This window comes from Collinsella sp. AM17-1 (assembly GCF_003470665.1).
GTDB lineage: Bacteria > Actinomycetota > Coriobacteriia > Coriobacteriales > Coriobacteriaceae > Collinsella.
In genome coordinates, this window is the sequence record NZ_QRJZ01000004.1 from 57672 (window position 1) to 115342 (window position 57671).

At 61.6% G+C, this 57671-nt stretch carries 47 protein-coding genes and 1 tRNA gene (2 of these 48 cut by a window edge); 24 read left to right on the forward strand and 24 right to left on the reverse strand.

Features of this window, described 5'->3' with window-relative positions; translation table 11 throughout:
- From DW195_RS03335 to trxA, 8 genes are all read right to left on the reverse strand, one after another.
- Nucleotides 1-397, reverse strand: partial view of an HAD family hydrolase gene (locus tag DW195_RS03335; protein ID WP_233540801.1) — the 5' portion only. 272 nt of this gene lie to the left of the window's left edge; only the first 397 of its 669 coding nucleotides appear in the window; it begins with the start codon at nucleotides 395-397; its stop codon lies beyond the left edge, outside the window.
- Nucleotides 398-501: 104 nt separating this feature from the next.
- On the reverse strand, nucleotides 502-1536 hold the full coding sequence (hypE, locus tag DW195_RS03340; protein WP_118205860.1) for a hydrogenase expression/formation protein HypE: 1035 nt from the start codon (nucleotides 1534-1536) through the stop codon (nucleotides 502-504).
- 48 nt (nucleotides 1537-1584) lie between these two features.
- Nucleotides 1585-2697 carry a hydrogenase formation protein HypD gene (gene hypD, locus DW195_RS03345; RefSeq protein ID WP_233540802.1) on the reverse strand — a complete coding sequence of 371 codons (1113 nt, stop codon included), beginning with the start codon at nucleotides 2695-2697 and terminating at the stop codon, nucleotides 1585-1587.
- On the reverse strand, nucleotides 2697-2957 hold the full coding sequence (locus DW195_RS03350; protein WP_118205861.1) for a HypC/HybG/HupF family hydrogenase formation chaperone: 261 nt from the start codon (nucleotides 2955-2957) through the stop codon (nucleotides 2697-2699). The genes hypD and DW195_RS03350 overlap by 1 nt, the downstream gene beginning before the upstream one ends.
- A gap of 130 nt (nucleotides 2958-3087) precedes the next feature.
- Nucleotides 3088-5559: a carbamoyltransferase HypF gene (gene hypF, locus DW195_RS03355; protein WP_118205862.1), complete on the reverse strand. Its 2472-nt coding sequence runs from the start codon at nucleotides 5557-5559 to the stop codon at nucleotides 3088-3090.
- A 42-nt stretch (nucleotides 5560-5601) separates the two neighbouring features.
- Nucleotides 5602-6114, reverse strand: coding sequence for a nickel-responsive transcriptional regulator NikR (gene nikR / locus DW195_RS03360; protein ID WP_118205863.1), 513 nt, complete (start codon nucleotides 6112-6114; stop codon nucleotides 5602-5604).
- Between the two features lies 1 nt (nucleotide 6115).
- The gene (locus DW195_RS03365; RefSeq protein WP_006235225.1) at nucleotides 6116-6364 is read right to left on the reverse strand and encodes a hypothetical protein; all 249 of its coding nucleotides are present in this window, start codon (nucleotides 6362-6364) and stop codon (nucleotides 6116-6118) included.
- Between the two features lie 221 nt (nucleotides 6365-6585).
- The gene (gene trxA, locus DW195_RS03370; RefSeq protein WP_055250861.1) at nucleotides 6586-6906 is read right to left on the reverse strand and encodes a thioredoxin; all 321 of its coding nucleotides are present in this window, start codon (nucleotides 6904-6906) and stop codon (nucleotides 6586-6588) included.
- A 136-nt stretch (nucleotides 6907-7042) separates the two neighbouring features.
- On the opposite strand from trxA, the gene DW195_RS03375 reads away from it, so the two are divergent.
- Nucleotides 7043-7618, forward strand: coding sequence for a hypothetical protein (locus DW195_RS03375; RefSeq protein WP_055250826.1), 576 nt, complete (start codon nucleotides 7043-7045; stop codon nucleotides 7616-7618).
- Between the two features lie 64 nt (nucleotides 7619-7682).
- Here the strand turns inward: DW195_RS03375 and DW195_RS03380 are convergent, their stop codons facing one another.
- Nucleotides 7683-8960, reverse strand: a complete 1278-nt coding sequence (locus DW195_RS03380) for a sensor histidine kinase (protein WP_118205864.1) — start codon at nucleotides 8958-8960, stop codon at nucleotides 7683-7685.
- Complete coding sequence (locus tag DW195_RS03385; RefSeq protein ID WP_118205865.1) at nucleotides 8960-9682, reverse strand: LytTR family DNA-binding domain-containing protein; 723 nt, start codon at nucleotides 9680-9682, stop codon at nucleotides 8960-8962. Before DW195_RS03385 ends, DW195_RS03380 begins: the two co-directional genes overlap by 1 nt.
- 292 nt (nucleotides 9683-9974) lie before the next feature.
- Between DW195_RS03385 and nadA the strand changes: the two genes are divergently transcribed.
- Genes nadA through DW195_RS03405 form a run of 4 tightly spaced genes read left to right on the forward strand, consistent with a single transcriptional unit; the run spans nucleotide 9975 to nucleotide 13841 of the window.
- Nucleotides 9975-11000 carry a quinolinate synthase NadA gene (gene nadA, locus DW195_RS03390; protein ID WP_117839954.1) on the forward strand — a complete coding sequence of 342 codons (1026 nt, stop codon included), beginning with the start codon at nucleotides 9975-9977 and terminating at the stop codon, nucleotides 10998-11000.
- Nucleotides 11001-11028: 28 nt separating this feature from the next.
- Nucleotides 11029-12432 carry an FAD-binding protein gene (locus DW195_RS03395; protein WP_199576300.1) on the forward strand — a complete coding sequence of 468 codons (1404 nt, stop codon included), beginning with the start codon at nucleotides 11029-11031 and terminating at the stop codon, nucleotides 12430-12432.
- A 3-nt stretch (nucleotides 12433-12435) separates the two neighbouring features.
- Nucleotides 12436-13296, forward strand: coding sequence for a carboxylating nicotinate-nucleotide diphosphorylase (gene nadC / locus DW195_RS03400; RefSeq protein WP_118205867.1), 861 nt, complete (start codon nucleotides 12436-12438; stop codon nucleotides 13294-13296).
- Entirely contained in the window at nucleotides 13296-13841 is a 546-nt protein-coding gene (locus tag DW195_RS03405; protein ID WP_117776390.1) for a transcription repressor NadR, read from the forward strand. The genes nadC and DW195_RS03405 overlap by 1 nt, the downstream gene beginning before the upstream one ends.
- 237 nt (nucleotides 13842-14078) lie before the next feature.
- Here the strand turns inward: DW195_RS03405 and DW195_RS03410 are convergent, their stop codons facing one another.
- Entirely contained in the window at nucleotides 14079-14264 is a 186-nt protein-coding gene (locus tag DW195_RS03410; protein WP_006235216.1) for a DUF362 domain-containing protein, read from the reverse strand.
- Nucleotides 14265-14859: 595 nt separating this feature from the next.
- On the opposite strand from DW195_RS03410, the gene dnaK reads away from it, so the two are divergent.
- From dnaK to DW195_RS03435, 5 genes are all read left to right on the forward strand, one after another.
- A complete protein-coding gene (dnaK, locus tag DW195_RS03415; RefSeq protein WP_118205868.1) occupies nucleotides 14860-16752 on the forward strand; it encodes a molecular chaperone DnaK in 1893 nt (630 codons plus the stop codon).
- Between the two features lie 2 nt (nucleotides 16753-16754).
- Nucleotides 16755-17597: a nucleotide exchange factor GrpE gene (locus DW195_RS03420; protein ID WP_118205869.1), complete on the forward strand. Its 843-nt coding sequence runs from the start codon at nucleotides 16755-16757 to the stop codon at nucleotides 17595-17597.
- A 108-nt stretch (nucleotides 17598-17705) separates the two neighbouring features.
- Nucleotides 17706-18671 carry a DnaJ C-terminal domain-containing protein gene (locus tag DW195_RS03425; protein ID WP_055285310.1) on the forward strand — a complete coding sequence of 322 codons (966 nt, stop codon included), beginning with the start codon at nucleotides 17706-17708 and terminating at the stop codon, nucleotides 18669-18671.
- 72 nt (nucleotides 18672-18743) lie between these two features.
- A complete protein-coding gene (locus DW195_RS03430) occupies nucleotides 18744-19160 on the forward strand; it encodes a heat shock protein transcriptional repressor HspR (RefSeq protein ID WP_117634482.1) in 417 nt (138 codons plus the stop codon).
- Nucleotides 19161-19535: 375 nt separating this feature from the next.
- Nucleotides 19536-21836, forward strand: a complete 2301-nt coding sequence (locus DW195_RS03435) for a hydratase (RefSeq protein ID WP_118205870.1) — start codon at nucleotides 19536-19538, stop codon at nucleotides 21834-21836.
- A gap of 206 nt (nucleotides 21837-22042) precedes the next feature.
- Here the strand turns inward: DW195_RS03435 and DW195_RS03440 are convergent, their stop codons facing one another.
- Complete coding sequence (locus DW195_RS03440) at nucleotides 22043-22690, reverse strand: hypothetical protein (RefSeq protein WP_117767172.1); 648 nt, start codon at nucleotides 22688-22690, stop codon at nucleotides 22043-22045.
- A 662-nt stretch (nucleotides 22691-23352) separates the two neighbouring features.
- On the opposite strand from DW195_RS03440, the gene DW195_RS03445 reads away from it, so the two are divergent.
- Complete coding sequence (locus DW195_RS03445) at nucleotides 23353-24477, forward strand: ATP-binding protein (RefSeq protein ID WP_089573292.1); 1125 nt, start codon at nucleotides 23353-23355, stop codon at nucleotides 24475-24477.
- A 245-nt stretch (nucleotides 24478-24722) separates the two neighbouring features.
- On the opposite strand, the gene DW195_RS03450 is transcribed toward DW195_RS03445, so the two are convergent.
- Entirely contained in the window at nucleotides 24723-25391 is a 669-nt protein-coding gene (locus DW195_RS03450; protein ID WP_089573291.1) for a hypothetical protein, read from the reverse strand.
- Between the two features lie 481 nt (nucleotides 25392-25872).
- Here DW195_RS03450 and clpB point away from each other — a divergent pair, with 481 nt between their 5' ends.
- The 3 genes from clpB to DW195_RS03465 all read left to right on the forward strand — a co-directional run bounded on the left by clpB (nucleotide 25873) and on the right by DW195_RS03465 (nucleotide 30381).
- Nucleotides 25873-28500: an ATP-dependent chaperone ClpB gene (gene clpB / locus DW195_RS03455; protein ID WP_118205871.1), complete on the forward strand. Its 2628-nt coding sequence runs from the start codon at nucleotides 25873-25875 to the stop codon at nucleotides 28498-28500.
- 134 nt (nucleotides 28501-28634) lie between these two features.
- Nucleotides 28635-28820 (forward strand): hypothetical protein, encoded by a 186-nt coding sequence (locus DW195_RS03460; protein WP_229057829.1) that lies wholly within the window; start codon nucleotides 28635-28637, stop codon nucleotides 28818-28820.
- A 208-nt stretch (nucleotides 28821-29028) separates the two neighbouring features.
- Complete coding sequence (locus DW195_RS03465) at nucleotides 29029-30381, forward strand: ATP-binding protein (protein WP_118205872.1); 1353 nt, start codon at nucleotides 29029-29031, stop codon at nucleotides 30379-30381.
- A 44-nt stretch (nucleotides 30382-30425) separates the two neighbouring features.
- Here DW195_RS03465 and DW195_RS03470 read toward each other — a convergent pair whose 3' ends face one another.
- The 3 genes from DW195_RS03470 to DW195_RS03480 form a co-directional block, all read right to left on the reverse strand.
- The gene (locus tag DW195_RS03470) at nucleotides 30426-31907 is read right to left on the reverse strand and encodes a hypothetical protein (protein ID WP_118205873.1); all 1482 of its coding nucleotides are present in this window, start codon (nucleotides 31905-31907) and stop codon (nucleotides 30426-30428) included.
- 233 nt (nucleotides 31908-32140) lie between these two features.
- Entirely contained in the window at nucleotides 32141-33148 is a 1008-nt protein-coding gene (locus tag DW195_RS03475) for a DUF5692 family protein (RefSeq protein ID WP_118205874.1), read from the reverse strand.
- A gap of 63 nt (nucleotides 33149-33211) precedes the next feature.
- On the reverse strand, nucleotides 33212-33874 hold the full coding sequence (locus DW195_RS03480; RefSeq protein WP_117800597.1) for a TetR/AcrR family transcriptional regulator: 663 nt from the start codon (nucleotides 33872-33874) through the stop codon (nucleotides 33212-33214).
- Nucleotides 33875-34063: 189 nt separating this feature from the next.
- Between DW195_RS03480 and DW195_RS03485 the strand changes: the two genes are divergently transcribed.
- The 7 genes from DW195_RS03485 to DW195_RS03515 all read left to right on the forward strand — a co-directional run bounded on the left by DW195_RS03485 (nucleotide 34064) and on the right by DW195_RS03515 (nucleotide 41351).
- On the forward strand, nucleotides 34064-36841 hold the full coding sequence (locus tag DW195_RS03485) for an FAD-dependent oxidoreductase (protein WP_199576301.1): 2778 nt from the start codon (nucleotides 34064-34066) through the stop codon (nucleotides 36839-36841).
- A 194-nt stretch (nucleotides 36842-37035) separates the two neighbouring features.
- On the forward strand, nucleotides 37036-37464 hold the full coding sequence (locus DW195_RS03490) for a hydrogenase maturation nickel metallochaperone HypA (RefSeq protein ID WP_118205875.1): 429 nt from the start codon (nucleotides 37036-37038) through the stop codon (nucleotides 37462-37464).
- 403 nt (nucleotides 37465-37867) lie between these two features.
- Nucleotides 37868-38857, forward strand: coding sequence for a PTS sugar transporter subunit IIB (locus tag DW195_RS03495; protein WP_117637934.1), 990 nt, complete (start codon nucleotides 37868-37870; stop codon nucleotides 38855-38857).
- Nucleotides 38858-38875: 18 nt separating this feature from the next.
- On the forward strand, nucleotides 38876-39694 hold the full coding sequence (locus tag DW195_RS03500) for a PTS mannose/fructose/sorbose transporter subunit IIC (protein ID WP_089573274.1): 819 nt from the start codon (nucleotides 38876-38878) through the stop codon (nucleotides 39692-39694).
- A gap of 16 nt (nucleotides 39695-39710) precedes the next feature.
- A complete protein-coding gene (locus DW195_RS03505; protein ID WP_117564942.1) occupies nucleotides 39711-40631 on the forward strand; it encodes a PTS system mannose/fructose/sorbose family transporter subunit IID in 921 nt (306 codons plus the stop codon).
- Nucleotides 40632-40751: 120 nt separating this feature from the next.
- Entirely contained in the window at nucleotides 40752-41150 is a 399-nt protein-coding gene (locus tag DW195_RS03510; RefSeq protein ID WP_117716162.1) for a DUF956 family protein, read from the forward strand.
- 125 nt (nucleotides 41151-41275) lie between these two features.
- Nucleotides 41276-41351: transfer RNA gene (locus DW195_RS03515), tRNA-Arg, on the forward strand.
- A gap of 282 nt (nucleotides 41352-41633) precedes the next feature.
- Here DW195_RS03515 and pknB read toward each other — a convergent pair.
- The 7 genes from pknB to DW195_RS03550 form a co-directional block, all read right to left on the reverse strand.
- Nucleotides 41634-43595, reverse strand: coding sequence for a Stk1 family PASTA domain-containing Ser/Thr kinase (pknB, locus tag DW195_RS03520; protein ID WP_118205876.1), 1962 nt, complete (start codon nucleotides 43593-43595; stop codon nucleotides 41634-41636).
- A gap of 132 nt (nucleotides 43596-43727) precedes the next feature.
- The gene (locus DW195_RS03525) at nucleotides 43728-46598 is read right to left on the reverse strand and encodes an FtsW/RodA/SpoVE family cell cycle protein (protein WP_118205877.1); all 2871 of its coding nucleotides are present in this window, start codon (nucleotides 46596-46598) and stop codon (nucleotides 43728-43730) included.
- 16 nt (nucleotides 46599-46614) lie between these two features.
- Complete coding sequence (locus DW195_RS03530; protein WP_118205878.1) at nucleotides 46615-48549, reverse strand: Stp1/IreP family PP2C-type Ser/Thr phosphatase; 1935 nt, start codon at nucleotides 48547-48549, stop codon at nucleotides 46615-46617.
- Nucleotides 48546-48962, reverse strand: coding sequence for an FHA domain-containing protein (locus tag DW195_RS03535; RefSeq protein ID WP_006235180.1), 417 nt, complete (start codon nucleotides 48960-48962; stop codon nucleotides 48546-48548). The genes DW195_RS03530 and DW195_RS03535 overlap by 4 nt, the downstream gene beginning before the upstream one ends.
- Before the next feature lie 6 nt (nucleotides 48963-48968).
- On the reverse strand, nucleotides 48969-49982 hold the full coding sequence (locus tag DW195_RS03540; protein WP_118205879.1) for an FhaA domain-containing protein: 1014 nt from the start codon (nucleotides 49980-49982) through the stop codon (nucleotides 48969-48971).
- On the reverse strand, nucleotides 49979-51832 hold the full coding sequence (locus DW195_RS03545; RefSeq protein WP_118205880.1) for a serine/threonine-protein kinase: 1854 nt from the start codon (nucleotides 51830-51832) through the stop codon (nucleotides 49979-49981). The genes DW195_RS03540 and DW195_RS03545 overlap by 4 nt, the downstream gene beginning before the upstream one ends.
- 144 nt (nucleotides 51833-51976) lie before the next feature.
- On the reverse strand, nucleotides 51977-52693 hold the full coding sequence (locus DW195_RS03550; protein WP_118205881.1) for a hypothetical protein: 717 nt from the start codon (nucleotides 52691-52693) through the stop codon (nucleotides 51977-51979).
- A 116-nt stretch (nucleotides 52694-52809) separates the two neighbouring features.
- Between DW195_RS03550 and dnaX the strand changes: the two genes are divergently transcribed.
- Both dnaX and DW195_RS03560 read left to right on the forward strand, forming a co-directional pair.
- Nucleotides 52810-55293 carry a DNA polymerase III subunit gamma/tau gene (dnaX, locus tag DW195_RS03555; protein WP_158567891.1) on the forward strand — a complete coding sequence of 828 codons (2484 nt, stop codon included), beginning with the start codon at nucleotides 52810-52812 and terminating at the stop codon, nucleotides 55291-55293.
- A gap of 54 nt (nucleotides 55294-55347) precedes the next feature.
- A complete protein-coding gene (locus tag DW195_RS03560; protein ID WP_099432547.1) occupies nucleotides 55348-55608 on the forward strand; it encodes a hypothetical protein in 261 nt (86 codons plus the stop codon).
- Nucleotides 55609-55630: 22 nt separating this feature from the next.
- Here DW195_RS03560 and DW195_RS03565 read toward each other — a convergent pair whose 3' ends face one another.
- Nucleotides 55631-56098, reverse strand: a complete 468-nt coding sequence (locus DW195_RS03565) for a hypothetical protein (RefSeq protein ID WP_117584189.1) — start codon at nucleotides 56096-56098, stop codon at nucleotides 55631-55633.
- A 184-nt stretch (nucleotides 56099-56282) separates the two neighbouring features.
- Between DW195_RS03565 and DW195_RS03570 the strand changes: the two genes are divergently transcribed.
- Nucleotides 56283-57671, forward strand: the 5' portion of a protein-coding gene (locus DW195_RS03570) for an ATP-binding protein (RefSeq protein WP_118205883.1). Its footprint extends 18 nt past the window's final position; 1389 of the gene's 1407 nt are visible here — the first part of the coding sequence; its start codon is at nucleotides 56283-56285; its stop codon lies off the right edge, out of view.

Genomic DNA, 57671 nt, shown 5'->3' on the forward strand with positions numbered 1-57671 from the left:
GCTCGGAACCAAAATACTTCTCGATAAGCGGAGCCGCCGAGATGTGGTCCTTGTTGGTGAGCACGGCAAGCTGCACGCCCGCGGCACGCAGGCGGTCGAGCATCTCGATTGTGCCGGCATAGGGGGCGGTGTGGTCCTCCTTGTGCTCGCCGTAGTAAGCCCTAAACTCGGCAAGCGTCTGCTCAAACATACGGCCGTCGCCCGCATACTCGGCAGGCATAAAGCGCTCAACCAGCTTGAGCATGCCGTTTCCCACCTTGTAGCGGTACTCGTCGACGGCAAACGTAGGCCAGCCGTGCGTCTCGCAGGTATGGTTGCCGGCGGCCGCCAGGTCTTCGAGCGTGTTGAGGATGGTGCCGTCCAGATCAAAAATCACATGGGAAAAAGCTGCTGCCATGAAAGCTCCCGTCATTGGGTTCCAAAACGCACCCCATGATACTGGGCATGCGTGCCGGGCATGTTTGGAATCTGAATATCTTTAATAGCCCTGAGCCTTTGTCGTTAGCAAATCCTCGGCAGCTGTTCTCCTACGAGCATGTCGAGGATGCGAGTCGATCCCCAGCCGGTGCGTACGCGCACGGCGGGTCGAGCGTCCGATCCAAGCGGCAGCACGCGGCCGATAATCGCGGCGTTCTCGCCGTAGCGGGCGGCACGCATGGCGGCTAGAGCCGCATCGGCCTGCTCGGCCGGCACGACGGCAACCATCTTGCCCTCGTTTGCTACCTGCAGCACATCGTAGCCGAGCATTTCGCAGGCGGCCTGCACGTCGGGACGCACGGGCACGGCATCTTCGTCGACCTCCATGGCAACGCCGCTGGCCTGGGCAAACTCGTTGAGTGTGGACGCCAGGCCACCGCGCGTGGGGTCGCGAAAGCAGCGCGTGTCGGGTGCTGCGGCAAGCACATCGGCAATCAAGTGGTTGAGCGGTGCGGCATCGCTTTCGATGGTGCTCGAAAACGCCAGGCCCTCGCGCTGGCTCATGATGGCGATGCCATGGTCTCCGAGCGTGCCCGATACTAGGATAACGTCGCCGGGTTGGCAGTTGGCACCGCTGAGCGCCACGCCCGTGGGAACCTCGCCCACGCCGGCGGTATTGATATAGACGCCGTCGGCCCCGCCGCGCTCGACCACCTTGGTGTCGCCCGTGATTATGGACACGCCCGCCTCATGCGCCGTTTCGGCCATCGTCTGCACAATCTGGCGGAGCTTATCCATGGGATAGCCCTCTTCGAGGATAAAGCCGCACGACAGGTAGCGCACGTTGGCGCCCGAGGTCGCGACGTCGTTAACGGTTCCGCACACGGCGAGGCGGCCGATGTTGCCACCGGGGAAGAACTGCGGCGAGACCACAAAGCTGTCGGTCGACATGGCTATGCGCCCGCTCGCGGGCAGCGCGGCGACGCCGGCATCGTTGCCTTCGAGCAGCTCGGGCGACCCAAACGCATCCAGAAAGACCTCATCGATGATGCGTTTCATCATCTGACCGCCAGAGCCGTGGCCCAACAGGACGGTGCTATCGGTGGCAGTACGGGACATATCGAAAACTCCAATCGTGGGTGGTGCCGGTGTGCGGGTGCGTCCGGACTAGTCGCGGTAGCGGTAGTACGCCGCGCAGCTGCCCTCGGAGCTCACCATGCACGGGCCGACGGGGTGCTCGGGCGTGCAGGTGCGGCCAAAGAGCGGGCAGCTGCTCGGCGCAATGGCCCCGCGCAGCACGTCGCCGCAGCGGCACCCGCGCGGCTCGACCGTCGCCTCAACGGGCACGTCAAAGCGAGCACGGGCATCAAAGCGCGAGAACTCGGGGCGGATGGAAAGGCCCGAGTTGGCAATCAGCCCCAGCCCGCGCCATGTGGTATCGCACGGCTCAAATACCTGCTCGACCAGCTGGCGCGCCACGGGATTGCCGTCGGCATTGACGCCGCGACGGTAGGCGTTGTCGATCGCGAGCCTGTCCTCGACAACCATCTGGACCAGCATGCAGATGCCCTGCAGGATATCGACCGGCTCAAATCCCGTTACCACGCCCGGGGTCTTAAACTCGTCGACCAAAAAGCCAAAGGGGGCTAAGCCCGTGATGGTGGCGACGTGTCCCGGCAGGATAAAGCCGTCGATAGCGGTCTCGGGATCGTTGGCGATGGCGCGCAACGCCGGCGGCGTGGTCTTGTGGGCGCAATAGACCGAGAAGTTCTGCAGCCTGCGTGCGTCTGCCTCCAAGATGGCGGCGGCGATGGTGGGCGTTGTGGTCTCGAAGCCCACGCCCATAAAAATGACCGGGCGATCGGGGTTTTGCTCGGCAATGTCGAGCGCGTCGAGCGGGGAATAGACGATGCGGATGTCGCGCCCCGCCGCCTTTTGCGCAGCGAGCGAGGTGGATGATCCGGGTACACGCATCATGTCGCCAAAGGTGGTGATGATGGCGCCGTCTATGTTGGCGAGCGCGATCGCGTGGTCGATGTCGCGGTTGGCGGTAACGCAGACGGGGCAGCCCGGGCCGCTCAGCAGCTTGAGCCCGGCCGGCATAATGGAGCGAAAGCCATAGCGCCCGATGCTCACGGTATGCGTGCCGCAGACTTCCATAAGGTTGATGCTGCGGTTGCCGACAAACTCATGAATACGATCGATGAGCTCGCGAGCCAGCTTGGGGTCGCGAAATGCCGAGAAGTCGATACCGGAGCGAGCCGGCTGCTCGGCCGCCACTAGTATGCCTCGGCCGGGTTGGTGGCAAGCTGGTTTTCTTCGACCAGTTCGGTCATGGTGTTGACCAGGTCGAGCGTCTCCTGCGCCTCCTGCTCGTCGACGATCTGGATGCCAAATCCAGCGTGCACCAGAATATAATCGCCTACCTGCGCCGTCGGCACGAGTCTCAGTGAAACAGGGCGCTCGATGCCCATCATGTCGACGGTGGCCTTGAGGTCGTCGTCGCGTTTGACTACTTTACCGGGAACGGCAAGGCACATAATGTTCCCCTTTTATACGTTTTGCGCTGGATAGGCGCCTAATTACCCATCAGTTGATGGTAGCGCTCGCGGGAGTCACGAGCAAACGCGTTACACCTGTGAGACGGCGGCGCGCAGGCTGGCAAAACGCCTATCGCGATGCTGTCTGCGCGAGACGAGCGCGAGCGATGGCGGCCTGACCGTAGGCGATACAGCCGTCGTTGACGGGCACGGCGTGGGGGACCAAGACGGCAAGACCGGCGTCTTTAAGTTCGTGGGTAAAGAGCTGAAGCAAAAGCTGGTTCATGAACACACCGCCCGAGAGCGCGACGGTATCGATGCCCTCGCGCGCGCAGATTTCGCGTGCGATTCGTGCCGAAGAGCGCGCGATGGCGATATGGAAGTCGAGTGCGAGCTTGCCGGCGGGCACGCCGGTCCTGATTCCCTCCAAAAGCGCCTCAAAAAGCGGTCTGGAGTTCAGAACATGGCAATCGTCCGGACGGGATGATTCGGTTACGGAAAAGCTGACCATATTGCCGGTGGGGCAGGCACTTTCACTGCTGAACGCGCGCCAGGCGGCGGCTTCGAGTTCTATGGCGGGTTCGCCCTCGTAGGTTGCCTTGTCGCAGATGCCCAGAATTGCTGCCGCGGCATCAAAGAGACGTCCCATGCTGCTGGTACGCGGGCTGTTGATGCCGCGCTCGATCATGGTGGCTGTCACGCTACGCGTTTGCTCGTCGAGGCTGTCCAAAAGCTGAGCGGCGCCTGGGTGCTCGAGTAGGCCGAGTTCGCTGAGCAGGGCAAAGGCGTTGCGTCGAGCGTCGCGTACGGAGGCCGCCCCGCCGGGGAGCGCCCAGGTGAGCAAATGCGCGGTGCGCTCAAAGCCGTCAAGGCTGGCAACAAGAAACTCGCCGCCCCAAATGGTCCCATCGGTGCCGGCGCCGGTGCCGTCGAAGGCGATGCCAAGGACACGCGTGTCGGTTGTAAGCTGGCCCGCGGCGATGGCCTCGGCCATTACGCTCGCGATATGCGCATGATGGTGCTGCACTTCGACGAGCGGCAGATTGCATTTTCGCGCCTGCTCGCGCGCCCACTGGTCCGATAGATAGCTGGGGTGTAAATCGCAGGCCAAGGCGGCGGGCGCCAAGTCAAAGAGATCTTCCAAGCGCGTGCGCGCGGCGTTCCAGGCATCGAAGGTCCCGCCGTTTTCAACATCGCCGATATGCTGCGACACAAAACAGGTTGCCTCGCCGTTCGTCCCTTCGCGCGTGAGCGCAATCGTGGCCTTTTGTTGTGGCCCGCAGGCGAGCACGCAGGACGGAGCGCCGTCGAGCGCCGGCAACGGCAGCGGCTGGGGTGCATATCCGCGGGCACGGCGCACGGGCATAATGGCGCCGTCGACCACGCGCACTACAGAGTCGTCGTAGCGCGAGAGGATCGCGCGGTCGTTGCCGAGTAGCGCATCAGCAATGCCGGCGGCAACGAGGCGCTCCCAGGCAAGATCGTCATCGGTCTCGATGGGCTCTTCGCTCAGGTTTCCGCTGGTCATGACGAGCGCGTGCATACCGCGGGCTTCTGCCACGGCAAGCAGCAGATGCTGAAGCGGGGTGTAGGGGAGCATAACGCCAAGCTCGGGCAGGTCGTGCGCGACGGACGGTGCGAGTACGAGGGCGTCGGGAGAATCGCCGTCGCTCCCGCAAACAGCACGCCGGCGCAGCAGCACAATGGGGCGAATGCTGCCGGCCAGCAAGCCGCGCTCAACGTCGTTGACATGGCACAGGCGTTCAACGTCGGCAAGGTCGCGTACCATAACGGCAAGCGGCTTGTTGCTGCGGCGTTTGCGACGGCGCAGCTCGGCTACCGCCTGCTCGTTGGAGGCGTCGCATGCCAAGTGAAATCCGCCCAGACCCTTGATGGCGACGATGCCGCCGCTGGCCAGCAGCTCGACGCAGCGCTCGATGATAGCGTCGCTGGCCTCGCGTGTGGTGCCGACGGCCGGTGTCGCGGACGAATTCCCGCACGCATCGCCGTTCACAGCCTCGCGCCAAGTAATATGCGGCCCGCAATCAAAGCAGGCATCGGGCTGCGCGTGAAAACGCCGGTCGAGTGGGTCGGCATACTCCGCGGCACACTCAGGACACATGGGAAAACAATTCATCGACGTGGCCGCTCGGTCATAAGGCAGCGACCGGATGATGGTAAAGCGCGGTCCGCAGTTAGTGCAGTTGATAAAGGGGTAGTGATAGCGTCGGTCGGCGGGATCGAACAACTCGCGCAGGCAATCGTCGCAGGTGGCGATATCGGGCGAGACGAGCGTCGTGTGCGCGGTCTGGTCCTGCGATGCCACAATGCGAAAGCCCTGCTCATCGGCAGCGCTCCAGCCGCCAGGCTCCAAATCCGCAATATCGACTCGCTCAACGCGGGCTGCCGCAGGCGCATGCGCAGAAAGCGCGGCAACAAAAGCATCGAGCGCATCGGCCGGAGCGTGCGCCTCGATATGCACGCCGTCGCCCGCGTTGAGCACCCATCCGCAAATGCCGTGCGCCATGGCCTCGCGATACACAAACGGCCGCATGCCAACGCCCTGCACAATGCCCGTCACATGAATATGCACATGTCGCATGCGACACCCCTCATCAAAACCGACCAAATAGGGACAGGTGCGCTACAGCCCCAGGCTCTGCTTGGTGGCGGCGCACGTGAGCTCGCCGTGCTTAACGCCGCGCAGGCCCAGCAGGCGGTCGGCTAGTTCGTAGACGCGCTCGCCGCGACCCTTGAGCGCCAGAATCTCCAAGCAGTTGTGGTGATCCAGATGCACGTGCATGGTCGATACGATCTCGTCGGTGTAGTCGTGCTGCACTTCGTCCAGACGGCGCGTCAGGTCACCGGTATGGTGGTCGTAGATCATGGTGAGCGACCCGATAACATGCTCATCGGGCGTGCGCATCTGCTCCTTGGCGATCGAGGCGCGAATCAGGTCGCGCACGGCCTCGGAGCGGTTGGCCACGTCGCCGCGGCGCGCGATCTGTTCGTCAAAACGGCGCAGCAGGTCGTCCGGTGCGGTAACCGAAAAGCGGACTAGCTCGGAGCCGGAGCCACTACAGTGGCAGCCTGCGTCACCGTCCGCCCCGTGCGGATGCTCGTGCTCGTACCCGCAGCCGTGCTCGTGTTCGGCCACGTTACACCAGCTTCACGGAGCCGACGGAGTTGTGGTCGGCCTCGATGGCCTCTTCGTAGCCCTCGAGTGCGTCGTGGGCCTCGTGCAGCGCGGCCATGGCTGCCTCGAGCTTGGCGCCGATGCGCTCCATGTCAAAATTCTCGGTCGCATGCAGCAGCTGATGGCTCCACTCGTGAGCGAGCTCGATGGTGTCGTCGACCTGCTTGACGCTCATGGCAAGCTGGCTCATGTTCATTCCAACGTCATGCATGGGAAATCTCCTTTTGTATGGGGCAGTTCAGTGGTTCAGATTTTACTACGCCCACTCTGTGCGCAGCTGCATAAGAAAACGGGTGCGAGTCTGTGCGACTCGCACCCGTTCACTGGGGGCTGTTTGTAGCTACCATACTATCCGTGGTCGCACGCGCCGCACCCGGCAGTCCGGCAAGCGGTGCAAAACCGCTCATGGACGGCGGGCAAGTAACAAGCGTATTACAGATGCTTCTCCAGCAGCGCCTGCAGCCTCGCCTTGGGCAGAGCGCCAACCGAGCGGTCAATCTCCTCGCCGTTCTTAAACACAATCAGCGTGGGGATGCTCATGACGCCATACTTCATGGCCAGGTCCTGGTTGTCGTCGACGTTGCATTTGGCAACGGCAAGCTTGCCCGCCAGCTCATCGGCTACCTCGTCCACGATGGGCGAGAGCGATCGGCAGGGCCCGCACCAGGGTGCCCAAAAATCGACCAGCACGGGCAGGCTGTCGTTAACGATGGAATCGAAGTTCTCGGGGGTAATCTGCTTAATGTCAGCCATGGTGACCTCCATAATACGACGCGGCTCGGCCGCGTAAAACTCAGTACGACCGTGCTTATACCCAGCCGCCCGCAAAGCAACCACTCGCGGGCAGCTCTTTTATATAATGGTGGGCACGCAAACGATTGGAGAGCGCATGTCCACGTCACAAAGCCAGAAAAAAGAAGCCATCGCCCAGGCGGCCGAGCAGGAGCTCACATCGCTTGCGGTCCGTGGCGTGCGCATCGTGGGCAACGCGTGCTCGCCGATCGTGCTGGTCAAAGGCGATTTGGACGAGGCCGAGCGTTCGGGCGGCGAGCTGGCTGCCGGTCCGGACGGTGCTGCGCTGCGCAAGGCGCTTGGGGCCATCGGCTACGCGCCCGAGGATTTTTGCGTGCTGGCAAGCGTCGCCGGCACAGGTGACGGAGCGGTCGCGGTGGGCGAGACTCTGCCGTGCGAGCTGTTCCGCGAGGCGCTTGAGGCTCTGGATCCCGAGGCGGTGCTGCTGCTCGATAACAGCGCGGCCGATGTCATGCGCGAAACCTACGCCGATATGCTCGTGGCGATTGATGACTTCGACACCGCCATGCTCAAGCCCGGCCTGGTCGCCCATGTGCAGGGCCGCCGCGTGCTCGCGCTCGATGGCTTTGAGGCGGCGCTGACCGACAAGGCGGCCAAGCAGCGCATGTGGGCCTACATCAAGCAGCTGACCCCGGCGGTCGCTCCACTGTAGCGGATCGGCACCGGCGAGCGATTGCCTGGCGGGCGAGGCGCGCCGCGAGATCGGCGCCGTACTTCTACATCACAGCGCGCAGCTCAAACCGATCGCCGTTAATGCGGAACTGGCAGTTGCCGTTCATGCGCTCCACGGCAAGTTTGATGCTCTTGGTTCCAAAGCCGTGGCCCGCATGCCGGGTCACGGGCATGCCGTCGACCATGCGCGGCGCGCGGTCAAACGTGTTGGAAACTAACAGCAGCAGCTGGCCGTCCTCCAATCGCAGGTCAAAGTCGACGAATCGCTTTCCTTGGGGTGCGGCGCTTGCGGCGGTGATAGCGTTTTCCAAGGCATTTGAGAGCACGCTAAACAGATCGGCGTCACCTACGTGGACGGTTTCGGGTACGGCGGCGCGCAGGTTGGCGGTAATGCCGTTTCTATTGATATCTGAGTTGAATGACGAAAGCGCGATGTTTACGGTCTCGTTGGCGCAGAAGCGGCGTACGGCGGTGCGGTCGCCGGCTTCGCAGAGCTCATCGATGCGTTTGAGCGCCTCGTCGGTGTGGCCCTCCTCAATTAAAGTGGCCAGGCCGCGTAGGAAGTGGCGCATATCGTGGCGAAGAATCGACAGCTCGCGCCCAGATTGACGCCAAGCCTCGAGCTCTTTGATGGCGGCGCTGTCGCGGGTTTCGAGCATCCAACGCTCTCGCTCGGCGGTTTCCTTTTCTTCGTATTCGCGCAGGTAAACGGCAAGAAACATAAGATAGAAGGCACAGAGCGCAAATGCCAAAAACTCAACTGTCACCACCGAGCCCGAGTGGAACAGCGTGGTGTAGACGTTGGTGGCGTAGTCAAAGATGTAATAGACGAGCGGCAGGATTAAAAGGATGCCCAGCTCGGTGGGGCTTTTAATCGCCAGGCGGGGTCCAATGTCGCCGGCCCAATGCAGCAGGACGGCAAAGACGCCGAGCGTGGTAGCGATGCGTGCCAGATAGTACGCGATCTGCGAATCGGTTGCGGCAAATGCGGCGATGCCCATCCAATTGCTGAACTGGCAGCTCAGATAGGCGCTGGTGACGCCCAACGTCGCGAGTAGCGGACTCAAGTGGTAGCGCGCGCATAGGTAGACGGTAAGCGGCAAGTGCACGACGAGCGGATAGACCTGACGGGCAAAAAGCTCTCCGCCAACGACATTGGCGATCGAAAAGGCAGCGCCGGTTGCGGCTCCGACCCCCACCAACTCGAGTGCATGGCGTCGATTGATTTCGATACCGCACAGCGCCGCCGAGGCAAAGACGCCAAAGAGCAGCGTCGTGGCGTGGTGGATTGCCCAAAGGACCATTTCGACCGAGGAGATCATCAGCGCCTCCTGCCCTCAAAGCGCACCGCAAAGTAGGCGTCTTGGAACCCCTGCTTGCTGCTGCGCGACAGCGGAATGCACGCGCCCGAGCGCATGACGATGTCTGTGCGATCGAAGTGGTCGATGTTGCGCAAGTTGACCTGGTAGCTACGGTGGCATTTAAAGAAGGTGGCATTTTGCGCCAAACGGTCCTCGACGCTGCGGAACGACTCGAGTGCCTCGATATCGCGTCCGTCGCGCAGGTGGAAGACCACGTGCTTGTTGCGCGCCTCGGCATATTCGATGTCGGACAGGCGCAGGGCGTGGTAGCCAAAGGACGTTTTGATCACGAGCTCGTCGGTTGCCGCCGGGCGCATGCTCGAAAGTTCGTCGAGTAACTGCGCCAGGCGTTCGTAAGTCACGGGCTTGAGCAGATAGTCGAAGGCGCGGACCTCGTAGGACTCCAGTGCAAACTCGGGCGATGAGGTGAGAAACACCAGGCGCACGGCGGTATCGGCCTGGCGCAATTCGCGTGCGGTGTCCATGCCGTTGACGAGCGGCATGATCATGTCGAGCAGGATGATGTCGGCGCGCGACGCGGCATGGCGCGCCAGCAGGTCCTCGCCGCGCGTAACGAGCGCAACATCGACCGCCGTGCCCGTCTCGATCGACCAACGGTCGATCATCCGGTGCAGTCTATCTAGAAAAGCGACGTCATCGTCGCAGGCAATAATCTTGAGCATTCTGAGCCCCCTTAGTAGTTCGATTTTGCCACATTGGGCGCGGACCACTCGCGGGGGAGCGCCCGTTCGTGCCTCACGGTGCGCAACTCGCGCCGAGCGGTATTGCGGTGGCGAAAGATGCCTCCTGCGCTATCGAGAGCTCGGCTATCCTCAGCTTGCCAGTTCGAATATGGACTTGCCGCATGGTCGAATCTTTATTTCAACTTTACACCTAGGTTTACAGCTGTCTTGTCAGCTGTAAACCTAGGTGTCATACTAAAGCCCCAAGATTCGCCAAAAGAGAGGGGCCTTGATGGCACAGAGCGCGAACATGGATGCGTCGGAGCTTGCACGCGATATCGCGGCCGGCCTAGCATCGGCAACGACGGCAACGGAGCGCGCGGCACTGGTGCCCGCAGAGCTCGTCGAGGCCATTCAGCAACTTAAAACCCAACGCGACGCGGTGATCCTGGCGCACTATTACGTGGCGCCCGAGGTTCAGGCTGTGGCCGATTACGTCGGCGACAGCTTCTACCTGGCAAAGCTTGCCAAGAGCCTGCCGCAGCAGACCATCGTGCTGTGCGGCGTGGAGTTTATGGGCGAGAGCGCCAAGCTGCTCAATCCCACCAAGACCGTGCTGCTGCCCGAGCCGGGCGCGGACTGTCCCATGGCGCACATGGTCAAGCGCGAGACGGTCGATGCGGCGCGCGCCGAGTACGGCGACGACCTGGCCGTGGTCTGCTACGTCAACTCCACGGTCGAGATCAAGAGCTGGAGTGACGTGTGCGTTACCAGCTCAAACGCCGTCAAGATCGTCTCCGAGCTGCCGCAGCAGCACATCTTGTTCATTCCCGACCAGAACCTGGGCCGCTTCGTAGCCGAGCAGGTGCCCCAAAAGCACGTCATCCCCAACAACGGCTACTGCCCGCGCCATCACATCATCACCGTCGAGCAGATCGTCGACGCGACGGAGGCCCACCCCGACGCGCTCGTGCTGGCGCATCCTGAGTGCAAGGCTGACGTCCTGGCTGAGGCCGACTACATCGGCTCCACCGCCGGCATCATCAAGTATGCCGAGGAGTCCGACGCGAGCGAGTTCATTATCGTGACGGTCCGCGGCGTACTCTACGAGCTCGAGCGCCGCTGCCAGGGCACCGGCAAGAAGTTCTACTTCCCCGCGGTGCAGCCCACCTGCGTCAACATGGATCTCATCACGCTCGAAAAGCTCGTGCGCTGCCTGGAGACGGGCGAGGGCGAGGTGCAGATTGGCGTGTCGGACAAGGCCGCCGATCAGGCCAAGCTCACGCTCGACCGCATGCTCGAGTACGCAGCGCGCTAGAACAATGCGGCATGAGGGACGGTCCCTTATGTCACATTCAAGGGAGAGGATTCCTGTGGAAACCAAGCAATACCCCGATATGGAGTGCGACGTCGTTATTGCCGGCTGCGGTGTAGCGGGCCTGTACGCGGCTCTCAACCTGCCGACGAGCATGCGCGTGATCATGCTCTCCAAGGGCGCTGTCGACGAGTGCGATTCGATGCTCGCGCAGGGCGGCATTTGCGTGCTGCCCGAGGGCTCGGACTACGATGCCTTCTTTGAGGACACCATGCACGCCGGCCACTACGAGAACCGCCGCGAGAGCGTCGACATCATGATTCGCTCGAGCCGTTCGGTCATCAACGACCTGCTGGCCATGGGCGTGGACTTTGAGCGCAAAGCCGACGGCAGCCTCGACTTTACCCGCGAGGGCGCGCACAGCCGCCCCCGCATTGCCTTCCATGCCGACATTACGGGCAAGGAGATCACGACCAAGCTGCTTCAGGCCGTTCGCAAACTGGATAACGTGCAGATTTTGGAGCACGTGGCCATGACCGACATCCTGACGGGCGAGCGTGACGGCGCCACGGTGTGTGCCGGTGTCGTTGCCGTTCCCGTGGACGAGGACAACTCGGTTCGTCCCGCCGACGAGCTGGTAAATGCCGCCGAGGGCGCGCATGCCGGCGAGCCGTTTAAGATCCATGCCCGTCACACGCTGTGGGCAACGGGCGGCATCGGCGGCGTGTACGACCATTCGACCAACTACCCGCAGCTCACCGGTGACGCCTGCTACATCGCTCAGGAGCATGGCATTAAGATGGAGCACCTGGACTACGTGCAGATTCACCCCACGGGCCTGTTCTCGCCGCAGCCAGGCCGCACGTTCCTGATCAGCGAGAGCTGCCGCGGCGAGGGCGCGATTCTGCTCAATGCCGCCGGTGAGCGCTTTACCGACGAGCTTCAGCCGCGCGATGTGGTCGCCGCCGCTATTCGCGAGCAGATGAAGCAGGACGGTACCGAGCACGAGTGGCTGAGCTTTGCCCCCGTCGAGCGCGATGTAGTGACCGGGCACTTTGCCAACATTCGCGCACGCTGCCTGGAGGACGGTCGCGACATCCTGGATGAGCCCATTCCCGTTACGCCTACGCAGCACTACTTTATGGGCGGCGTGTGGGTCGACAAGGACGGCCGCACCTCGATGCCCGAGCTCTACGCAGCCGGTGAGACAGCCTGCAACGGCGTGCACGGCAAGAATCGCCTGGCTTCCAACAGCCTGCTCGAGTCCCTGGTTTGGGGCCGCCGTGCCGCCTGGTGCATGTGCACCGGCGAGTCGCTCGCCGTGGAGCAGGCGGGCGAGCCCGCGCTCGACGGGCGTCATCGCGCCCTGAGCGCCGACTCCCTGGCAATCGATGATTTGGCCCGTGCCGCCGGCACGCAGACCGTGGAGGAGTAGACCATGAATCCCATTACCATGAAGCTCGTCGTCGATGATCTGATTCTGCAGGCTCTGCGCGAGGACATCACGTTTGAGGATGTGAGCACGGCGAGTGTGTGCCCCACGGCGCGCCCCGCCACGGTGGAGCTCATCGCCAAGGCCGATGGCATCATCGCGGGCTTGGATGTGTTCGCCCGCACCTTTGAGCTGCTGGATTCGCAGAGCTCGGTGCTGTTTGATGTTGCCGACGGTGACGAGGTGCACGCCGGCGACCACGTGGGCCAGGTGCGCGGCGATGCGCGCGTGCTGCTTTCGGGCGAGCGCGTGGCGCTCAACTACCTGCAGCGCATGAGCGGTATCGCTACCTATACGCACAGAATGGCAGCGGCGCTCGAGGGTACCAAGACCGTGCTTGTCGACACACGCAAGACCACGCCGGGCATGCGCGTTTTCGAGAAGGCCGCGGTCGAGATCGGCGGCGGCAGCAACCATCGCTACAACCTGTCGACAGCCGTCATGCTCAAGGACAACCACATCGATGCTGCCGGTGGCGTGACGCGCGCGATCGAGATGGCGCGCGCCCACGCGTCGTTTACCACGACGGTCGAGATCGAGTGCGAGAACCTGGACATGGTGCGCGAGGCCGTGGAAGCCGGCGCCGACATCATCATGTTCGACAACATGACCCACGACGACATGGCCGCCGCTATCGAGCTTATCGCCGGTCGCGCCAAGACTGAGTGTTCGGGCAATGTGGACGTCAGCAATATTCGCGCCCTGGCCGATCTGGGCGTCGACTTTATTAGCTCGGGCGCGCTGACACACTCCGCCCCGATCCTCGACCTCTCGCTTAAGCACCTGCGTCTGCTGGACGGTAAATAATGAACGCCCGCGAGCGCCGTCGTGCCATCATGGGCGTTCTCGAGGGAGCCAGGGAGCCCGTTTCGGGCAGCGCACTTGCCCGCGAGGTTGGCGTGAGCCGCCAGGTCGTGGTTCAGGATATTGCCCTGTTGCGCGCCGATGGGCACGATGTCGTGGCAACCAACCGCGGCTACGTGCTGCAGGAGGCACCCAGCAGCCCCGCCGTGCCCACGCGCTTGGTCAAGGTTCGCCACAGCGTGGAGCAGGCAGGCGATGAGCTCACGAGTATCGTCGACGCCGGCGGCGCCGTGCTCAACGTGATCGTCAATCACCGCGTGTACGGTAAGATCACGGCCGACCTGGACATTCGCAATCGTCGCGATGTTGAGCGCTACCTGCACGATATCGAGAGCGGCAAGAGCTTTCCACTACTAACGGTGACGAGCGGCTACCACTTCCATCGCATCGCCGCGGAAGACGAGCAGACCCTCGACGAGATCGAGGCCATACTCAAGGAGAAGGGCTACCTTGCCGATTTAATGCCCTACGAGGACGATCTATCGTAGCCGATGCTGCAAACGTCCCTAAGCGGCAATCTGACGTTCAATTGTCGGTCGCGTACAAAAGTACGCTTCCCTCCTCTTTCACGTCACCTTGCTCGCCTAGGGACGTTTTCGCTGACGTGAGCTCAACCTGCGATGGTGCCTAATTGGTTATCCGCACAAAAAAGGAGGCCTCCGCGGCGATGCGGAGGCCTCCTTTTTGTGCACGGTGTACTTTTGAGTGTGCAAGTGGGGGAGTTGTTACTCCTCGACGATCTCGGTGATCGCGCCAGCGGGGCAAGCGTCCTGGCAAGCGCCACAGGCGACGCAGGAGTCCTCGTCAGCGACGGTAGCGACGTCCTGGAGCTCCAGAACGCCAGCGGGGCAGGAGTCGACGCAAACGCCACAAGCGATGCACTCGTCGGCATCAATTACGGGATGAGCCATGGTAGTTTCCTCTCTGTTGACCGACGCTACAGGCGATGTGCGTCGGTTTGATTCGGGCAAAAACATACCACGGGAGCGACCGTTTGCAATACCCTCTGACCGGCATCTTCATACCGTTCGCCGAGTATGCCACGGCTTACTAAAAAACATGCAGGTGAGGCCGCTGAGCTGCGCAAATGTTAGCTAAAGGTGACTCGAAATATTGAGCTATTGAGCGCGCCTGCGGAAAGGGCATCCCGTTATTTTGCCGAAAACAGGGTCGCTGTTTCCGGTTGGGCCCGCTAGCGGAAACTGCGACCCGGTATCAGCTCTCAAAACGGGACGAGCTTTCCGCAAGGCGGCCCCAGACACCTTCGGACCCAAACCTCAGCCATCTCTACATAGATCTCAATAGATCTGCCGAGAACTCAAACAGCGCATCTACCTGCGAATTTAAGAACCTAAACTCTCGGCAATAAGAAATCTTATATGAATTGACTTAGATTTTGTATATTCCGGCCCATAAGGGGATACACTACATCCTGAAAGACAAGCCGAAGCACCGCGCGACAGACCGCCGAGTTGGTGCAAACGCACAAGAGAGAGGGAATTTCTAATGGGCAAGATTCTTGGTATCGACCTTGGTACTACTAACTCCGCAATGGCCGTTCTCGAGGGCGGTTCTCCGACCATTATCGTGAACGCCGAGGGCGACCGTACCACCCCGTCCGTCGTGGGCTTCCGTGCCGACGGCGACCGCGTCGTGGGTAAGGCCGCTAAGAACCAGGCTGTCACCAACCCCAAGAACACCGTGTTCTCCATCAAGCGCTTCATGGGCCGCAAGTACTCCGAGTGCACCTCCGAGATCAAGACCGTGCCGTATGAGGTCAAGGAGGGCCAGGGTGGCCGTGCCGTCGTCGACATCGAGGGCAAGGACTACACCGCCGAGCAGGTGAGCGCCATGACGCTCGCAAAGATGAAGGCCGACGCCGAGAAGTATCTGGGCGAGACCGTCACCGACGCCGTCATCACCGTCCCGGCCTACTTCAACGACGCCCAGCGTCAGGCCACCAAGGACGCCGGTAAGATCGCCGGCCTTAACGTCAAGCGTATCGTCAACGAGCCGACCGCTGCCGCTCTTGCCTATGGCCTGGACAAGCAGGGCACCGACCAGCGCATCCTGGTCTTCGACCTGGGCGGCGGCACCTTCGACGTTTCCATCCTCGATCTCGCCGACGGCGTGTTTGAGGTTCTGTCCACCTCGGGCGACAACCACCTGGGCGGCGACGACTGGGATCAGCGCGTCATCGACTGGATGGCCGATAAGTTCCAGCAGGAGAACGGTGTCGACCTGCGTCAGGACCCAATGGCCCTGCAGCGTCTGAAGGAGGCTGCCGAGAACGCCAAGAAGGAGCTCTCGGCCGCCCAGCAGACCACCATCAACCTGCCGTTCATTACCATGAACCAGTCCGGCCCGCTGCACCTCAACTACACGCTGACCCGCGCCGAGTTCGAGAAGATCACCCGCGACCTGCTCGAGCGCTGCAAGCAGCCTGTCACCAACGCCCTGCGCGACGCCAAGCTTAAGCTCTCCGATCTGACCGAGGTCATCCTCGTCGGCGGCTCCACCCGTATGCCCGCCGTCCAGGAGCTCGTCAAGACCATGACCGGCAAGCAGCCCAACATGTCCGTGAACCCCGACGAGGTCGTTGCCGACGGCGCTGCCGTCCAGGGCGGCGTGCTCACCGGCGACGTCGAGGGCATCCTGCTGCTCGACGTTACCCCGCTGTCGCTGGGCGTCGAGACCATGGGCGGCATCATGACCAAGATGATCGACCGCAACACCACGATCCCGACCTCCAAGACCGAGGTCTACTCCACCGCTGCCGACAACCAGACCAGCGTCGAGATCAACGTGCTTCAGGGCGAGCGCGAGCTTGCCCGCGACAACAAGTCGCTCGGTAAGTTCCAGCTGACCGGTATCCCGGCTGCCCGCCGCGGCGTGCCGCAGATCGAGGTCACCTTCGACATCGACGCCAACGGCATCGTCAAGGTCTCCGCTAAGGACAAGGGCACCGGCAAGGAGCAGCAGATCACCATTTCCGGCTCCACCGCTCTGTCCGACGACGAAGTCGATCGCATGGTCAAGGACGCCGAGGCTCATGCCGAGGAGGACAAGAAGCAGAAGGAAGAGGTCGAGGTCCGCAACCAGACCGATAGCCTGTGCTACTCCACCGAGCAGACCCTCAACGAGCTGGGCGACAAGGTTTCCGCCGACGTGAAGTCCAAGGCCGAGGCCGCTATTGCCGACGCCAAGAAGGCGCTCGAGGGTTCTGACGTCGAGGCCATCAAGGCCGCTGGCGAGTCCCTGCAGTCCGTGGCCTACGAGCTGGCCCAGGTTGTCTACGCCGACGCTCAGCAGCAGACCGACGGTGCCGCCGGCACCCAGCCTGCCGACGATGACGTGGTCGACGCCGACTACGAGGTTGTGGACGACGAGGACAAGTAATCATGTCCGCCCGTAAAGCTCGCGCGGAGGCGGCTGCCGCTGGCGCCGCCCCCGTTGACTCTGAGGAGAAGGACGTGAAGATTCCCGTAGAGGCCGTCGACGATACCGAGGCCAACGAGGCCGAGGCCGCCGAGGCTGCCGAGAACCAGGTAGAGGATCCCAACAAGGAGGCGACGATGACCGAGGACGAGATGGTGGAAGCCGCTATCCGCGCCGGTGAAGAAGCCGCCGACAACGACTTTAAGCTCAAGTTCGAGCAGGCCCAAAAAGAGCTTGCCGACGTGCGCCATGAGCTCGATGCTGCGGCAGAGGCTCAGAAGGCCGCCGAGGACAAGGCAAAGGACGCCACCGAGCGTACCGCCCGTCTGCAGGCCGACTGGGAGAACTTCCGTCGCCGCACCGCCAATGAGCGTATCGCCGAGCGCGAGCGCGCGACCGAGAAGCTTGTCACCGCGCTGTTGCCGGTGATTGACGATATCGAGCGCGCGATCGACCATGCCCGCAGCCAAGAGCTTTCCGACGACTTTAAGCAGTTCGTCGATGGCGTTGACGCGGTACATGCCAAGCTGCTCGACGTTTTTGCGCACGAGGGCGTTGAGCCCATCGACCCCAAGGGCGAGGCGTTCGATCCGCTCGAGCACCAGGCTGTGGGTCGCGTCGAGGACGCATCGCAGTATGACGAGACCGTCAACGATGTGTACCAGAAGGGCTACCGCATGGCGGATCGCATCCTGCGTTCCGCGATGGTGACGGTGACCTACGGTGGCGAGAAGCGCCCCGCACCGGAGCCCGAAGCGGCGCCCGAGGATGCTACGGCCGATACGGCCGAGAGCACCGAGGAGTAATTGAGAAGGGCCCCGGGGCAACACCCGGGGCCCTTTCTGGCCTAGTGCCATATGAAAGCGTGAGCCGTCGTCTGCATGGGCGGCGGACGTAACAGGAGAGGAGCTACGATGGCTGCAGGCAAAACCTTCTATGACATCCTGGGCGTATCCAAGAGCGCCTCCGACAAAGAGATCAAGAGCGCGTTTCGCAAGCTCGCGCAAAAATATCACCCCGATGCCGGCGGCGACGAGGCCAAGTTCAAGGAGATCAGCGAGGCCTACGAAACGCTTTCGGATGAGAAGAAGCGCAAAGAGTACGACCAGATGCTCATGTTCGGCGGCATGCCGGGCGCGGGCGGCGCGTATGGCGGCGGCTACGGGGCCGGCGCGGGCGCCAGCGGCTGGGGCGATATCTTCGACAGCATCTTTAGCGGCAACGGCGCCTGGGGCAGCGATTGGGGCTCGGGCTTTGCCGGGGCTGCGGGCGCTGCCGGTGCCGGCGCTGGCCGCAGCCGTGCTCGCAAGGGCGGCGACCTGTCGCTGACTGTCGACGTGACGGCCGAGGACGCGTTTCGCGGCGTGACGCACAAGGTCACCTATCGCATTCCCTCGACGGGCGAGCAGCAGACCATTACGGTCTCGGTGCCCGCGGGCGCGGTCGACGGAGGCAAGCTGCGTTACAAGCGTCGCGGCGAGTATGGCGTTGCCGGCGGCGAGCGCGGCGACCTGGTCGTGACCACGCACGTGGAGGAGCATCCGCTGTTTAAGCGTAAAGGTGCCGACGTGACCATGGAGGTACCGGTCTCGGTCTATGAGGCGGCGCTCGGCTGCACGGTGGACGTGCCGACGCCCGGCGGTGCGACGGTTCGTCTGAAGGTGCCCGCGGGTACCCAGACGGGCAAGAAGTTCCGCTTTAAGGAGATGGGCGCGCCCGACGTTAAGCACCGTGGCCGCACGGGTGCGCTGCTCGTCGAGATCAAGGTGCAGGTCCCCACAAATCTATCCGATGACGAGCGTGATGCCATGACCAAGCTGCGCGAGGCCGACACACGCGACTATCGCGAGAAGGTCAATCGTTACAAGGCGACGTACTAGGGCGGTCGTGGCGCACGCCCGCGCCCGCGGGCTTATGATGGACGATAACGAGACGGAAAGGGGTCAGGTAGCATGGCCGAGGACAATAGGAACAAACCGCTGTACATGATCAGCGTGGCGGCCGAGCTGACCGGCATGCACCCGCAGACTCTGCGCGTCTACGAGTCCAAGGGCCTGGTGAATCCTCAGCGCTCGGGCGGTAACACGCGCCTGTATTCGCGTGCCGATATCGAGCGTCTGGAACTCATCAACCAGCTGACCGACGAGGGCATCAACCTCGCCGGCGTGGTGCGCATCCTCGATATGAAGGAGCGTGCTGAGGAGCGCGAGCGCGAGAACGAGAAGCTCCGCGCTCGCGTGCGCCAGCTCGAGGACGAGCTGCACGAGTACAAGATGCAAAAGAAGATCACCGCCCTGGCCCCGCGCGATGGCTCAGTCAACCCCGAGCAAGTCATGCGCAAGCTGCTAGGTACGGGCGGCGACGTATAGCTCCGCCGGCGCTGCCGGGCACTCATTGGGGACGTACTTAAATGAGTGCCCCAAAATGAGAGTGGATAATCTCCCGTTTTTGGCCTATGTGCAGGCTCAAAGTGGGAGATTACCCACTCTCGTCATTTCGGCACTTGGGGACGTTCCTTTTCTGGTCATTGGGGACAGACTTAAATGAGTAGTCGTTGGGGACGTTCTTGTTTGACTAGTCGTTTAAGAACGTCCCCAATGACTACCCTGCGCTAAGCTCGCCCTATGCTTTACTGAGATAAAGTGAACGTGCAGATTCGTAACCCGCTCGCAACCGTTCTATGGCACGATATTGAACGAATGTATGCTATGCGCCCAAATCTTTTGGGCAGAGTGGGAGACAGTATGGTCAAGCTGTACGAGGACGGCATCTACCTGCGCGGCGGCAGCGAGGTTGTGCCTGCGGCCGAGGCTGCCGAGCGCGGTATTACGCAGACGCCCGAGGACGCCAAGCGTGGCACCATCGCGTATTCAATCCTCCAGGCACACAATACGTCCGGAGACCCCAAGGCACTCAAGATTCGCTTCGACGCCATGGCGAGCCACGACATCACCTTTGTCGGCATCATCCAGACGGCGCGCGCCTCGGGCATGGAGCAGTTCCCGCTGCCCTACGTGCTCACCAACTGCCATAACTCGCTGTGCGCCGTGGGCGGCACCATCAACGAGGACGATCACGTCTTTGGCCTCTCGGCTGCCAAGAAGTACGGCGGCATTTTCGTCCCGCCGCATATCGCCGTCATCCACTCCTTTATGCGTGAGAACTTCGCCGGCTGCGGCAAGATGATCTTGGGCTCCGACTCGCACACCCGCTACGGCGCTCTGGGCACCATGGCCGTGGGCGAGGGCGGTGGCGAGCTGGCAAAGCAGCTGCTGCGCGACACCTACGATGTCGCCTATCCCGGTGTCGTGGCTATCTACCTCACGGGCGCCCCGCGTCCCGGCGTCGGCCCACACGACGTGGCACTCGCCATTATCCGCGCCGTCTTTGCCAAGGGCTATGTCAAGAACAAGGTCATGGAGTTCGTGGGCCCCGGCATCGCGAGCATGACGACCGATTACCGCAACGGCGTCGACGTCATGACCACCGAGACCACCTGCCTTTCCTCCATCTGGGCAACCGACGAGGACACGCACGCGTTTTTGACCATGCACGGTCGCGGCGACGACTACCGCGAGCTCAAGCCCGCCGATGTCGCCTACTACGACGGCTGCGTCGAGGTCGATCTGTCGAGCATCAAGCCCATGATCGCCCTGCCGTTCCATCCTTCCAACGGCTTTGAGATCGACGAGCTCAATGAGAACCTCGAGGACATCCTTCACGAGGTGGAGCTCGAGGCCGCCAAGATCGGCGAGGGCAAGACGCACTTTAGCCTGCTCGACAAGATCGTCGACGGCAAGCTGCATGTGCAGCAGGGCGTTATCGCCGGCTGCTCGGGCGGCAACTACGATTCCGTGGTCCAGGCTGCCCGCGTGCTCAAGGGTGCCAACACCGGCTGCGGCGAGTTCTCGCTGTCGGTCTATCCCACGAGCCAGCCCGTGGCGCTCGAGCTCACGCGTCGCGGCTATATCTACGACCTTATGGAGGCCGGCGCGATCGTGCGCACGGCGTTCTGCGGCCCGTGCTTTGGCGCCGGCGACACGCCCGCCAACAACGGCCTTTCGATCCGCCACACCACGCGCAACTTCCCCAACCGCGAGGGTTCCAAGCCGGGCAATGGCCAGCTGAGCGCCGTGGCTCTGATGGACGCCCGCTCCATCGCGGCGACGGCAGCCAACGGCGGCGTTCTGACGCCGGCGACCGACCTGCCCGAGGACACCTGGGACGAGGCATGCGAGTATACCTTCGACGACGCGCCGTACAAAAAGCGCGTGTACTGGGGCTTTGGCAAGGCGGAGCCTGCCGACGAGCTGGTCGAAGGCCCCAACATCAAGCCGTGGCCCGCGATGGAGCCGCTCGGCGACGACATCCTGCTCAAGGTGTGCTCCAAGATCATGGACCCGGTCACCACGACCGACGAGCTCATTCCCTCGGGCGAGACGAGCTCCTTCCGCTCCAACCCGCTGGGCCTGGCCGAGTTTACGCTGAGCCGCCGCGACCCGGCATACGTGGGTCGCTCCAAGGAGGTCGACGCCGTGGAGAAGCGCCGCGTGGCCGGCGAGGCCACGGGCGACCTGGCGGCGCTCGATGCCGAGCTTGCCGGCGTGTTTGAGGCGCTGGCCGGCGCGGGTGTCGCGGCCGACGCCAAGGCGACCGAGTACGGCTCCATGCTCTATGCCAAGAAGCCTGGTGACGGCTCTGCCCGCGAGCAGGCCGCGAGCTGTCAGCGCGTGATCGGCGGCCTGGCCAACATCGTCCACGAGTACGCCACCAAGCGCTATCGCTCCAACGTGATGAACTGGGGTATGGTGCCCTTCCAGATGGAGGCCGAGCCCAACTTTGAGGTGGGCGATTACGTTTTCGTGCCGGGTATCCGTGCCGCGCTCGATGGCGATCTGCAGAACATCGCCGCCTACGTGGTGCGCGCCGACGGTGCTGTTGAGCAGATTGAGCTCTACATTGCCGACATGACGGCAGAGGAGCGTGCCATCGTCAAGGCCGGCTGCCTGATCAACTACAACAAGTTCAAGGCCGCTGCCGAGTAACTCTGCTGTACGCCCCTGCCACACCTTTCCCTCGTGCTCACGCGCTTCGCGAGGGTCGCCCGAGGGAAAGGTGTGGCCGGGGCTACCGCGACGCTCTCGTTGGGTCTTGAGGGACGCCAAAAATAGACTTGCTTGAAGCCGCTTCTCTTAATGGGGCGGCTTCTTTTTGTCGAAAACCACCACAAAGGTGCCTGTCCGGCGGGTTCTTATTTCGATGGGGTCCAGGTTATCTCATCGTCAAATAGCCAAGTGCGTGCTGAGCCGCTGTCGCGCGCTGTCTGTGGATCGGGCTCGCAGGTTTGTTCGTAGGCATCCTCGGTACACTGATCCATAAAACTGACGACTGCCGTCTGGTCGCCCTCCATGACGTAGATTACGTCGCCATCCGAGATATAGACCCCCGGCCCTTCATTGTCCACATAGCCGGGGTCGTATGAGACGTTGCACAGTCTGCTCCCGTTTGCTGCATCGAGTTCAAGGGTCGAATGATACCCGCCATTCATTTGGCTATTCTTGACTCGATATATTACGGCGCCGTACCACCGCTTAAACGTCTTGCCTTTGAGCAACTTGGCTGCCTTACCGATAAGCTGCTCATCTTTGGTATAGCGCGTGGCCCCAAGTTCGATACGGGGATAGTTGCTGACCCCAAGCGCTGCGGGCGTACCGTCAAAATCGACGGTGATCGAATCGGGTTTGACGATATCGGTGAGGATTTCGATGGGATAGCTTACGGTCTCAATCACCGCCTGCGTTGCAGAGGCGGGGAGAAATGCGAGATAGATAATGCCCACGCCGACTGCGGTAATCGCAAACGCTAAGACGAGTAGGCCGATATAGGTGGAGCGTTTCACGGTGGGGCACCTCGCTTACAATATGCAATCATTAAAATAAATGATATCAGCTTGCGACAATATTCAAAAGAAAGCGATCGTTCGAAATGGGGGGGGGCTAAAAGGCCCTATTGGGCTTCGATTTGGGATCGCCAAACGTAGACTGGGCTTGATGCCGCCTCTTTTAATCGGGGCTGATTCTTCTCTGGACCACCACAAAGGGGACAGGCGCCTTTGTGGTGGTTTCATTGGTCTCAATCTGTAACAGCTGGGCTGCAAAAAGCGGGTTTGGTGTTACAGGTTGAGATTTTCGGACGGGGCTCCGCGGTTAATCTCGATCTGTAACATCTGGACCCCAATTTGCCGAGTAGTTGTTACAGATTGAGACAAACGGTTGCCGTCGATCGCTTCATCTAAATCTGTAACACCTGGGACCGAAAAGGGCCGCTGGATGTTACAGGTTGAGACAGCGGGGTGTGTTGGAGCGAAAACCACCACAAAGGCCCCTTGCGGTGGTTTTTGAGGGGCCAAATGTTTTCCTGTTAGAGTCCAACGCGGACTGTTGGCACCTTTAGTTGTTAGCGGCGGGAAACGGCCGCATGATTAAATAGTTGAACTATTCTCACTACTTTCACTATTTGCACTATTGATACTATAATCACGATAACGACGACAGTAGGAAGGTGGGGACATTGAAGCGCACGATAATCAACCCGTTTAAGCCGACCGCTGGCGCTGAACCTCCGGTCCTTATCGGACGCGAGCGGGTTATTGATGATTTTAGGGACGGCATCGAAGAAGGCGTGGGCGCCCCCGGAAGGCTCATGCGCATTACCGGCCCGCGCGGGTCGGGCAAGACGGCGCTGTTGACAGAGCTCGGCGATATTGCGAAGTCGTATGGTTGGCGCGTGGTTGACGTGACTGCGGCGGGCAGTATCGTCGACGCCATCCAACATGAGCTCGCACGCACCTCGGACAATACCGAGCTTCATTTAGAAGCAAGTCTTGGTGTGGTGAAAGCGGGCGTATCTAAGTCCTTGACCGGGCCTGAGACGTTGCGGGGCGTCTTGACGAGCGTGGCGTCGCGGGAAACGCAACATGGTGCCGGTCTGCTGGTGACGGTCGATGAAATACAGGATGCGGATGCTGATGACGTGCGGCTCGTTGCAGCGGCCGTGCAGCACCTTATCCGCGAACGCAAGAATATCGCGTTTGTATTTGCTGGCTTGACCATGGGCGTAATGGACCTCATCAACGGCCGTGCCCTTACATTTCTACAACGAGCTAAGGCTGAGGAGCTCGCCTCGATTCCGCTGTCGGATGTTTCGGATTCGATGGCTTCAACCGTGGAAGGTGCCGGTTTGCACTTGGATGGCAAGGCGCTTGAAATGACGGCTTGTGCTACGAGGGGATATGCGTATCTCGTGCAACTCGTGGGCTATCGCGTATTCGCGAATGCGCGCAGGCATGCCGACCGCGATGCGTCGATTTCACTTGAGGATGCCCAGAAGGGCATTGAAGATGCGTATGGGGAGTTTGAGGGCTCCGTGCTCGACGTTGCCCTTGCCGATTTGCCGCTTCGCGCGATTGAGTACCTCATTGCCATGGCCAAGCATGAGGGGAATGTGCCGACCAAAGAGATCGCAGCGGGGCTCTCCTTGCCCCCTGCGAGCCTGACAGCGACACGACGGCAACTTATCAAGGCACAGGTTATCGATGCGCCCTCACGTGGCATGGTGAGGTTCTCGATTCCATTGCTGCGCGAATATCTGCTTAAGAGCTCGAATGAAATCCTATCAAGATATTGATATTTGTCGGATAGCTTGAAGGGGCCAAAAGCCAACGTCAGAGACTAAAAACGGCCTTCAACGCCGGCGATTGGTCCCTGCCAACCCAAAGAAGCCGCCGCAGGGATGGTTCCTGCGGCGGCTTCTTGCATCGTAGGGCGGAAATGATCGCCGAAAACCACCACAAAGGGGACGGGCACCTTTGTGGTGGTGGGGAGCGAGCTCGATGTCGCCGTTCGGGCTGAGCAACATTTCAATGAAAACCTCTACAGGATTTCGTCCGGGCTGGCGGATTTGGTCGTTTTGGGGATGCCGAGTTTGGACGATGCGAAATCGTCAACATTGTCCTTGATTCCATCTTTAGTGAAGACGGTGACCGTATAGGTGCTGTGCCCAAATTCGCTTTTGTCGCGTATCGCCCAGGCCTGCCAGTAGGCAGCTCTGCCTCGCTCTCTGATTTTTCCTATGCGGCGGAGTTCTGTTCGCTTTAATTTCTGGTCGCTGTCGACGGTTCGGCCGACCTCATCGGTGAGCCCGCACTGTTCAAGCAGTTTGTCGAGGACTTGGTTCATGTGACGCTCATCGGTGTTTGGAGCATAGTCGTAAGCGAGGGTGATGGAGGCAAGGGGTTGGTCATCGATCAGATAGTTCATCGCTTGAGGTTCAAGGTTGAAGTAGGGAGAACGTCCGTCGACCTGACCGAGCAGCGGCAGCTTTGACCGCCAAAGCCCGGTGGGAATTGCATCTTCGTAGAGCACACCGCGGCAGATAAAGGAGAGCGAGGTGGCACGCGAGCCGGCGTCGACCATCCCGCACAAATCGAAGGGCGAGGCGATACCCAGGGAAAAGGGTGTGACGACGATAAGAAAGAGCATCACGATGGGTATGGCGAGAATGGCAATGACGTTGCGAGCAGTAGAATAAGACGACTTCATATCTGCTCCTTGAGACGAAGAGCTATCAAGAACGAGAGAAATGAATATGCTTTAATCACAGTTCATTTTAACCTCAATACGAGCAGGAATAACGGATATTAGGAGCGAGCTCGATGTTGATGTGGACCAACACAAAGGTGCCTGTCCCCTTTGTGGTGGTTCCGTTTGTCTCGATCTGTAACAGCTGGGCTGTTAAAAGCGGGCCTGGTGTTACAGATTGAGATTTTTGGGCGGGGCTCCGCGCTCCATCTCAATCTGTAACACCTGGGACCGAAAAGGGCTGCCAGATGTTACAGATTGAGACAGTTGGGTTCCACGGTCGCGCCGGACCGACACTCTCAAGTCCTATCTTTCAATCACTCAGAAAATCTTATATATAGAGACTTAGATTTGTGTATAAGATCGCGCAAAGCTGGCAACAATACTTCTCGAACAACGTGAAGCCGCCCCGTAGGGCGGCCACCCCAAGAGAGGTGATTCCATGAGAATCGATAAGCTAGCAATGACGTCGCGCGAGGCGCTGCAGACCGCCATGAGCACGGCTGCCGATGCGCAGGCCGGCGCGGTGGAGCCGATTCACCTGCTGTCCGCCCTGCTCGGCGCCGGCGAGCGCAATATCTCCGTGATCATCGAGCGCATCGGTGCCGACCCGGCCCAGCTTGCACGCTCCACACAGGATGCCATCGACCATGCGCCCAAGGTGTCGGGCGAGGGCCAGCAGATGGGTCTTTCCAACGAGCTCGTCCGCGTCATCGAAAAGGCCGAGAAGAAGGCCACCAAGATGGGCGACAGCTTTGTGGTGACCGAGCATCTGCTGATGGCGCTTGCCGAGGACAAGGGCGAGGCCGGCCGCGTTCTGCGTGACGCCGGCGTGACCAAGGAGCGCATCGAGCAGGTTTACGAGGAGCTGCGTGGCGATGACCGCGTGACGTCTGCCGAGGACAAGACCCAGTTTGAGGCGCTGGAGCAGTACGGCCGCAATATCTGCGACCTTGCCCGCGCCGGCAAACTCGACCCGGTCATCGGCCGTACCGACGAGATCCGTCGTACCATCCAGGTCCTGTCCCGCCGCACCAAGAACAACCCCGTGCTCATCGGCGAGCCGGGCGTCGGTAAAACCGCCATCGTCGAGGGCATCGCCCAGCGTATCGTGGCCGGCGACGTGCCGAGCACCCTGCGCGACCGCGACCTCATCGAGCTCGACATGAGCGCGCTGGTCGCTGGCGCCAAGTATCGCGGCGAGTTCGAGGACCGCTTGAAGGCCGTGCTCAAGGAAGTGCAAAAATCCGAGGGTAAGGTCATCCTGTTCATCGATGAGCTCCACACCATCGTGGGCGCGGGTGCCACCGAGGGCTCCATGGACGCCGGCAACATCCTCAAGCCTGCGCTCGCCCGTGGCGACCTGCATGCGATCGGCGCGACCACGCTCGACGAGTACCGTAAGTACATCGAGAAGGATGCGGCGCTCGCCCGTCGTTTCCAGACCGTTATGGTGAGCGAGCCTACCGTCGAGGACACCATCTCGATCTTGCGTGGCCTCAAGGAGAAGTACGAGATCTTCCACGGCGTGCATATCACCGATAGCGCGCTCGTGGCCGCCGCCGACCTCTCCGATCGCTACATCGCCGACCGCTTCCTGCCCGACAAGGCCATCGACCTGGTCGACGAGGCCGCAAGCCGCCTGCGCATGGAGCTCGACAGCATGCCGGTCGAGATCGACGCTACCACGCGTCAGCTCACCCAGCTGCAGATCGAGGAGCAGGCACTCATGAAGGAGACCGACGACGCCTCCAAGGAGCGTCTGGAGGCGCTGCGCCAAGAGATCGCCGAGGTCCAGGAAAAGCTCAACGTGCAAAAGGCCGGCTGGCTCAACCAAAAGAACGCCATCGACCATGTGCGGGAGCTGAAAAGCCAGCTCGATGAGGCCAAGAGTGAGGAGGAGCGCGCGGCGCGCAACGGCGACCTGGGTCGTGCGTCCGAGCTGCGCTTCTCCGTGATTCCGGGCCTGCAGCAGCAGATTCAGGAGTCCGAGGCTGCGCTCGAGGCACAAAAGGAGCAGGACGGCGAGGGCCTCAACGAGCAGGTGACCTCCGACGAGATTGCCGAGGTCGTAAGTGCCTGGACCGGCGTGCCCGTGTCCAAGATGATGCAGGGCGAGCTCGACAAGCTCAAGGGCCTGGAGGGCGAGCTGCATAAGCGCGTCATCGGTCAGGACGAGGCCGTGTCCGCTGTGGCCGCGGCCGTGCGCCGCAGCCGTGCGGGCCTCTCCGATCCAGACAAGCCCATCGGCAGCTTCTTCTTCCTGGGCCCTACCGGCGTAGGCAAGACCGAGCTCGCCAAGGCGCTGGCCGAGTGCCTGTTCGATGACGAGCGCGCGCTCGTGCGTATCGACATGTCCGAGTATATGGAGAAGTTCAGCGTCCAGCGTCTGATCGGTGCGCCTCCGGGATACGTGGGCTACGACGAGGGCGGCCAGCTCACCGAGGCCGTGCGCCGTCGTCCGTACTCCGTAATCTTGCTCGACGAGATGGAGAAGGCTCATCCGGATGTCTTCAACGTGCTGTTGCAGGTGCTTGATGACGGCCGTCTGACCGATGGCCAGGGTCGCCAGGTGTCCTTCAAGAACACGATTATCATCATGACGTCCAACGTGGGCTCCAAGGCCATCGCCGAGCTTTCCGGCAAGGACGAGGAGGAGATGCGCCATCAGGTCGACGCCGCCATGTCTCAGACCTTCCGCCCCGAGTTCCTCAACCGTATCGACGATATCGTGGTGTTCCATCCGCTCGGCATGGCGCAAATCGAAAAGATCGTCGACATCCAGCTTGCCGACGTTCGCGCACGCCTGGCCAAGGAGCGCATGACGCTTGCCATCACCCCGGCGGCCAAGCAGATGCTCGCCGTGGGTGGCCTGGACCCCGTGTTCGGTGCCCGTCCGCTCAAGCGCCTGGTCCAGCGCGAGGTCGTGGACGCCATCGCCGCCGCCATCATCGACGGCACGGTGCGCGAGGGCGATCAGGTGACGGTCGATGCCGACAAGGACGGCGGCTTTACCGTCGTGTGCGACAACACGCCGGCGGCCACCTACGAGGTCCCCGACGCCGAGTAGATTTATGGGACATGCCTTAAAATCTGCCAGCCGTCTCTAAACGCCAAGGGCGGCGGATCCAATGGGGTCCGCCGCCCTTTTTCGTGCGACAATCGATGATGTTGAACACGATTGCACGGCAAGGAGATATGCAGATGATAGACAAGAACAAGACGAACACGTCGACGACCGATGCCGCACCCAAGCCTGCGCCTAAGCCGGCACCCAAGCCGCGCGACCCCTACATCCGTGCCGAGAACGAGGATGACGACGGCTACGATCCTTATAGCGATCGTCGCCCCGAGCGCGAGCCCCTCTTCGAAGCTGACCCCTGGCGTTAAGTAGCTCATTTGGGACGGAGCTTTTTAGCTACTTTGTTTTCGGCTAGAGGCGTTCATGCCTGCCCCCCCTCGGCCGCTCGATATCCTCCGGGAGGGGCCACTAATAGAAAACTTGCTTATCCATTAATCAAGATACGCATAATCTTGCTCTCCTGCTAATCAAGAATCGTTATAATCTTGATTAGCAGGAGAGCAAGATTGGAGAATTATGGCATTCAACGACTTGGTGGCTCAAAAAATAAAGGACTTTGAGCAACAGGGGATTCCGCAGGTCTTTGAGCGCGACCTTGATCTGGGCAACCCGCAGGAGCCAAAGCGCGACAACATCGTATATGTGATTGTGGGCGCCCGTCGTTGTGGAAAGACGTGTCGCCTGTATCAGGAGATGCGGCGGCTTCAGGGCCAAGGCGTCGAGCTTGACCGGATGCTATATTTCAATTTTGAGGATGAGCGCTTGCGTCCGTATGAGCCATCGCTACTAGCGGACGTGCTCGATACATTCTATGCACTATATCCTGCTGCTCGAGGCGAGGGCGCCTACCTTTTCTTTGACGAGATCCAAGAAATACCCGAATGGGGTGCGTTTCTGCGACGCGTGGTCGATACGGAGAAGGCGACCGTTTACGTGACGGGATCTTCTTCTAAGATGCTGTCCTCGGAACTTAAGAGCGAGTTCAGGGGCCGCTCTCTTGTGCGAGAGCTGTTTCCGTTGAGTTTTTCGGAATACGTCCGATATAAGACGGGGAGCGTTCCTGAGCCGGATGCACCCTTTTCATCGAGCGATGCAGCACTGCTTCGACATCATCTGATCGGATATCTTGAACGAGGGGGATTTATCGCGACTCTTGAGCAGACGCCTGCGGATGCGATTCAGCTGCTACAGGAATATGCGTCGCGAACGGTCGCTATGGACGTTGTGGAGCGTTACGACGTCAAGAGCCCTCGTTTGGCCTCACTGTTTCTGACGCGGTGTATGGCATCTTCGGGACGAGAACTGTCGGTGAACAAGGTGTACAACGAGTTCAAGAGCAGGCAGATACCCGTCAGTCGAAATACGCTCAGCGACTTACTTGAGTATTACGAGGACGCCTACCTGCTGTTTTCGGTGCCGGAGTTCACGCGTTCGCTTGCAAATAATACGCGGTCTGCGTCTAAGGTCTACGCCGTCGATCCTGCGATGTTCGGAGCGTTCTCCCCCGCATCGGCATTGGATCAGGGTCAGAGGCTCGAGACCGCGGTGTTCAATGCGCTCAGAAGAAGGACCCCCGCCGTGCGGCCCGGTTCGGTTTGCCGCCTGCTGATTAAAGATAAGAATAAAAGCCATGAGGTGGACTTTGTGGCTGGGGATGCACTGCTCATGCAGGCTTACGGCCTGATTCAGGTAAGTGTGGATATGACAAGCGAGAAAACGCGCGAGCGCGAAATTGCCGCGCTCGATGCCGCGATGGCCCAGTTTGATCTTGGCGAGTCGGCAATCGTTACCATGGATGAGCAGGCCGATATTCCATGCAAACACGGCGTGGTACATGCTGTGCCCGCATGGAAGTGGCTCCTTTCCTAATCGTCTATGGATTTGCGAGGCCAGGACTCAGGTGTCATGGTCCGCTAGTCCTGGGCCTTGATGCTCGGCAGGAGAATCTGGGCGAGGTAGTCGGTCTCGAGTTTGGTCGCGGCGTCGGCTTTGCCGTCTTTGCCGACCAGTACGTTCTTGATTTGGCTATAGGTGTAGCGGTTGCCGGTCGTAAGCTCGACAAGCTCAATGGCCGTGTCCATGGGGTAGGTCGACACGGGATTCTGCGTCCGTCCGTTGATGGTCTGGGGCACCACGTACGGATAGACGGGGCCGCTGGCGTAGACGGTATAACCGTTGCCTAGATTGGCCGCACCCAAAACCGTATCGCCCTCATCGGGCGTAAAGCTCTCGCCCTCGCGCACCGCGACGAGCGTCACAATCGGCGTATCGCTGTCGCCGGCAAGATAGATGCATAGCGTGCTGCCATTTTGCCAAGTCTCGACCTTGCCGTACCATTCGACGGGGATATCGAGCTGGTAGAGGTCGGTTGCCTTGTGACGGGCGTCGGCATCACGGGCCGCCTGTGCCTTTTGCGCGCTCACGGCATTGACGGCGGCGTCGCGCCGCGCGGTTGCCGCCTGCTGGAGCACCTTGGCGGTGGCGGCGGAGCTCGCGCCTCCCTCCTCGGCATATTTGGCGGCGGCATCGATCTGGTCGTCGGTTACCGTGTCGGCCGAAGGCACCTTAAGCTTAAAGGCGGCCTGGCTGCTTAGGTCCTGTCCGTCGCTCTTGATCGTGACCTGCGCCTTGGTGGTCGGCACGGTATAGACGGTGCCGTCGGACGCGATGGGGGAGGCGGCAATGGAGAGCGTGTAGTCACCGGGTAGCAGTTTGATGCCACGGCCGTGCTCGTCAACATAGAGCGTTTCGCTCACGGATGAGCCATCAGCGTCCTGACCGCTCACCTGTACGGGAATCTTAGAGCTGGTGGAACAGTCGAGGCCCGCGGCATGCACGCCAATCTGCACCGACATCATCGTGTGGGCATTGGCGGCGACAGCGGCAGCCTGCTCTTGCTGATATCCGTTCCAGGCAGCATAGCCTGCACCGCCGGCGACGAGCGCGGCGGCCACGATACCGGCGACCATCAGATTGCGGCGCTTGGGCGACATCTTGCGATGACGAACCTCGGCCTCGCGTGCCGAGGGAACGGACGGTAGGGGAATATCGCCCATGGCGATGGTCTCGTCCACGGCTGGTGCGGAACCCAGGCCAGGAAGCTCGCGGGTCAGCGAATCCTCGGCCGGCAAGCTGTCGAGCAAGACGGTTTCCTCGCCCGTGTCGGATTCGGGCTGGTCGTCGGCCTCGCTATCGTCCTCTTCGGCTTCGTCAGGAGCGTCTTTGGCGTCGCCGCCTTCGTCCTCAGTGTCTTCGTGCACCTCGTCTTGCGCGTCGACGACCGAATCGCTAAACGAGAGCTCGTCTAGCGCGATCCGGTCAAGGCTCTCCAGGGCTTCGGCACATGCTTCCGCATCCTGGGCCGCATCCTCGCGGCCATACGTCTCATCGCTCATATATCCCCCAATGCAATATCGGCTCAACACTGTACCCAAAAATGGAGCCATATAAAGCGAATGCGAAATATAAGATCCGATTTAACCCGAGCACATCGTTCAGCCGCATCCTCGCGGCAGCAAAAAGCCCCCGGAACGCGAACGAATCACATTCCGAGGGGCTCTGCAATGCGTTGAGTTGCGCGGAGCCGGCTACGCCGCTTCGTGCTCAAACGATGTTTGCGTCAGGCACGTTACTCGGCGTGCGCGTAATCAACCTTGGCACGGCGAGCGGTAGCCTTCTCCCAATCGCTGGTGCCCTCAAAGACATCCTGCTTGTAGGGATTGCGGCCGAGCTTCTTGGCGCGGTAGGCGATGTAGATGATCGCGGCGACGTTGGCGACCAGTGCGGCGATCGAGACCGCGGTAGCGGCGCCGGGGTCGAGCGTGGAGTGGGTCACAAAGATGGACTCCTCCTGGAAGTACGGGAACACCTGGGCAAACATGCACCAAATAGCAAGCGTAAAGGCGCGGTTCTGGATCCAGCCGCCCTTGTTCCAGATAAAGGCGGCGACGGTGGGCGCCAGCAGCAGCGCAAAGCCGCAGAACCAGGAGTGGGTGGGCAGGCAGTTGTAGGTGTAGCAGAAGTTCCAGATATCGTAGGCGATGATGTAGACCCAGGTCATGTCGGGCCACAGCATGTCGGTCTGATCCTCGGAGGCGTAGACGCTCCACCAACCGGTCATGCAGAAGATGTTGATGATACCGGCGATGCCGTTGAACACGTTGTTCCAGCCGGCCAGCTGCGTAGCACCTTCGGAGGTGACCCAGGTGGACTCGCCCAGGACAAAGAAGTGATAGGCGCTCTCAAAGTCGGACACGACGGCGATCATGATGTTGATGGCGACGATCACAAACGGCCACGCGCGGAACCAGTGCGCCTTGCCGATCTTGCCCCACTGATACTTAATGGCGATGAAGCCCCAGCAACCGGCCAACGCCGCGTAGACCTTGGCGTAGTGGAACCAGCTGTTCTGGTACACATGGGTGGGGTTGGTGAGCGCCCACTCGGCACCCTGCGAAACGCCGACGGCGATGGCGACGCAGTAGATGGTCATGGCCAGCGGAGCCACGCCAAAGATGATGGCCGCGCCGAGCTTGGTGCGGCGGCCGACCTCGTTGAGCACGATCAGGCCGATAAAGACCATGGCCCAGCCGGCCCAGTGGATAAGGGTATCGCTACCCCAAACATCGAACAGCATGCTGCTCTCCTTTCACAAGCCCGCGGCCCCTCTTCCGATCGCGGGCAGTTTGACCAAATGTCGTCAGTTCTGGGGCTTGCGCTCCGGATACTTGGCGGTATAGCCCTCGATGTGGAGTGTCGAGGCGATGATTTCCTTGACCGTCTCGTCGGGCACATCGGGGTGCGTGCGGATATACATCAACAACCCCATGATGAGGGTGTAGAACGTCTCGTAGACATGGTCGATGCGTAGCTCATGATGGGCGACAAAATCCACCACGGTGGTGTCGCAGATATACTGCGCCACGCGTTGGACCACGTTGTGCAAAAAGCCGCCGTAGAGCGCGCCGCTGCTGGAGGTCAGGGTGCTCGGCAGTTCGTGGCCGCTGGCGACCAGGCGCTTAAAGAGCGGGGCGACGGTGTCGAGCGCCCCCTCGATGTCGCCAACCGTGCGGCTGGCATTCCACTGCTCGAGCTCGGTAATGAAGCCGTCGATCGCCTCGTCCATGACAGCGGTGACGGCGGCGTCCATATCGGCAAAGTAGTGGTAGAACAATGAACGCGTGCAGCCGGCTCGCTTGGTCACAGCCGATACCGATAGGTGGGACACGCCCAGCTCGGAGCTTACGGTGCGCACGGCATCGAGAATCTCGCGACGGCGTTCGTCGCCCGTCAAGCGCTTTGCCGCGCTATCGGATGCGGGGACGGCATCGACCACAGAGGTACCTGCTGCGTTGTTGCCCATGTTTTGCCGCCTTTCATCCTCTTTTGCCTGACCGTTCGCCTAACAGTCTTGAATATTGTTGACGGTTCGTCAATACTATTTTTGACACAATGTCAACAATGGCGGGTGAACGGCATGGGGGCATGCCCGGCCTGCAAAAAAAGAGGGGCGCTGCGGCCTCGTCGGGCTGCGGCAAGAGAAGGGACAACCATGATTCTCAACGGACCGGGGATTAGTTACACCGAGCCCGATATCGGCGCGGAGTTTGTGCCGCCGCTGCCGGAGCATCCGCGCGAGGCAATCGTCAAGCTGTGCGAGCACTGCACCAACCGTCTGCTGCATCGCGACGAGCTGCTGGGCTACGAGTACTGGTCGTTTGCCGAGGCCGCAACCGACGAGCAGGCCGAAGTGCTCTGCAAGATGAAGATGCGCCGTCCCTATACGCTGCCCGAGATGGTCAAGCTCACCGGCATGCCCGAAGCCGATATCGAGAAGATGCTCGACGACATGAGCTACACGGGTCTGCTCGAGTACAACTGGGAAAACCCCGAGCGCGCCAAGCAGTGGGTGCTGCCCATGCTGGTGCCGGGTTCTGCCGAGTTCCTCAACATGCGCATGGGTCAGCTCGAGGAGCATCCGGTCTATGCCAAGTTCTTTGAGCAGGCGTCCAAGGGACCGCTGTCCAAGGCCACGCCGATGGTGCCGCCCGGCGGTGCCGGCATCGGCATGCATGTCATTCCGGTCGAGAAGGCCATCGATGCCGCGAGCACCTCGGTGCCGATCGAGCATATCGAGCATTGGCTCGACAAATACGATGGCAAATATGCCGCTAGCACCTGCAGCTGCCGCGCGAGCCGTCGCGTGATGGGAGAGGGCTGCGCCGACGACCCGGCCGATTGGTGCATCGCCGTGGGCGATATGGCCGACTACGTGGTCGAGACCGACCGCGGCCATTATGTGACGCGCGAGGAGGTCTACGACATCCTGCGCCAGGCCGAGGACAACGGCTTTGTGCACCAGATCACCAACATCGACGGTGAGAACAAAATCTTCGCCATCTGCAACTGCAACGTCAACGTGTGCTACGCCCTGCGCACTTCGCAGCTGTTCAACACGCCCAACCTGTCGCGCTCAGCCTATGTCGCCAAGGTCGAGAAAGACAAGTGCGTGGCCTGCGGTCGCTGCGTTGAGGTGTGTCCGGCCGGCGCCGCCAAACTGGGCCAGAAGCTCTGCAGCAAAAAAGCCGGCGGCCGCGTGCCCGAGTATCCGCGCCAGGAGCTGCCCGATGCCACCAAGTGGGACCACACCAAGTGGTCGCCCAACTACCGCAACGATAACCGCATCGAGACGCATGAGTCCGGCACCGCGCCCTGCAAGACGGCCTGCCCCGCGCACGTTGCCGTTCAGGGCTATCTGAAGCTCGCGGCGCAGGGTCGCTATGACGAGGCCCTAGCACTCATTAAGCGCGAGAACCCGCTGCCCGCTATCTGCGGCCGTGTGTGCAATCGCCGCTGTGAGGATGCCTGCACTCGCGGTCGTGTGGACGCCGCCGTGGCTATCGACGAAGTCAAGAAGTTTATCGCCCAGCGCGATCTGGATGCCGCGACCCGCTATGTCCCACCTGTGGTGACCCCGACGCGTGCCGGCGGCTTCGACCAGAAGGTCGCCATCATCGGTGCCGGTCCGGCTGGCCTGTCCTGCGCTTTCTACCTGGCCGAGAAGGGCTACAAGCCCGTCGTGTTCGAGAAAAATGAACGCCCGGGCGGCATGCTCACCTACGGCATTCCCAGCTTTAAGCTGCAGAAGGATGTTATCGAGGCCGAGGTCGAGGTTATTCGCCTGATGGGTGCCGAGTTCCGCTATGGCGTGGAGGTCGGCCGCGATGTGACGCTCGACGAGCTGCGCGAGCAGGGCTTTAAGGCCTTCTATGTTGCCATCGGCTGCCAGGGCGGACGCCTTGCCGGCATTCCGGGCGAGGATGCCGAGGATGTGACGGTGGCTGTCGACTTTTTGCGCGAGGTCAACAGTGGCAAGATCGACGCGCTGCCCGGCCGCACCATTGTGGTGGGCGGCGGCAACGTGGCTATCGATGTCGCCCGCAACGCCTGCCGTCTGGGTTCCGAGCACGTTGAGATGTTCTGCCTGGAGAGCGAGGCTCAGATGCCCGCCAGCGAGGAGGAGCGTCGCGAGGCCATCGAGGATGGTGCTCACATCAGCTGCGGCTGGGGTCCCAAGGAGGTTCACCTGGACGAGACCGGTCGTGTGTGCGGCATCACCTTCAAGCGCTGCACGCGCGTCTTTGACGACGAGGGCCGTTTTGCGCCCGAGTACGACGAGAACGACCTGCGTCGTGTCGATGCCGACCGCGTCGTCATGTCGATTGGCCAGTCCATTGTGTGGGGCGACCTGCTGGCTGGCTCCAAGGTGGAGCTTGGCCGCGGCCAGGGTGCCCTTGCCGATCCGCAGACGTACCAGACCGCCGAGCCCGACATCTTTGTGGGCGGCGACGTCTACACTGGCCCCAGCTTTGCCATCGATGCCATTGCCGCCGGTCACGAGGCCGCGGTGTCCATCCATCGCTTTGTGCAGCCGGGCTCCACGCTCACCATCGGCCGCAACCAGCGCCGCTACACCGCGCTTGACCGCGACGATGCCGTGATCGAAAGCTACGACAACGCGAGCCGCGAGGTTGCGCATGTGGACCGCGAACGCGAGAAGGCCGCGCCGTTTAGCGAGTACGTCGAGACCTTTACCGAGGAACAGGTGCGCGCCGAGACCGCTCGCTGCCTGGGCTGCGGCGCCTCGATCGTCGACCCCAACAAGTGTATTGGCTGCGGTCTGTGCACCACCAAGTGCGCGTTCGACGCCATCCATCTGGATCGCGACCGCCCCGAGTGCTCAACGATGGTCAAATACGAGCAAAAGCTCCCAAGCCTGGGCAAGTACGCGCTCAAGCGCGCCATTAAGATCAAATTCGGGAAGAAGTAAGAAACGCAACAAGCAGGAGAACGGCGCAGAGAGCGGTTGGACAGCGAGCGAGTCCCAGGCGTGGCGAGGTGCCTTGAAAGAGGAGGGCATAGGGCTTTTGCCCATGCCCGACGATTGAAAGGCAGATCGCCCGTCTGGGGCTCGCGCAGCGTCAAGCCGACCGCCGTTCGGTAGAACGGCGGAAGGAATTAAAAGTGCACGAGCTCGGGATTGTTTATCACATCATTCGTGATGTCGAGAATGTGGCGCGCGCCAATGGCGTGCGTCGCGTTTCGAGCGTGACGCTGCTGCTGGGCGAGGTCTCGGGCGTCGTTCCCGATCTGCTGCTTGACGCTTGGCGCTGGGCGGCAGATAAAAAGCCCATCGCGCAGGGCGCGGAGCTTATCGTGGAGCCCGTCGAGGCCGTGACGCATTGCGAGGCGTGCGGCCGCGACTACGCGACGGTCGAGCACGGCAAGACCTGCCCCCATTGCGGCAGCGGCGAGACATACCTGCTGCAGGGCCAGGAGGTCATGATCAAGCAGATCGAGACCCCCGACGAGGACCCGGCAGACGCTGCTCCTGGCGACCTCTCCGACGCCCCCGATGCCGTCGACGCCGCCAACCCCCTCCACATCGCCTAACTTAGACATTGGGGACGTTCTTAAACGACTAGTCGAAAAAGAACGTCCCCAATGACTAGCCATTTAAGAACGTCCCCAATAACTACTTTGCTAGAGCATATCGCTCGCCATTAGTCAAGGCATAGCTGTTTAAACGAAATAGCCTCAGTCTCAGCACGTTTGCATCTGTTTAAAAGCGGTAATAATGATAGCATGCGCATATCCGTCGTGTAAGTATTGGTTGGGTATCAGTTATCAGCGGCAGATCAGCCAATGATGCTGGAATGTAATCAACTTGTAACAAATTAAGACGTTTAAACAAATAATGCTACCTTTTGCAGTTTTTCAAACAATTCTGCTGTATTTGCAGCTATACTCCATAACTGTCGTGTAGGAATTACGTAGACAAAAAGGAGGTTATGTGATGGTAAGTATTGTTCTTGCTAGCCATGGTGACTTGGCGGCTGGAATCAAGCAGACGGGCTCGATGGTCTTTGGCGATCAGCCGTCTGTAGCCGTGGTCTCGCTCGAGCCGAGCATGGGCCCCGACGACTTCCGAGCCAAGGTCGAGGAAGCAGTCGCTTCCTTCGAGGACCAGGAGCAGGTGCTCTTCCTCGTTGATCTGTGGGGCGGCACGCCCTTCAACCAGATCAGCGGTCTCATCGAGGGCCATGATTCCTGGGCTATCGTCACCGGTGTCAACCTGCCTATGCTCATCGAGGCATATTCGCAGCGCTTTGACGCAAAGAACACTGCACATGCGATCGCAAAACATCTCGTGACTGAGGCTAAGGCCGGCGTGCGCGTCAAGCCCGAGTCTCTGGAGCCCGAGGAGAAGAAGCCGGCTGCGGCCGCCGCTGCTCCTGCGGGTGCCATTCCTCCGGGAACGGTCATCGGCGATGGGCACATCAAGATCGCCCACGTCCGTATCGACACGCGTCTGCTGCATGGTCAGGTGGCCACCACGTGGACCAAGCAGATCAACCCCAACCGCATCATCGTGGTTTCCGACGGCGTTGCTCACGACGAGCTCCGCAAGACCATGATCGAGCAGGCTGCCCCTCCGGGAGTCCACGCCAACGTCGTGCCCATCAAGAAGATGGCCGAGGTCGTCAAGGACACGCGCTTTGGCGACACCAAGGCGATGCTGCTGTTCGAGAACCCGCAGGATCTGCTCAGGGCCATCGAGGCCGGCGTCGACATCAAGGAAGCCAACATCGGTTCCATGGCCCACTCCAAGGGCAAGGTCGTCGTCACCAACGCTGTCGCTATGGGCGATGACGATGTCAAGACCATCGAGGCTCTCAAGGCCAAGGGCGTCAAGTTCGAGGTCCGCAAGGTTCCTTCGGATTCCTCCGAGGATCTCGACGCCATGTTGAAGAAAGCTAAGGCCGAACTGGCCGCTCAAGCATAGTAAAGGAGGGTCCGATACATGTCTGCAATCACTATTCTGCTTGTTGCGATTGTCGCGTTGCTTGCCGGTATGGAAGGCATTCTGGATGAGTTCCAGTTCCATCAGCCGCTCGTGGCATGCACGCTTATCGGTCTCGTAACCGGTCACCTTCAGGAGGGCATCCTCCTGGGCGGTTCGCTCCAGATGATGGCCCTTGGCTGGGCTAACGTCGGCGCCGCCGTCGCGCCTGACGCCGCTCTGGCCTCGGTCGCTTCTTCGATCATCATGGTGCTCGCCCTCAACGGTGGCGCCACCGATTCGGCCAAGGCCGTTACCGCCGCCATCGCCGTCGCCGTCCCGCTGTCGGTCGCTGGTCTGTTCCTGACCATGATCTGCCGTACCCTGGCTACCGCTATGGTTCACGGCATGGACGCCTGCGCCGAGAAGGGCGACTTCGCCGGCATCGAGCGTTGGCAGTACGCCGGCATCCTCATGCAGGGTGTTCGTATCGCCATCCCGGCAGTACTTCTGTGCATCATCCCGGCCGAGGCCGTTACCAACGCGCTTAACGCTATGCCCGATTGGCTGTCCGGCGGCATGGCTGTCGGCGGTGGCATGGTCGCTTCCGTCGGTTACGCCATGGTCATCAACATGATGGCCACCAAGGAGACCTGGCCGTTCTTCATCCTCGGCTTTGTCCTTGCTGCCATCCCTCAGCTCACGCTGATCGCCCTTGGCCTCATCGGCATCTCCCTTGCCCTCATCTACCTTGGCCTTAAGGATCTGGCCAAGCAGGGTGGCGGCATGGGCGGTGGCTCCGGTGACCCGCTCGGCGACATTCTGAACGATTACGAGTAGGAGGGGAGTGATACATATGGCAGAGAACAAGATTCAGCTCACCAAGGCTGACCGTAAGAAGGTTTGCTTCCGTCATCAGTTCCTTCAGGGCTCGTGGAACTACGAGCGTATGCAGAACGGCGGCTGGTGCTTCGCAATGATCCCTGCGATCAAGAAGCTCTACACCAGCAAGGATGACCAGATTGCCGCTCTTAAGCGCCACCTGGAGTTCTATAACACCCACCCCTATGTTTCCGCCCCCGTCATTGGCGTTACCCTCGCCCTCGAGGAGGAGCGCGCCAACGGTGCTCCGATTGACGACGTCGCCATTCAGGGCGTCAAGGTCGGTATGATGGGCCCGCTCGCCGGCGTCGGCGACCCCGCCTTCTGGTTCACCCTTCGCCCGATTCTGGGTGCACTGGGCGCTTCCCTGGCCCTGTCCGGCAGCATCGCCGGTCCGCTGCTGTTCTTCTTCGCGTGGAACATCATCCGTTACGCCTTCCTGTGGTACACGCAGGAGTTTGGCTACAAGGTCGGCTCCTCCATCGCCAAGGACCTCTCCGGCGGTCTGATGGGCAAGGTCACCGAGGGTGCTTCCATCCTGGGTATGTTCATCATCGGCGCCCTGGTCGAGCGCTGGGTGTCCATCTCCTTCACCCCGGTCGTCTCCAAGGTCACGCAGTCCGCTGGCGCCTATATCGACTGGGCCAACCTGCCCGCCGGTTCTGAGGGCATCAAGCAGGCATTGACGATGTACAGCTCTGTCGGTGCCAACGCACTCGACCCGGTGAAGGTCACCACGCTTCAGGCCAACCTCGATCAGCTCATCCCCGGCCTTGCCGCCGTGTGCCTGACCCTTCTGGTCTGCAAGCTCCTCAAGAAGAAGGTCAGCCCGATCGTCATCATCCTGGCTCTCTTCGCCGTCGGCATCATCGGTCGCGTCTGCGGCTTCATGTAAGCACGCTTCGGCTTAAGACCGAGAGTTGCTAGGCAAGGGCTTTTGAGCCATTGAAACGGACCGCACCCGGTGGGTACACTGGATGCGGTCCGATTGTTTTTATTGGAGGGCGAGGCGCGTATGGCGCAATCTCAGAACAGCACGGTCGATCTGGCAACGCCGGCAACCTGCCTGATGGGGCTTACCAGTCACGGTAACGTGATGGTGGGCAATAAGGCGTTTGAGTACTATAACGAGCGTAATCCCGAGGATTATATCCAAATCCCGTGGGACGAGGTCGACTATATTGCCGCCGAGGTTTTGCGCGGCACCAAGAAGATTACGCGTTTTGCCATCTTTACCAAAGAGAATGGCCACTTTACGTTTTCGACGCGCAATGACAAGGAAACGCTTCGCGCGGTGCGTAAGTACATTGACGAGGACAAGCTCGTTCGTTCGCCCGACTTTATCGATGTGACGGCCAAGGGCGCCAAGAGCATCCCCTCCGTTATCAAAAACCTTTTCCACAAAGGCAAGTAGTCGTTGGGTTGTCATTGGGGACGTTCTTAAACGACTAGTCATTAAAGAACGTCGCAGATGACCATCTCGAAGAGCGGTTATGCGCTGCATGGTAGTGGCGCAAATCTGCTACACTAATACAACATGCCTCCGTAGCTCAGGGGATAGAGCACCGCTCTCCTAAAGCGGGTGCCGACGGTTCGAATCCGCCCGGGGGCACCAGAAGATTATGACGGCGTCGCGAGAGCGGCGCCGTTTCTGGTTTGTGGGAGCTGCCGGCGGATTCGGACCGTCGGCGCCCGCGTCACTCATTTCCCCGCGGGGGGGGGGTTGAATTCGCCCGGGGGCACCAGAGATTGATCGAGCCCGGTACACCGCCACGGTGCCGGGCTCTTCTGGTTGATGCCATGTCAAAAACGAAGCGCCCGCTTGCTGGGGGAGCAAGCGGGCGCCTGTGAGTGAATATGTTTGCGGCGAGAGCCGTAATGGGTGGTGGGGTGGCGACTAGTTGGCCGTACCGGAATCGTCGCCCGTGCCCGAGCCCGAACCCGAACCCGAGCCAGAAAGTGCGACCGTCAGCGTAATCGTGCTGTCGGTAGACTGCTTGCCGGTGGGGGAGACGCCCGTAACGGTGGCGTTTTCGTTGCCGCTCACGGGGTTGCCGTTCTGATCGCAGAATGCGATGTTATAGAAACCGGCGTTGTTGAGCGCGGTAACGGCGGCGGAAATGCTCTTGCCGTATAGGTTGCCCGGGACGGAGGCCTTGCCGGACTTCTTGGCAATGACGACGGTAATCGTGGCGCCGGGCTTCTGCTTGCCGCTGGGGTTCCAGCTGATCACGGTGCCCTCGGTAACCGAGTCGTTCTCCTGGTAGCTCACGTCGACGCCAAAGCCTGCCATATCGAGGGCATTGCGCGCCTGGGCCTCGGTCATGTCGGTCAGGTCGGGGACGGACGTGGTATCCGGGCCGCTCGAGACCTTGTACGAGATGGTCGTGCCCTTCTCGACTTCCTTACCGGCTTCGGTGCCCTGCTCAAAGACCTGGCCCTCATCGGCCTCGTTGGCCTCCTCGGAGGCGTTGCCCTTCAGGCCAACGCTTGCCAGCGCGGCTTCTGCCTGGTCCTTGGTCAGGCCGACAAGCGGGGGAACCTCAACCTTCTCGGAGGGCTTGGGGCCCTTGGAGATCACCAGGTTCACCTTGGTGCCCTTGGCCTTCTTGGTGTGGCCGTTGGGCGTCTGCTCGGCGACCTTGCCCTCGTCGACATCGTCGTTGTAGCTTTGGTCGATGGTGCCGACCTCGAGGCCGGCTTCCTTGATCAGCTCGACGGCAGTCTGCTGGTCCTTGCCCAGCACGTCGGGCACGGGGACCTGCTCGCCGCCAAAGAGTCCTGTGGCAAAGGCCACCACGATGCCGATGACGGCAACAGCTGCCACCACGGCGGCGATAATCTTGTTCTTGTTGGATTTGGGCTTTTCGACCTCGTAGGAGCCGGTGGAGCCCGAAACCGAGCTACGGGCGGTATTCTGGCCGCTCACGCCCGAGACGGGACGCACCATGGCGCGCGTCTGATCGGAAAGCTCGCGAGTCTTGGTGGCGCCCAGCTCACCGGGGGCACCGATGATGCGCGTGGGCTCCGAGATGTTGACGGCACGGCCCGACAGGTAGCTGTTGAGCACCTGACGCAGCTCGTCAGCGGTCTGGAAGCGGTTTGCCGGGTCCTTCTCCATGCACTTGAGGATGATGCGCTCAAGGTCGGCGTCGACACCGGAGTTGATCTGGCTTGGCGGAATAGGCAGCTCGTTGACCTGCTTGAGTGCGACCGAGATAGCGTCGTCACCGTCAAAGGGAACGCGGCCGGTGGCGCACTCGTACATCACGACGCCCAGCGAGTAGATATCCGAGGTGGGGCCGAGGTCCTGACCGCGGGTCTGCTCGGGGCTGACGTAGTGGGCGGTTCCCAGCACGTTGTTGTCTTGCGTGAGGTGGCTGTTCTTGGCGCGCGCGATGCCAAAGTCCATTACCTTGATGTTGCCGTCGGGCAGCACCATGATGTTCTGCGGCTTAATGTCGCGGTGGATGATCTCATGCTTGTGAGCGACCGAAAGCGCGGAGCTGATCTGCGAGCCGATCTGGGCGACCTTCTTGGGGTCGAGGGCGCCGTGGCTCTTGATGCCGCTCTTAAGGTCGGTACCGCGCAGGTACTCCATGACGATGTAATAGGTGTCGCCGTCCTTGCCCCAATCGTAGACGCCCACGATATAGGGGGAGGAGAGACCGGCTGCTGCCTGGGCCTCCTGCTTAAAGCGTGCGGCGAAGGTTGCGTCGCCAGCATACTGCGGCAGCATGATCTTGACGGCAACCGTGCGGTCGAGGACCTGGTCCTGTGCACGGTAGACGGTCGCCATGCCGCCTGTCCCCACCTTATCCTTGAGGAGGTATCTTCCCCCGAGGACCCTCTGTTCCATTCCTGCTCCTAACATAACTATTCGCTCAACGATGTGTGTAGTACCTACGATGTGGCCGCTGGGGCCGTGTGGCGCGTTGCCGCTAACTCTTCGGTCGCGGCGCGCCTCGGGTGTCCGATTCGATCATGGGCATCACGCTCCCTGTGCGGCGAGCGCTGCGGTCAGGACGATGCCGGCAATCTTGGCCGCCTTGACGTCGTGTTTGTCGTAATCCTCCAAGGCCACCGAGATGGCGACCGTGGGTGAATCGTAAGGTGCAAAGCCAACGAACATCGAGTTGACGTTGGTGCCGCCGGTCTCGGCCGAGCCGGTCTTGCCGGCGACCTTGACGCCGGGGACCTGGGCATCGGTGCCGGTACAGGACTGGACGACGGCGAGCATGGCCTGCTTGACCTGGTCGGCCGTGGCGGAGCTGACGGCCTGACCCAGCGAGCGGGACTGCGTGGTCTTGACCACAGTTCCGTCCGGGGCGAGTACCTGGGCTACAAAATACGGGTCCATGACCACGCCACTGTTAGCGATGGCGGCGGCAATCACGGCGTTTTGCATGACGGTGGTCTGCGGGCCGGGCGTGTGGTCCATGCCGACAGGCTGGCCGGCGCCGGCCCAGGCGGTCTCCCACTCGGTCATGAGCGACGGGTCGGCCATGATGGAGGCCGCGGAGGTCAGGTCCTGGCCGAGCTTTTGGCCGTAGCCAAAGGCGTTGGCAAACTGCACGAGCGTGTTTGCGCCAACTTCGTTTGCCACCTGGCCAAAGACGACGTTGGAGGACACGGCAAAGGCCTGCTGCAGGCTGATGGTGCCGTAGCTCTCGTTGGCATAGTTGGTGACCGGTGCGTTGCCGATGTCCATGGAGCTGGGCGCCTGGTAGGTGCTGGTAAGGCTGGCGGTACCGGTCTCGAGTGCCGCGGAAAGCGTAACGACCTTAAACGTTGAGCCCGGCGTGTACAGCGCGTCCATGGCGCGATTGTACATGGAGCCGTCCTCGCCGCCGCCCGTCTGCAGCAGGGCATCGATGTTGGTGTTGTCGTAGGTGGGCGAGCTGGCACATGCGAGCACCGCGCCGGTACGCGGGTCGATGACCACTACAGCGCCCTTAAAGCCCTTGAGTGCCTGCTCGGCCGCCGTCTGGATACGCGAATCGATGGTGAGCTTGGCGGTGTTGCCCGGCTGGGTCTGGCCCGCGAGCGACGCGATGGCGTTGTTCCAGCTGGAGTAATCCTTAGAGCCGGTGAGCGTGTCGTTCATGACGCTCTCGATGGCGGTGGTGCCATACTGCTGGCTCACGTAGCCAACCACGTGCGCTGCCAGGTTACCGTTGGGGTAGGAGCGTACGTAGGTGCCGTCCTCCTGCTGCAGCGACTCGGCCAGCGTCACGCCGTCGGACGTGATGATGGAACCGCGCTGGATGTACTTGGAGCGGGCGATGGTGTGGTTGTTGGTCGGCATATCCTGATAGTCCTTGGCCTTGATGACCTGGACATAGGTGAGGTTGCCGATAAGGATGGCGAACAGCGCCGTAAAGGCGAGCACCGCACGGGTTAGACGGTTGGCGAGCGCGACGCGGCCGAGCACACCGGATTCAGGCGTGTCGAGCAGGCGACGGCGCATGCGCGAGCCGACGGAATGGCTGCCGCTGCCGTAGGAAGACGAGGTGGCAAAGCGCGTGCCCGTCGGGGCGGCGGCAGATGCGACCTGATCATCGGTGATGGCGGCCATGGTGCCGGTGCCGGTAAGCTCGGCCTCGCGTCCGGTCGCCTCGTCACCGGCGCGCAGCAGGAGCGCGACGATGATAAAGCTCGCCAGCAGAGAGGAGCCGCCCTGGCTCATAAAGGGCAGGGTGACGCCGGTCAGCGGGATCAGGCGGGTTACGCCGCCAACGATCAAAAAGGCCTGGAAGCTGATGGCGGCCGTAAGGCCCGTGGCGCTAAAGGCAGCGAGGTCGGATTTAGCGCGGGCAGCTGTGGTCAGGCCGCGAACGGCAAAGAGCATAAACAGGATGAGCACGGCGCCGCCGCCCAAGAGGCCCATCTCCTCGCCGATAGCCGAGAAGATAAAGTCGGACTCGACGACAGGGATGTTGTTGGCCATGCCGTTGCCGATGCCAACGCCGACCAGACCGCCATCGGCAAGCGAGAAGAGCGACTGGACGATCTGGTAGCCCTGGCCCTGGGCGTCCTTAAACGGATCGACCCAAACCTGGAAACGCACCTGAACGTGAGACAGGAACTTGTAGGCGCCCACGGCTCCGACGGCTAAGAGCGCAAGGCCGATAACGACATACGAAAAGCGCCCCGTGGCAACGTAGAGCATCAGCAAGAAGATGGTGTAGAACAGCACGGCCGAACCCAGATCGCGTTCGAAGACGACGACGAGCAGGCACACACCCCACACGGCAAACAGCGGCAGCAGCAGCCGCAGGCGAGGGATCTTAAAGCCCAGGATCTTGCGGTTGGAGATGGAGAGCAGCTCGCGGTTCTCGGCCAGGTACCCGGCCAGGAACAGCACGATAAAGACCTTGGCGAACTCGCCGGGCTGGATGGTAAAGCCCGCGATGCGAATCCACAGCTTGGAGCCCGAGATCGTGGTGCCGATAAAAATAGGCAGCATTAACAGAATGATGCCGATGATGCCAAAGGTGTACTTGTAGCGCATGACTACGTCGAGGTTCTTAACCAGTGCGAGCGTTCCCACCATCAGGGCCACCGAGACAAACAGGATGATGAGCTGTGAGATGGCGAGAGCGGGGGCGAGACGCGTCACGAACGTGATGCCGATGCCCGAAAGCACAAAGACAATGGGCAGGATGGCGGGGTCGGCGCCGGGCGCCAAGATGCGCACGGCAATGTGGGCCGCGGCAAAGGCGGCAAAGAGGCCGATCGGTACGGCGAGCGTCTCAAAGGAGATGGCAGCGCCCGCGGTGAGGACGTACATCGCATACAGCAGGATGACGGGGAACGCCGAGGCGATGAGCAAGAGCAGCTCGGTGTTGCGGCGACTCATAAGCGGCACTCCCTTTCTAATTCTTATCGGAGGCTTCGGCCTCGGCGGACTGTTCGGCGGTTTTCTCGGAATCTGATTCGGAGGGCGATCCCTGATTGGTGTTGTCGCGAATCGTTTGCGCGTCGATCACCTGGCGGGTCTGTTCCTCGTCGATCTGGTGGCGGTACTTGGATATCGTGTCTTGCGCATCGTCGACACTTGTTTGCGGAATGCCCGCCTTGAGGCGGTTTTGCGTGTCTTCGGGCAGGTCGGACAGCTTAATGCTGGTTTCGCTTTCGAGCCAGTGGAGCTTGAGTCCGAGCGGCTTGCCGGGCAGGCCGCGCCAGACGGCGACATTGCCCTGGTAGGTACCCAGGTAGTACGAGCCGGTGACACCCGTGTAGGCCCAGATGCCAGCTGCCAGCACAAAGACGAGGGCCAGGATGGCGGCGATAGTAATGTTGCGGCGACGCACGCGTTGCGCTTCGCGCATAACGCCATCGTCAACCAGGTCAACGACTACTACGGTCACGTTGTCGTGGCCGCCGGCGGCAAGCGCCGCGTCCACTAGGTTGTCGACGCAGATTTGCGCGGTTGAGGACTGCGTGGCGATGTTCTCGATATCGCTATCGGGAATCATGCTCGAAAGGCCGTCGGAGCACAGGATCAGGCGGTCGCCTTCCTCGATATGCAGAGTGAAGTGGTCAGCATACATGGCGGGGTCCGAGCCCAGCGCACGGGTGATGACCGAACGGTTGGGGTGGACGCGAGCCTCGTCTGCCGTAATCTCGCCGGCGTCCACGAGCTCCTCCACGTAGGAGTGGTCGCGGGTCACGCGGATGAGCGTGCCCTCGTGGAGCAGGTAGGCGCGAGAGTCACCCACGTGGGCGATGGCGAGCGTGTCGTTTTCGATATAGGCGCAAGTGGCTGTGCAGCCCATGCCGGGCTTGCCCAGGCCGTTCAGGGCCGCCTCGATTACGGCGGCGTTGGCTGCCTCGACGGCTGCGGCCAGGCGTGCTGCGTCGGCGGACTGCGGGGCCGTCTTGGCAATAGTCTCGACGGCGATGGAAGAAGCTACCTCGCCGGCGGCGTGACCGCCCATGCCGTCGCATACGCAAAAGAGCGGCGACTGCACCAGGTAGGAATCCTCATTGTGCGGGCGTACGCAGCCAACGTCGGAGCGGGCGCCCCACATGAGTTGCGTGGTGGTGCCGGCATCATAGGTCGAGTCGGTCTCGATGCGCTCCTCGGTCAGGGGCTCAAAGCTCATGGTCGAGCCGGGGTCTTTGAGCTTGGCCTCAACGGCGGCAACGTCGATCTCGGCTGTATCACCGGGAGAGACGGTGTCGGTCTCGGCGTTTGATTCGGAATCGCCGGTGTCCGGGGAGCCGGGCTCCTCGGACACGCGGGCGGTCGACTCGCCGTCTTGCGGGCTGACGTCTATAGGCTCGGGCGTCGCAAAGTGCGACGGCGCGGGCATGCTTTGCGACTGGGCGGCGGGCTCGGCCACGGCATCGGACTCGCTTGCGGGCGCAGGCTGCGGGGTCTTGGGTGCAGGGCCGTCCTCGGGGGATGGCCCCGCTTCGGGCGCCGGCGTAGACACGGGCGCAACTTCGGATGCCGGAGCTATGGGAAACGCCGGCGCGGCGGGCTCGGGTGCTGCAAACACCGCAGCGCTCTCGTTGATTGCCGCGGCGACGGGCTCCGCAAAGTGAGCTGGCGCCGAGGTTGCTTCGGGTGCTGTGGGCTGTTCCGCAGCATGTGCGCCGATGGACGCCGCTACGGCATCCTCTTCGTCCTCGTTATCGGCGAGATCCGAAATATCATGCGTTACATGCGAAAGAGGCAGGGAGAACACGGTGTCCTCGGGTTCCACGGGTGCGGAGCCCGCCGGAGCGGCGTGGGCCGGCGCAGCTGTGGCGGCAGCCGGTGCCTCGGTCATAGTCGCGGACTTGTTCTCCTCGTCGATCATCGACGGTTCACCTTCATGACCACATCGCCGATCTGGACTTCGTCGCCCTCGCGCAGCGTTGCGGGCTCCACAAGCTGGCGGCCGTTGACGAGCGTGCCGTTAAGCGAGTTGAGGTCCTCGATGATGAGCGCCGGGCCCTGCAGCGAAAAACGCGCATGCGAGGCCGAGACGAATGGTTCGTTGATGCAGATGTCCGAAGATGGCGAGCGACCGACGATGACGGGGCCGAGCATATCTACGTGGATGCCGCGGATACCGCGCGGACCCTTGTCCACATCGATCGTCCAGATAGCCGAGTCGCGGCGCTGTCCGCGCACAAGCCCCACGCCGGTCTTCATGACGGCGAACAGGAAGATATAGAGCAGGGCGACCAGGACGATGCGGCCTGCAAAAAGGACGATATCGATGTTCATAAGCGACTATCCCCTAAATTCAAAGGTGCTCAGGCCAAACGTCAGCAGATCGCCGTTGCGCAGCGGGCAGCGCGTAATGCGGCGGTTGTTGACGAGTGTGCCGTTGGTGGAATTGAGGTCCTCGATCGACCAATCCGAGCCCGTAAAGGTGAGCTGGGCGTGGCGGCGCGACACGTTGGGGTCGCGCAGGGCAATGTCGGAAACTGAGCGCTCGCGACCGATGGTCACCTGTGCGGAGGTGATGCTATGGCTCTCGCCGCTCACGACGTCGACGAGCTGGGCGAGCGGGCGCTGCGGGGCGCGAGTGCTCGCCATGTTGGAGGCGATGCCGGTTGCGGCGCCTAGGCCCACGGCGGCACCGGTCGCGGCGGCTCCGCCCATGCCGGCAAGCGCGTCGCGCGAGATGGTCTGCGGCACCGGGATGGGTGCGGCGGCGGGGTCGGGGACGCTAGGCACGAAGGGGTCTGCCGTGGCAAGCGGGTCAGGAGTGGCGGCGCGAGGCGTCGGCTGCTGCTGGGGCATGGTGGCGGGGCGCTGCTGCTGCGGGGCAGCAAACTGCTGCTGGCCGGCGCGCGGGGCGCTGGCGGCACGGCTTACCGCGGAGTTGTTCTGGCCCAGGCCGTTTTGATAGGCGCGCTCTTCTTCGTACAGGCGGCCGAGCGTGGGGGCATCGACGTTCTCGGCAAAGACCGAGAACTTGCCGGCGCGCAGCTGCGGATCGATCATAAAGCGCACGAGGGGCTCGCCGACAAAGACATAGCGGCGCTTTTCGGCCTGCGCCTTCACAAACTCGCGGACCTCGCGCGAAAGCTCGGGGTAGAACGGGGCGAGCATGGGATCGTCGTCGGCGGCGATCAGGATGGTATAGAGTGCCGGCGCCGTGTTGACGCCGTTAATCACCAGAGTCTGATCCTCCATGTCGCGAGCGGCCTGCTTGGCAAGCTTCTTAAAGGAGAACGGGGCACGGGTGGCACCGAAGATGCCGGCCACGTGGTCCTCGAAGATGTTCAGGAAGTTCACGAAAGATCACTCTCCGTATAGGTTCTTTGGTATCCGAGCAAATATAGGCATATCCCAACGATTATAGAGGATAGGGTTCCCGCAACTGCCGCCTTGGCGGCGACCGCGGCTGCAAGGCTGGCAATTTCCATATGGTGTGCAAGACAGGATGCCGCTGCGCAGCCGATGCCGGTGACGGCGATGGCGGCGATTGCGGCAAGGTTTGAGCCCTGGTCAGCACGCTTGGCATGGGCATTGAGCAGCGCAGATGACGCCGCGGCAGTTGTCGCGACCAGCACAAAGGCAGCCCAAAGGAGCGGGTCTTCCAGCGCTGCGGCAACGTTACCGAGCCCCAGCACGCCTCCGGCTGAAAGCGCGACCGTGGCCAGACGGGCAAAAAGCACGCCCATGCCCGTTGCCGCGGCGGCGCTTGCCGGGCCGAGCCAAAATGACGCGACGCCGGCGGCGACCCCAGCTGCCAGGAAGGTATTGCCAGTCAGACAGCCAAGCGCGAGTGCACAGGTGAGCGCGGCGCTCGCGGCAGCCTCGGTGCGACCCCAGGCGATCCACCAACCGGACATGGCAGCGGCAAAGATCACCGCGACGGGCAACATCGACAGGATGCCCTGCGCCTGCATGGTGGCGTTTGCCATGAGCACCAAAAAGCCCACGGCCGAGATGGCCGAGCCAATCTGCGGTGCCAAGCCGGCTGCCGCGCCAATAGCGATAGCCGCGACGACCAACCCGGGAAGCGCCGCGACCCCGGCCGTTTGCATCAGCAAAAAGCTAAAGGTGCCGCACGTTAGCGCCGAGATAGCGCGCATGGTGTAGTCGCGCGCATGGCTCCAGCGCGTGCCCGCCCAGCCGAGTGCGGGGTCGACCTCGATGGCGTCGTCCTCGTAGTGCGACGGCTCGATATCGTTGAGCTCCTGCTCGTCATCCGAAAGCTCGCTAACCATTTGCTCCAGACTGCGACGGCCCTCACGCACGCTGCCCAGACCGGCAAGGAGTTGGTCGCAAAATGCCTCGATGCTGTTGGGGCGGTCCTGCGGCATGGGGGAGAGCGCGCTCATGAGCGCGGCCTCGGCTCCCGGGGGAAAGTGTGGTATCAGCTCGCTGGGATAGGTGGCGCCGCCGATGATGCGGTCGAGCGAGTCGGCGGGCGTGGCCGCTATAAAGGGAGCGCTGCCGCACAAGCCCTCATAGATAACGCAGGCAAGGGCAAAGACATCGGCGCGTTCGTCGACCGTGCCGGTCTCGATATCGAGCTGCTCGGGCGGCATGTAGCCGATGGTGCCGCCGCGCGAGCCGCCAAAGCCACCGGCGGACGACAGTCGTGCCATGCCAAAGTCGGTGAGCTTTACATTGCCCGAGTGGTCGATGAGCACGTTGGCGGGCTTAATGTCCAGGTGGAGTACGCCATTGCTATGGGCGAAGGTGAGCGCCTGACCCAGGGCATCGGCAATGGCCGTGGCCTCGTCAAAGGTGAGCGAGTGGCCGTCCACGCGATGCAAAAACTCGGCCAGCGACATACCGTCGACATACTCCATGACCAGGTAGGCATAGGCGGTGTCATGCGTAAAGTCGATGACCTGCACGATATTGGGATGTTGAAGCATGGCGGCAGTGTGTGCCTCGCGCAGGACATCCATGATGTCGCTGGCGGGCATGCCGGCGCCGTTGATAAGGGGGATGCGCTTAATGGCGACGCGGCGGCGCAGGTGCGTGTCGCGGCAAATCTCGATGGAGCCAAAACCGCCGGTCGCAAGTGTCTCGAGCGGCTGGTACCGCTTGAGCAGCTCGCGAGAGCTGGTGCCCTCCAAAGGAACGTCCGGCGAGAACCGGGCGGTATGTTGCGAGAAAAGCGGCATGGCCAACCCTCGTGCGTTTAAAGTTCGTTTGCGAGTGGCGGGCGCGGAGCCGAGCCGTTCGCGGTGGCATAGATGCTGCTAGTGTAGCACGCTCGGGTGCATGGGGAGGATGGCGGGATGCGAGGCTGCCTGTCTGGTTTGGCCTTAGCGCTTCTTCCTGTTCTTCTTCTGCTTGCGCTGCTTGCCTTTGGTCTCCTGGGGCTTGTCGCCCTGCTTGGCCTCGGCGGCGGCCTTCTCGGCCTTTATCTTCTTGCGTTTGGTCTCGATGCGGAGTTTTTTGTTGATGCGCGCCTTGAGGAAGGAGCCAAACTGCTCGGCATCGCCACGGATGAAGGTGTCCTTGGGGATCGTCACGCCCTGGTCGGCGAACATGGCCACAAAGATGCGCTCGCCGTCGAGCACGTGGTCGAGCTTCTCAAACGGGAAGAACTGCGACTTGCCGCTCTTGCCCCATACCATCAGACCGTTCTCGTTGGCGGCGACGCGGCGGTAGCGGCCGCCCATGGACTTGTCGGCCTCGACGGCATCGATAAAGTCGCGGGCGAGCGTGTGGTGGAGGTTCTTGCTCCACCAGGCCAAAAAGGCGCCGAACACGATCAGCACGACGCCGAACTTGATCCAGCTGCCGCCGGCCACCAGCATGCCGATGCCGATGAGCGCGGCAATCGCGGCGGCGACGTACAGGGAGCCACGGCGCCTGGGCGAGGCGACCAGGCGCGCAAAGTCGGTGACGAGGTCGTTTTCGTACTGGTACTCGTTGAGGTACAGGATGCCGTCGTCGGCCGCGGCCTGCGCCTCGAGCGCGACCTCGACCTGGTCGGCTGCTTCGGAGGGAACGAGGTTGCTCTCTGCGTCTGCCATGCTCTTTGGACTCCTATCGCGGCGGGCTCGCCGTACGGGTTATTATGGAATGCAGTATGCCGTGCGACCGCATGGCCGCCGCGGCAACAAGACTCAGTATACCCGGGGGAGCACCCATGGAATCGTTGTACCGAAAGTATCGCCCGCTCACCTTCGACTCCGTGGTGGGCCAGCAGCATATCGTCTCGACGCTCGAGCACGCTATCACCGAGGGACGCCTGTCCCACGCCTACCTGTTCTGCGGACCGCGCGGCACGGGCAAGACCACCATGGCGCGCATCCTTGCCAAGGCGCTGCTGTGCCGCAATGCCGAGGCAGCGCGCGCCGAGGGTGCAAGCGGCTGCATGCCCGACGGCACCTGTGAGGAGTGCGAGCTCATTGCCGAGGGCAACCACCCCGATGTCTACGAGCTCGATGCCGCCTCCCGCACGGGCGTGGACAATGTGCGCGAGGAGATCATCAACTCCGTCAACTTTGCCCCGGTGCGCGGCAAGTACAAGATCTATATCATCGACGAGGTCCACATGCTCACGACGGCGGCGTTCAACGCGCTGCTCAAGACGCTCGAGGAGCCGCCGGCACACGTGATCTTTGTGCTGTGCACCACCGACCCGCAAAAGATTCTGGAGACCATCCTCTCGCGCTGCCAGCGTTTCGATTTCCATCGCATCGGCAATGAGGATATTGAGCATCGCCTGGCATACGTGTGCGAGCAGGAGGGCTTCGATTACGACGACGAGGCGCTGGCCATCGTGGCGCGCCATGCCAAGGGCGGCATGCGCGACGCGTTGTCCACGCTGGAGCAGCTGAGCGTCTTTGGCAACGGTTCTGTGCATGCGGACGACGCCCGCTCGCTTTTAGGCGAGGTTTCGGACCAGATTCTGGGCGAGTTTTCCCGCGCCATTGCCGATCGCGATGTTGCCGAGCTCTATGGACTGATCCGTGCGCAGGTCGAGGAAGGAAACGACCTGCTGGAGCTGACGCGCGACCTGGTGGCGCATGTGCGTGACGTGTACGTTGCCTGCGTTGCCGGTGCCCGTGCCGAGCTGTTTGAGGGCGGCTCCGAGCAGGCCGAGGCGCTTGCTGCCGAGGCCGCTGCCTTTGGCGAGCATCCTGCCGACCGCCTGGCTCGTGTGCTGACAGTGCTCGACGATGCCGCACTGGAGATGAGGGGCGCGAGCGACGTGCGCCTGGTGCTCGAGATTGCCTGCACGCGTCTGGCACGTCCCGAGGCCGATTTGACGATTGAAGCTTTGGCTGAGCGCGTAGCTCGCTTGGAGGCCATGGTTGCCAACGGCGCCGTGCCGGCGAGCGTGGCTGCTGCTCAGGCCGCCGCGCCTGCAGCATCCGTGCCCGCTGCTGCCCAACAGCCGACGCTAATTTCGGGCGCTCGTGCTGCCGCTCCGGCGGCATCCGCTGCCCCCGCTGCTACGTCCGCGCGCCAGGGCGGTATGCCTTGGGACCGTGGTGCTGCTGTTCCGGCTGCCCAGCCTGCGTCCCGTTCTGCGTCCGTGTCAGCTTCCAAGCCTGCAGCGCCTGCACCTCAGCCTGCGCCGACTCCGACGCCTCAGCCCGTTGCGGCCCCCGCGCCTGCCACCGCTCCGGCACCTAAGCCCCAGTCCAACAATGCCGCCCAGGTTACCGCCGCCGGTGCTGCCGAGACGCCCGCGGTCGAGGATGCCGGAGAGCTGCAGCGCAAATGGGCCGAGGTCGTCGAGCGCGTCAAGGCTCGTCAGGCCTCCTACGCAGGGCTTTTGCTCAACGCTCGCGCCACGGCCGACGACGGCTCCAAGCTCACGGTTTCGTTCCCCGCGGGTTCGACCTTTGCCATCAAGATGCTCGGTCGCGCCGATACGCAGTCGGTGGTCCTGCCGACGGTTTGCGCGGTCTTCGGTCGTCGCACCATCGACTATGTCCTGGATGGGGGTGGCACGCCGGCTCCTCAACATGAGGAGCATTCTCCATCTGCACGGGCTGCGGTATCTGCGGACCCGCAACCCGTGTCCTCGGCGGCCCCTGCATCCTCGAGCGCCAGCGCGGCGCAGCCAAAAGCGGCACCGGTAGCGGCACCGACCCCGTCGGCGCCTAAGCCTGTCACGGCCAAACCGGCTGCTCCGGTGCCGGCGCCCAAGCCCACTGCCGCACCTGCGCCCAAGTCATCCGACCTGGGCAAGGCCCCCTGGCTGCGCTCGGACAATCCCGCCGGCGCTCCTGCCACGGGTAAGCTCCCGACCGAGCCCGCACCCCGTGCGCCCGAGCGCTCGGCTGCCCCCAAGGCCCAGCCTGTCGCGCAGTCCGCGCCGTGGGAATCCGAGCAGGTGTCCTACGACGACGCTATGGTCGGCGGCTTCGCTGGCGATGCGAACGGGGACGATCTGCCTCCGTTCGACGTGCCGGGTGCGACGCCCGCGCCCAAGTCAGTTGTAGCTGCCCCCAAAGAGGAGGACGCTCCTGCAGCTCCCTGGGAGTCCAACCCCGGCGCCGGCAGCCCCTTCGGCCACCAGGGCGCAGCCCCGAGCATCCCGCAGACCGAGGACGAGGCCAAAGACCTCATCCGCAGCGTCTTCGGTCAGGCCACCATCTTCAAGCCGGTGGAGTAGCTGCGCAGGCGGGTATACTGCTCAAGAAGAGAACCCTTTGAACGGAGCGAGCTTATGATGTGGGAATATGTCCGCCTTGAGGACGATACGCAGGTTTCGTATTCCGAAGTCCGGGAGGACAACACAGTGAAGGTTGTTGTGGAGCGCCCGCGCGATTGGGGTTTTGACACGGCGGAGTGTATCTTGCCGGCATTCAATTGGGTGTCACACGAGGGCTTTAGCGAAGCGGACCTCAAAGAACTCGATGATTTCGTGCGCAACAACGCTCCGCTCATCCTGCGTTTTGCCTACGAAGGCGGACGAGTCTATGCCTAGTCTCTTCCGACTCGGCCATATATCACTTTCTTTTGTCCGGGCGCATCTGTATTTCGGACATGTGTAGTGTGGTGCCGCGTATATCGCATTCGAGCAGACAGGCGCGTGACGGTCGGCCTAGGATGCTGAGGTCGATACGATACGTCGCATGGCTGTCCGTGTACTCGACTTGCTCGGCGTTGACGGTTGCTCCGATTGTAAATAAAGAGCCCAGTTCGGCATCGACAATCTTGGAGTCCTTTATCTTGACCTTGAACTCTTGGTAGAGGGACGGGCTGTTGTAGTAAATGGTTCGGGTTCCGTCGGTGCACTCATCGGTCGTCTCCCATTTGACGACGGGCTGGTCCGAGCTGGCTATCAGCAGTTCTGCTCCAAAAGCTATGGCATGGGTGATGATAACCAGTAATACCCAGACGACAAAGAGATAGAGAACCACATATGCAACGGGGTGTTTTGAGCGGATGTTTTGGAGTACGGCTGGGACATTCACGAGGGCACCTCCAAATCGTCATCTATGACAATCAAATTATACCCAGCCGCCATGCGTGCCGCCTCGAGCAGCGGCTCGGCATTTATCCGTACGGATAAATTGTCTGATTCTGGCTCTACTGGATTTAGCTTGAGATATTATGCAAGTGTGAATTATTCAACATTGCATAATTCGGGAGTGCATAATGTTTGTCGGACGCGAAGCAGAGCTTGCAAAACTTGAATCCCTTTATGAGCAGCGTTCATTTCAGATGGCCGTCGTGTACGGTCGTCGACGCGTGGGAAAGACGACGCTGATCAACGAGTTCTGCCGCGGTAAACGGACGCTCTCGTTTACCGCTCTCGAGCAAAGCGACGCCGACAACCTTGCGGATTTTAATCGCGCTATCGCCAGCTTTTTCAATCTCCCCACATCGATTGGCGGGTTCTCTTCCTGGGCCGACGCGCTGTCCTTCATCGCCGACCGGGCACGAACCGAGCGGTTTGTCTTTGTGTTCGACGAGTTTCCCTATGCGGCGATGCGCAACGAGGCGCTGCCCTCGATTTTCCAAGTCGCCATCGACCGGGCCTTCAGAGAAACGAACGCATTTCTAATTCTTTGCGGCAGCAATCAGGGTTTTATGGAAAGCAATGTGCTGGGACGCAAAAGCCCCCTGTTTGGCCGGCGCACGGCTCAAATCAAGGTGCGCGACCTTGGATTTAGGGATGCGGCCAAGATGCTTCCGGGCCTGAGCGCTCAAGATGCTTTTAAATTCTACGGATGCTTTGGCGGTGTCCCGTATTATCTGCAGCAGCTGGATTCGAGCATGGGACTCAAGGAGAATCTGGCCCGGCTTTACTTCGACCCCATGGGGTTTCTCTATGGCGAGCCTGAGGGCCTGATTCGTCAGGAGTTTCAGGAGCCGGCAATGTATAACTCGATTTTGCGGGCTGTGGCTGCCGGTGCAAACCGCGCAAAGCAGATCGCGGATCGCGTGGGCGTCGCCCAGACAACGTTGCCCCGCTATCTCAAGGCGCTGGAATCGGTGGGAATTATCGAAAAGGTCGTTCCGTTTGGCGAGAGTGTCGAAACCAGCAAGCGCGGAATCTACCGGCTTTCCGAACCGTGCTATGCGTTTTGGTTCCGGTTCGTCATGCCGTATTCGTCCGATATCGAGGCCGGTTTGGGCCGGGCGGTTGTCAACGCGATTCCAGAAGAGCAGCTGAACGAATACCTGGGTCATCGGTTCGAGGCGTTGTGTACCGAGTGGCTGGTTGAGCAGGCGAAACAGGGCAAGTTGCCAATTCCGGCAACGGCGGTGTCGTCGTGGTGGGGAACGAATCCCGACAAACGGGCTCAGGATGATATCGATGTTTTAGCTGCCGATCGGGTGTCAAAGCGCCTGGTGATTGGGGAGTGCAAATACAGGGAATCGTTTGACGAGTCGGCAGAGATTGACGACCTCGAAAGCAAGCGAGGCTTGGTAAAAGGGTTCACAGCCTCTCATTTCATGTTGTTTTGCAAGCATGACGTGAGCGCCGCGACAAAAAAGAAGCTCGCCGCACGCGAAGATTGGCAAATCGTCACGCTCAAG

Bases quoted from the DNA above. Each gene is read 5' to 3' on its own strand.
- DW195_RS03380 (WP_118205864.1), bottom strand. From the start codon at position 8,960: ATGATCTCCTCGGTCGAAATGGTCCTTTGGGCAATCCACCACGCCACG.
- nadC (WP_118205867.1), top strand. From the start codon at position 12,436: ATGAATCCCATTACCATGAAGCTCGTCGTCGATGATCTGATTCTGCAG.
- DW195_RS03450 (WP_089573291.1), bottom strand. From the start codon at position 25,391: ATGAAGTCGTCTTATTCTACTGCTCGCAACGTCATTGCCATTCTCGCC.
- DW195_RS03425 (WP_055285310.1), top strand. From the start codon at position 17,706: ATGGCTGCAGGCAAAACCTTCTATGACATCCTGGGCGTATCCAAGAGC.
- DW195_RS03505 (WP_117564942.1), top strand. From the start codon at position 39,711: ATGGCAGAGAACAAGATTCAGCTCACCAAGGCTGACCGTAAGAAGGTT.
- DW195_RS03465 (WP_118205872.1), top strand. From the start codon at position 29,029: ATGGCATTCAACGACTTGGTGGCTCAAAAAATAAAGGACTTTGAGCAA.
- DW195_RS03545 (WP_118205880.1), bottom strand. From the start codon at position 51,832: ATGCCGCTTTTCTCGCAACATACCGCCCGGTTCTCGCCGGACGTTCCT.
- DW195_RS03375 (WP_055250826.1), top strand. From the start codon at position 7,043: ATGTCCACGTCACAAAGCCAGAAAAAAGAAGCCATCGCCCAGGCGGCC.
- DW195_RS03550 (WP_118205881.1), bottom strand. From the start codon at position 52,693: ATGGCAGACGCAGAGAGCAACCTCGTTCCCTCCGAAGCAGCCGACCAG.
- DW195_RS03365 (WP_006235225.1), bottom strand. From the start codon at position 6,364: ATGCATGACGTTGGAATGAACATGAGCCAGCTTGCCATGAGCGTCAAG.
- DW195_RS03560 (WP_099432547.1), top strand. From the start codon at position 55,348: ATGATGTGGGAATATGTCCGCCTTGAGGACGATACGCAGGTTTCGTAT.
- dnaK (WP_118205868.1), top strand. From the start codon at position 14,860: ATGGGCAAGATTCTTGGTATCGACCTTGGTACTACTAACTCCGCAATG.
- DW195_RS03475 (WP_118205874.1), bottom strand. From the start codon at position 33,148: ATGCTGTTCGATGTTTGGGGTAGCGATACCCTTATCCACTGGGCCGGC.
- clpB (WP_118205871.1), top strand. From the start codon at position 25,873: ATGAGAATCGATAAGCTAGCAATGACGTCGCGCGAGGCGCTGCAGACC.
- DW195_RS03530 (WP_118205878.1), bottom strand. From the start codon at position 48,549: ATGATCGACGAGGAGAACAAGTCCGCGACTATGACCGAGGCACCGGCT.
- DW195_RS03420 (WP_118205869.1), top strand. From the start codon at position 16,755: ATGTCCGCCCGTAAAGCTCGCGCGGAGGCGGCTGCCGCTGGCGCCGCC.
- dnaX (WP_158567891.1), top strand. From the start codon at position 52,810: ATGGAATCGTTGTACCGAAAGTATCGCCCGCTCACCTTCGACTCCGTG.
- DW195_RS03500 (WP_089573274.1), top strand. From the start codon at position 38,876: ATGTCTGCAATCACTATTCTGCTTGTTGCGATTGTCGCGTTGCTTGCC.
- nadA (WP_117839954.1), top strand. From the start codon at position 9,975: ATGGCACAGAGCGCGAACATGGATGCGTCGGAGCTTGCACGCGATATC.
- DW195_RS03485 (WP_199576301.1), top strand. From the start codon at position 34,064: ATGATTCTCAACGGACCGGGGATTAGTTACACCGAGCCCGATATCGGC.
- DW195_RS03430 (WP_117634482.1), top strand. From the start codon at position 18,744: ATGGCCGAGGACAATAGGAACAAACCGCTGTACATGATCAGCGTGGCG.
- DW195_RS03535 (WP_006235180.1), bottom strand. From the start codon at position 48,962: ATGAACATCGATATCGTCCTTTTTGCAGGCCGCATCGTCCTGGTCGCC.
- DW195_RS03495 (WP_117637934.1), top strand. From the start codon at position 37,868: ATGGTAAGTATTGTTCTTGCTAGCCATGGTGACTTGGCGGCTGGAATC.
- hypE (WP_118205860.1), bottom strand. From the start codon at position 1,536: ATGTCCCGTACTGCCACCGATAGCACCGTCCTGTTGGGCCACGGCTCT.
- DW195_RS03395 (WP_199576300.1), top strand. From the start codon at position 11,029: ATGTCACATTCAAGGGAGAGGATTCCTGTGGAAACCAAGCAATACCCC.
- DW195_RS03350 (WP_118205861.1), bottom strand. From the start codon at position 2,957: ATGTGCCTTGCCGTTCCCGGTAAAGTAGTCAAACGCGACGACGACCTC.
- hypF (WP_118205862.1), bottom strand. From the start codon at position 5,559: ATGCGACATGTGCATATTCATGTGACGGGCATTGTGCAGGGCGTTGGC.
- DW195_RS03525 (WP_118205877.1), bottom strand. From the start codon at position 46,598: ATGAGTCGCCGCAACACCGAGCTGCTCTTGCTCATCGCCTCGGCGTTC.
- trxA (WP_055250861.1), bottom strand. From the start codon at position 6,906: ATGGCTGACATTAAGCAGATTACCCCCGAGAACTTCGATTCCATCGTT.
- DW195_RS03405 (WP_117776390.1), top strand. From the start codon at position 13,296: ATGAACGCCCGCGAGCGCCGTCGTGCCATCATGGGCGTTCTCGAGGGA.
- DW195_RS03435 (WP_118205870.1), top strand. From the start codon at position 19,536: ATGGTCAAGCTGTACGAGGACGGCATCTACCTGCGCGGCGGCAGCGAG.
- DW195_RS03470 (WP_118205873.1), bottom strand. From the start codon at position 31,907: ATGAGCGATGAGACGTATGGCCGCGAGGATGCGGCCCAGGATGCGGAA.
- DW195_RS03385 (WP_118205865.1), bottom strand. From the start codon at position 9,682: ATGCTCAAGATTATTGCCTGCGACGATGACGTCGCTTTTCTAGATAGA.
- DW195_RS03480 (WP_117800597.1), bottom strand. From the start codon at position 33,874: ATGGGCAACAACGCAGCAGGTACCTCTGTGGTCGATGCCGTCCCCGCA.
- DW195_RS03510 (WP_117716162.1), top strand. From the start codon at position 40,752: ATGGCGCAATCTCAGAACAGCACGGTCGATCTGGCAACGCCGGCAACC.
- DW195_RS03460 (WP_229057829.1), top strand. From the start codon at position 28,635: ATGATAGACAAGAACAAGACGAACACGTCGACGACCGATGCCGCACCC.
- DW195_RS03410 (WP_006235216.1), bottom strand. From the start codon at position 14,264: ATGGCTCATCCCGTAATTGATGCCGACGAGTGCATCGCTTGTGGCGTT.
- pknB (WP_118205876.1), bottom strand. From the start codon at position 43,595: ATGGAACAGAGGGTCCTCGGGGGAAGATACCTCCTCAAGGATAAGGTG.